A 57671-nucleotide genomic window follows, 5' to 3' on the forward strand; every position below is an offset into this window, starting at 1 on the left:
CGATCCGATACTCGGGGGTGTAAGAGCGACGCTGTCGCTTCTGATCTGACATATTGAACATCCTTCCAGCAGGACTGCGAATCCCGCTAACTTGGGTGTCCACTATTCGAGGGTAGCCTCACCGGTGCATTCGCGTGTGGGTGCGATGTGTGTGCTTGTTACTACCTGACGGGGGTATTGCTACCTGGCGCGGGGTTGCTGGGCCGCCGTCAGGTAGTAATTGTGAGGAAGGTTCGGAAGGCGTCGGCGCCGGTGACTTGGAGGTCGCGGCCCGTGTGGACATAGTCCTCGGTGTGGTGCGCCATGTGGTGTTCGGTCAGGACTGTGCCGTTCTGTCCGACGACGCTGCGATCGCCATTAACTGTCCTCGTCAGTGGAAACCGATGCCCGTTCACACCCTGAACTCCGAGGGCCCTGCATTGGCTGCTGCGCATCGGATTGGCGATCGCGCTCTTGCCCTACGCCTGGACGAAGATCTTCCACGTTCAGATGGGCTATGCCGACTACGCCGACGCAATAGTCCAGTACGGCGAGATGAGCCCCATGGGTCTGCTGTGGCGGTTCATGGCATTCTCCCCGACCGTTCAAGTCCTGGCGGGTCTGGCCGAGCTTCTCGCCGTCATCCTGCTGCTCTTCCGTCGTTCTGCCTGGCTCGGCGCACTCATCACGGCTCTGGACATGAGCGTGGTCTTCCTGCTCAATCTGACGTTCGACGTGCCGGTGAAGCAGCTCTCAGGAGCGATGGCCCTGGTCGGTCTGATCCTTGTCATCCCCAACGTGCCCCGAATCGCGAGATTCGCACTCGGGCGCAGCGTCGGGCCAGCGGTCAGCGGGCTCATCTGGCAGAACCGGATCTTCGTTCGCATCACCCGCTGGGTCTCCCCGATACTCGCTGTAGTCATCATCGTCGGCAGTGGGCTGGCAACCGGAATCAGTCTCAATTGGGGCCGCCCTGGGACTCCTGAGGAGATCTCAGGTGTCTATACCGTCACCACGTCAGGCAAACCGACCCCGATCGAGGGCACCGACCATACAACCGCAGACATCACTCAGATCGCTTTCGGGCAGATAGGCTCGGGCAAGGGAAAGAGAATGAGCGTGCGGTACTCCGACGGAGACTTCCAGGACGGTATCTACACAGTCGATGGCCAGTCGATCACAGCGAAGCTCTACCCTGTCCGCAAAGGCGCTCAGACTCTTATCCGCGTTCCCTCCGGCACGGTTGAGTTCCGGTACTCGAAGGTCGGAGAGGGGGAGTTCTCTCTTCAAGCAGCGGACTCGGCACTGACGCTGCGCAATGATGATGAGCGAAGGTTCCTCTTCGACCGAGGTTTTCGCTGGGGACCCGAGACGCCCGTCAACCGATGAGAGCCGATGAATGGTCTGGGGCCCCGCCGATCGGCGGGGCCCCAAGCATCCTTCAGGGATCCAACAGCTCAGCGGCGCATCAGCGTCCGAACAGCTTGGAGAACAGGCCCTTCTTCTTCGGCTTGGCGTCCTTGCTCGGTTCTTCCTCGATCGGAGTCTCCGTCTCGGCGGGTTCGACAGACCCGTCTCCGACCAGCCGCTCGTCTTCCGGCTGCTGCTGCTGTCCGCGTGCGGCGTCCGAAGCCTCCGCCGCAGGCTCTGCAGCTTCCTTGGCCTGAGCCTCGGGCGCCGGGGCCGCTTCCGCTGCCGGCTTCTCGTCTGGCACGGACTCCGTGGGTGCAGCTTCCTCTGTCTGCACAGGCGTCGGTGTCGTGGGGGTCGACGCAGGTGGTGCGGCAACATCCTTCGCGGCGGGAGCGGAAGTCGAATCGGTCGCGCGAGAGGCGGCGGCCGCCTCGGTGGGGGTGCTTGTGGGTTCCGCGGCGGCGTACTGCTCGGCGGCCTCGCCCTCCAGCGGCGCATTCAGGTCGCAGTTGGAGATGCGACGCTGATCGTCGAAGGACAGGTCAGCCGAGCCGTCGGCGAACAGCATCCGCAGCCCGCCCTCGGGGAGCTCAGCCGTCGGAATGCCGCGTCTGGCGACGTACGCTTCGATGGCCGCGCGGTGGTCGGTCACCGTCGTCTGCGTCAGTCCCTGCATGAGCGCCCGCACAGAGACCTTGACCTGCGGTGCGGGCAGGGCGATCTCGGCGGCATCGACGAGGAGCCAGACCGTGGTCCCGGCTCCGGCGGCGGCAGGATAGTGGGCCCATTTGTCGGTGGCCTCCTTCGACGCCAGGGTCAGCCGCAGTGCGAGCTCCTCATCGAGGGAGAACTCGGGTGTCGTGAGCTCGCTGACGTCCTCAGCGGCCCCGAACTTGCGCACCTCGTGGGAGAGCCCGACGACGGCATCGGGGAAGTCATTGACATTCTCCCAACCCCACAGCCACGTCTTCTCCCTGCCTGACTCCGAACCGAGCAGATGCGGCCGGGTACGCAGGACGGCGCCCTCGGCAGACGTGAACGTCAGGTGCGGGTCGGAGCTGAAGTCGACTTCCCACTCGGCGTCGGCGATGAGCGCACCGAAATGCGTCTGCACCTCCGTCGAATAGAAGACGGCACGATTGACCAGGTCCTGCAGAGTTGAGCTCATGCTTTCAAGCGTATGCGGGAGCGCCCGAGAATCGAGGAGGCACGCGGTGCGAAGGCCGTGTCAGTGCCTCATGGTGAAGTAGCGATCGAGGCAGAACGCCCCGATCTGCCGCCGGATCGTCTATCTCAGAGCGGAGAATCCATGTAAGGTAGTGTGTCGCGCTTCGCAACTCTCACGACTCAATTGTCAGCCGCTCTTCACTCAGGACGTTCAACGTGGCACTACTCAGCCTGTCCCTGAAATTCGCCAAAAACTACTGGCCGTTCATCATTCTCGTCGTCATCCTGCAGCTGGCTTCGACAATAGCAGCGCTGTACCTTCCCAGCCTCAATGCTCGGATCATCGATGAAGGTGTCGCCAAGGGCGATACCGACTTCATCTGGTCGACGGGTATGACGATGCTGCTCGTCTGCCTCGTGCAGGTCGTCACCGCGATCACCGCGATCTACTTCGGTGCCCGCACGGGAATGGGCGTCGGCCGTGACCTCCGCAGAGCCATTTACCAGCAGGTCGACGACCTCTCGATGCTCGAGGTCGGAAAATTCGGATCCGCCACCCTCATCACCCGCAACACCAACGACGTCCAACAGGTTCAGATGCTCGTGCTCATGACCCTGAACTTCATGGTCTCGACCCCGATCATGTGCATCGGCGGCATCATCATGGCCCTGCGGGAAGACGCCGGGCTGTCCTGGCTGGTGTGGGTGTCCGTGCCCGTCCTGTTCATCGTCGTCGCCATTCTCGTCTACCTCCTCATGCCGCTGTTCCGCCGCATGCAGGACCAGGTCGACGACATCAACGGAGTTCTGCGCGAACAGATCACCGGCATCCGCGTCATCCGCGCTTTCGTCCGCGAACCCTTCGAAACCGACCGCTACGCCGATGCCAACCGTGCCCTGACCGCAACCTCGGTCAAGGTCGGCAACCTGTTCGTGCTCATGTTCCCCGCCATCATGATGATCCTCCATCTCGCGACCGCCGCCGTCCTGTGGTTCGGCGGCCACCGCGTCGACGCCGGGCAGATGGAAGTGGGATCGCTGACCGCGTTCCTGCAGTACCTGCTGCAGATCCTCGTGGCCGTGATGATGGGCGTATTCATGATGATGATGATTCCACGCGCCGTCGTCTGCGCCGAACGCATCGCAGAGATCCTCGACACCCGCAGCACGATGACCATCCCGGCCGGTGTCACGGAGCTGCCCGGTCGCGGCGAGCTCGAATTCCGCAATGTCACCTTCGGATATCCCGGCGCCGAGGTGCCTGTGCTCGAGGGACTGAACTTCACAGCCCAGCCCGGAACGACGACCGCGATCATCGGATCGACCGGTTCCGGCAAGTCGACGATCGTCAACCTCATCCCCAGACTCATCGACCCGCAGGTCGGCGAGATCCTCATCGACGGCACCCCCGTCACCGAGTTCAACCGCCACCAGCTGGCCCAGCTCATCGGTCTGGTGCCGCAGAAGCCGTACCTGTTCTCGGGCACGATCGCCTCGAACCTGCGCTTCGGCAATGAGGACGCCACCGATGAAGAGCTGTGGGAGGCCCTGCGCATCGCTCAGGCCGACGACTTCGTGGCCGAGAAAGAAGACAAACTCTCAGAACGCGTCGCCCAGGGAGGCACGAACTACTCCGGTGGGCAGCGGCAGCGTCTGTGCATCGCCAGAGCCCTGACGGTGAAGCCGCAGATCTACGTCTTCGACGATTCGTTCTCCGCCCTCGACGTCGCCACCGATGCCCGCTTGCGAGCCGCCCTCGACGAATCCACGGGGAACGCCACCGTCATCGTCGTCGCCCAGCGCGTATCGACTATCCGGGACGCCGATCAGATCATCGTCCTCGAGGCCGGGAAGATCGTCGGCCGCGGCACCCATGAGGAACTCGCGGAGGCGAACCCGACCTACCGCGAGATCATCGAATCCCAGCTGACCACGGAAGAGGTGAACTGACATGGCCGACAACACCTCTACCGAAACTGTGGTGGCTGGGGAAGACGAATACATCCCCAGCGGCGAGGAACTGGAGATGAGCGGAGGCACACCTCCGCGCAAGGCCAAGCACTTCTGGCCATCGGTCAAACGTCTGTTCGGACTCATGGCCACGGAGAAGAAGGGCATGTTCTACGTGGTCGCCCTCGTCGTCGGCTCCGTCGTGCTCACCGTCATCGCGCCCAAGGTCCTCGGCAAGGCGATGGACGTCGTCTACTCCGGAGTCATCGGCGCTCAGCTGCCCGCGGGCGCGAACATCGACGACATCATCGCCGGGGCCCGCGCCGAGGGCCGGGACGACTTCGCCGATATGCTCGCCACCGCCGAGGTGGTGCCCGGGCAGGGAATCGACTTCACGGCGCTCGGTCAGATCATCATCGCCGTCCTGCTCATGTACCTCGTGGCCTCGATGCTCATGTGGGCGCAGGGATATATCCTCAATGCCCTGGTCATGCGCGTGGTCTACCGACTGCGTGAGGACATCGAACGCAAGATCAACCGGCTGCCGCTGCGCTACTTCGACACCCGTCAGCGCGGCGACGTGATGTCGCGAGTGACCAACGACGTCGACAACATCCAGCAGGCCCTGCAACAGGCATTCTCTCAGCTCGTGCAGTCAGCGCTGACGATCATCGGCATCGGCGTGATGATGTTCATCGTGTCCTGGCAGCTCGCACTGCTGGCTCTCATCGCTCTGCCGCTGTCGGCGATCATCGCCGGCGTCATCGGTACCCGGTCGCAGAAGCTGTTCAAGGCACAGTGGAAGCACACCGGTGAGGTCAATGGACACGTCGAAGAGTCATTCTCCGGCCTCGACATCGTCAGGGCCTTCGGCCGTGACGAGGTTATGCTCGAGGAGTTCGACCGTCGCAACGAATCGCTGTACAAGGCTTCGGCAGGAGCACAGTTCGTCTCCGGCATGATCATGCCCTCGATGCAGTTCGTGTCCTACCTCAGCTATGTCCTCATCGCCGTCGCCGGCGGCCTCAAGGTGGCGACGGGACAGATGACGCTCGGTGATGCGACAGCGTTCATCCAATACTCGCGCGAGTTCTCGCAGCCGATCTCCGAAATGGCCGGTGTGGCGAATATGCTCCAGTCCGGTGTCGCCTCGGCGGAGCGGACCTTCGAACTGCTCGACGCCGAGGAGGAGGACCCCGACGAGGTGCAGAGGGAGCTGCCCGCGCGCACTCCGGGCAAGGTCGAATTCTCCGAAGTGAGCTTCCGGTATGCTCCGGAGACGCCTCTCATCGAGAAGGTGTCCTTCACCGCCGAACCGGGACATACGGTGGCAATCGTCGGCCCGACTGGCGCCGGCAAGACCACCTTGGTCAACCTCGTGATGCGCTTCTACGAGATCACGGGCGGAACGATCTACCTCGACGGCATCGACACCCGCGACCTCAGCCGGGCCGACCTCCGCTCACATGTGGGCATGGTGCTCCAGGATGCGTGGCTGTTCGAAGGCACGATCGCCGACAACATCCGCTACGGTCGGCTGGGCGCCACCGATGAGGAAGTCGTCGCAGCCGCCAAGGCGACGATGGTCGACAGGTTCGTACGCCAGCTGCCCGACGGCTATGACACCGCCATCGATTCCGACGGCGGCAGCGTCTCGGCCGGCGAACGGCAGCTCATCACCATCGCCCGAGCGTTCCTCGCCGATCCCTCACTGCTCATCCTCGACGAGGCGACCTCGTCGGTCGACACCCGCACCGAGGTGCTCGTCCAGCAGGCGATGGCGGCGCTGCGGACCGATCGGACGTCGTTCGTCATCGCCCACCGGCTGTCGACGATCCGTGACGCGCACACCATTCTCGTGATGGAGGACGGAGCGATCGTCGAACACGGCAACCACGATCAGCTGCTCGCGGCAGAAGGCGCTTATTTCCGCCTGTACATGTCGCAGTTCCGCGGAGAGGATGCCGAGGAGCAGTTCACCGCCGAGGTGCTCGCCGAGGCCGAGGCCGGCGCGCCGGTCGACGAGGCTGCGGCTTCCGACAGCGACAGCGCGGACGGACCGGATGCCGAAAGTGAAAGCCCCGAGGCGCCGGCAGAGGACGGTCCCACTCAGCAGGCCTGATGGTTCCGAACAGCGGCAGGGTCCTCGAGCTCGGGGACCCTGCATCGCATTTACCGCAGAAATCAGATGGTGAACGAAGATCCGGCATAACGTTTTTCAGGGCGTGAATGCCGAAGTCGATCCAAATGTGACACAACTCTGGCCGCTCTGCCGTGCGGCTCACTTGCCACAATTAGAGATTGCTGTGCAGGTGAGAGCGCAGCCTGTGGGACGAACACGTGGTGCGCCATAATCAGGCTGAGCAAACAATATTGCGAAGTGATAAACATTCGGCAAAACACCTCTATCACTTCTGTCATGACCTAAATGAACAAAAGTCGTGCGCTCTCCTCTGCCTGCGTATGGTCCAAGCCATAACTGAAGACGGCAACCGACCAGAACTCTGGAAGGACCATCATGAAACGGTTGGCAATGGCGGCAACGTTCGCTCTGGCACTCTCCCTCGGAGGATGGGGTCAGGCGGCCGCACAAGCAGATGAGCGCACAACTGCGCAGGCGGTCGACGTCCAAGCCGCAGGAGAAGCAGGAAACGGCGACGCAGAATCTCCGGGAACGGAGGACCCGCCCACAGACCCTGGTGGCGACGACGCTGATCCCGGCGCACCCACCGAACCCGGTGACGGGGAGGAATCGACCGATCCAGGAGGCGACGAGAACGCAGCCGATCCCAGCGACGGTGAAGAGGCGGCCGACCCTGGCGAAGGCTCGGACGAACCGACCGAGGACTCGACCCCGATCGAAGCCTCGTTCTCACTCGACCAGTCGTCGATGCCCGTCGACGAGGCAGCCGAGGCCATCCCGTATACCATCACCGGGCTGAAGGCCGGAGACACCGTCACCGCAGGACCCGGCGAGAACGGCTCCATCACCGTCGACAGTGACGGAACGTTCAACGGAGAGCTCCGTGGCAACACCGAGCTCAAAGTCGGCGACGTCGTCGATGTCACCGTGACCGTGGCCCGCGACGGCGAGGAGTCGAAGACATTCAGCGGCAGTGTGGAGATCACCGACAGCCAAGATGACTCGGATGCGGCCGTCAGCGTCGACCCGCAGAGCCAGGGGATCGACTCGTATCTCGACAACGGTGTCGACATCACCGTGAGCAATTGCGAGGCGGGCGAGGAAGTGACCGTCACCATCGTCCGCAAGGGCGAAGATACGAACATCTGGGAAGAGGCGAAGACCGCCGGCGATGATGGTTCGGTCTCCGCATCATTCATGCCCGGCACCGGCGGTGACGAATGGATCGGTGACTTCGTGGTCAGCGCAGAATGCGGTGACACGAGCGCAGAGACGACGTATTCCGTCACTGAAGACGACGATGGCTCCGATGCGGATCTCAGAGTCACCCCGGAGAGCCAGAAGCTCGCCGACTTCCTCGAGAACGGTGTCAACATCACCTTCGTCGACTGCCATGTCGACTCCGAGGTGAAGTTCCAGGTGAGCTCAGCGAAGGACCCCGACACCGTGATCTGGGACGAGTCCCAGGAAGCCGGTGAGGACGCAGCCGGGTCCGTCCAGTTCCTCCCTGACGGTGACGGCGGCAAGGGCTGGGTCGGTGAATTCATCGTCATGGCCTCCTGCGGCGACAAGAGTGCAGAGACTACGTTCACGGTCACCGATGACGGCAGCGTCGTCGACCCCCAGCTCTCGATCAACCCGGAAAAGATCTCGGGAAAGGACTTCATCGACCGAGACCAAGGTGTGCAGCTGATGGTCAACGAATGCGTACCGGATGCTGAAGTCCACTTCGAGGTCTACTCCGGGGACAAGAGCGAGAAACTCTACGAACAAACCGCGACGACCAATGAAGAAGGAACGGCCGGAATCCACGTCTACGGTCTCGGGGATGATCCCGCGTACTACGTCGGGACTTACCAGGTCTTCGCCGAATGCATGGACGTCAGCAGGTCAGGAGAGTTCGAAGTCACCGGCGGCGAGTCCGGTGGCGGCAACGGAGGAGACTCCGGCGAAGCCGGCGGATCCGGGGGCGGTTCGTCGATGCCTCGCACCGGTGCCGAACTCACCGGTCTGACCGCAGGTGCTCTGCTCATCCTCGGCGGTGGAGCAGCCATCGGCCTGGCACGCCGGAAGAACAAGAGCTGACAGTGACCGGTGACCCGTCGGGTTGGTGACTCCACCCGGCCCGACGGCGAGAAGCGGTCCTGGCGGAAGCGATCGGCCCCGGTTCCTCGACTCCTGGTCGAGGAACCGGGGCCGATCTGTGCTGTCCTCACAGGCAGTGCCGACCAGTTCGCGTGCACGCCCGTTGAGTCTCGTCGGAGCCTTGCCGGTGCAGGAACAACGGGCATTAGCTTGGTCGTCGTGGAGGCAAGGAAGCTTCCGCGAAACCGATGAACGAGGAGCACAATCATGTCCAATCCCGGTCAGCCCGAAATCAAACGCGGCGATAAGGGCACCGCGGTCCTTCGCGCCCAGCGAGCTCTGCGGAGAACTCCCGATCTCAGCGTCGCAGTCGACGGTGATTTCGGACCGGACACCGAAGCGGGGGTCAAACGGTTTCAGGAGAGCGCCGAACTGACGGTCGATGGCATCGTCGGAAAGGACACCTGGGAAGCACTTCCGAACGGTGGTCCGATGCCTCTGCTGAAGACGGGGTCGAAAGGCGACGTCGTTCGCGACCTGCAGAAGGTGCTCATCTCTGGTGCAGGCAGCGGCGATTGGCCGTCGCCGGGCGAAGCCGACGGAGACTTCGGGGCCGGCACGAAGGAGTCTGTGGAGGGCTTTCAGAAGTGGGGTGCCGTCGACTCAGACGGCATCGTCGGGGACAGAACCTGGGCTGTCCCACTGCACGCCACGAACAGCACTCTCGAGACCGCCGTCGGACTCGACTGGGCCGAAGACTGAGTCCGGCCAGGTTGCTGCTGACAGTTCTGGTCCCCTGCTTCCGAAGTCGCGAGCAGGCGACCGCGGCCTGAAATCTCCGAAATCGGCAATAACAATTCAGCCTGCCGAACTCTGCGGAGTGATGACGATGTGATCGACAGTCTGATCGCGGCCTGTGCAGCCGTATCAGCTTGCCTCAACCGGAGCAGCCAGCTCCGAACCAACCTCGCTGGAACAACGGAGATGACCAGGAACGACAGCGCCGCCTCGGCGAGAGTGCCGCTGTGGGCGGTGCGTGATTCTGAACGGCGGCTCGGCGTTCGAATCGGCAGGTCACGTTGACGTCACGGAACAGGTCGGATTGCTGTTTCGAAGTTGTCATGACCACAATGTTCAGAACTCCACAGATCCCTTTCGTCGTGACTACGGTCGCACCATAACCGAATACGGCCGTTCAACCCGGCGCCGCTTTCAAAGCGTCACCGGCAAGGATGAAAGAAGGATGATCACAATGAAGAAGCTCGCACTCGCCGTGACCGCAGCCCTCGGCATCTCTGCCCTCGCAGCCGGACCGGCGGCGGCTCTGAGTCTCGACGCCGCACCTTCGGGCTCTGTGCCAACCGACGAAAGTCACTCGAGCGAATCTGGGGCAGCAGAGGAGGAAGGCTCGGAGGATGACCCCAAGTCTCACGATGAAGATCTGGCGCTGAGGTACGCGACGATGACACTGTACGAGGTCGCGCACGGCAAGGGAATCGAATACACCGTCGACGGGCTCAAAGCAGGGGACGTCGTCACCACCAGTCTCAACGACAAAAAGTCCGTTGTGAAGAAGGACGGGCCGTTCGACGGCTCGGTTGTCGTGGATGAGGAACCGGACGTCCCGACAGCCCTTCCGTTCATGGTCTATGTTGAACGCGACGGCGAGAGAGTGAGGGAGATGTCCACCAGTGTCGACCTCATGGCGGAGGGCGATCGAGGTGAATACGACGATGGCACTCTGTTGATGAACCCAGAGGAGGACACGAACGACACGGCTCTCGGCACCGACGGAGTCAATCTCACAATGGTCAACTGCTCGGCCGAAGACGAGGTCGTGTTCCGCGTGTTCAAGAAGAACACGGATGGTCAGACGAAGGTCTGGGAAAAGCGCCAACTCGCCGGTGAAGATGAGTCCGCATCGGTCCGATACATAGCGGATTCAAGCAAGGACCTGTGGGGCAATTACGTCATCACTGCAGAATGCGGCGGCCTCGAAGACTCGGCGCCGTTGCAGGTGTACATCGACGAATAGAGGTCCGTGATCACTCAACCCGCAAATAGAATGCAAACGACGCCAGGTCCTCAACTCAGAACAGTGCCTCTGAGTTAAAGCCCTGGCGTCGTTCGTCTGTCGGTGTCGCAGGGACCGCCGGCCGGCTCAGCCCTTGGCGACGAGCGTGCGCACGGCCGAGGAGAAGAACCCCTGACCGTCGATTCCGCCGCCGGACTCGGGCCCGAAGCCGGCCTCGACGGCGTGTTCGGGGTGCGGCATGAGACCGACGACGTTACCTGCTTCGTTCGTGATTCCGGCGATGTCGCGCAGAGACCCGTTCGGGTTGAAGCCCTGGTAGCGGAAGACCACGCGTCCGGTGGACTCGAGTTCGTCGAGCACCTCGTCGGTGGCGACGTACCCGCCCTCACCGTTCTTCAGCGGAATGCGGATCGTCTGACCCTGCTCATAGTCGCTCGTCCACGCGGTGTTCGCGTTCTCCACAACCAGGTCCTGATCACGGCAGATGAAATGCTGGTGATCGTTGCGGATGAGCGCACCCGGCAACAGATGGGATTCGCAGAGGATCTGGAAGCCGTTGCAGATGCCGAGCACCGGCATACCGGCATTCGCCGCAGCCACGACGGACTCCATGATCGGAGCGAATCCGGCGATTGCGCCGCAGCGCAGGTAGTCACCGTAGGAGAAACCGCCGGGCAGGATGACGGCGTCGACTCCGGACAGAGTCGAATCCGCATGCCACAGGTTCACCGGGTTCGCACCGGCCAGACGAACGGCGCGAGCGGCATCGCGGTCATCGAGAGTTCCGGGGAACGTGACGACTCCGACGGAGACACCGGACTCAGGCGTCGCCTCGGCGGTGGGATCAGCCGCGACAGCGGTCACGATGCGTCCTCGGCCACGCGGACTGCCACCACGTTTTCGATCACGGGGTTCGACAGAAGCTTCTCTGCGGCTTCGCGTGCCTGGGCGAGGACCTCCTCGGTGGCTTCGCCGTCAACCTCGAGTTCGAACCTCTTGCCCTGACGAACCTCACCGAACCCGGTGAAGCCCAGACGGGTCAGTCCGCCGGAGATCGCCTTGCCCTGGGGGTCAAGGATCTCGGGTTTGGGCATCACCTCAACGACGACACGTGCCATGCGTGTACTGCTCCTTTGTGAAAGTGTTCGGGAGTTCCTCCCGCGCTCACCCAGAGTCTACCAACCACGGCCGAATTCCCCGCCCGCGGTCCGGGCGTCGGACAGGCCGGAGCCCTCAGGAATCGAAGCCCATGCCCACTGCATCGAGGACCTTGAGCAGAGGACCGCGACGGCCCTCGTTCTCATCGGCCTTGATCAGCGCATTCGTCGTCATCTTGATGCCCAGCCACGCCACCGGCTCGGGCGGGAACGGCAGGGGCAGCTTGCGCACCATCTCGAGCTCGGTCAGTTCGGTGGCCTCACCGGAGAGCAGATCGAGCATGACCGTTCCAGCGAACCGAGACGCACCCACTCCGAGCCCGGTGAACCCCGCAGCCATGGCGACCTTCTTCCCATAGGCGCTGGTGAAGAACGAGAAGAACCGTGAACAGGTGTCGATCGGTCCGCCCCATTTATGGGTGAACTTCAGCCCGACCAGCTGCGGGAAGGTCTCGAAGAAGTGCTCGGCGAGGGTCTCGAACGTCTCGGGCCGCTGATCGTATCTCCACGACACCTGCCGCCCGAAGTGGTAGACGGCGTCCCAACCGCCGAAGAGGATCCGGTTGTCAGCGCTCAGCCGGTAGTAGTGGAATCTGTTTGCACAGTCGCCGATGCCCTGACGGCCCTCCCACCCGATCGCAGCCATCTGCTCGTCGTTCAGCGGCTCGGTCATCAGCGCATAGTCGTAGACGGGAACCGTATGCAGACTCATTCGCTTGAGCAGCGAGGGGAACACATTCGTCGCCAAGGCCACGCGCTGCGCGGTGATCGTCGACGATGCCCGCGACGAGGCAGCCGCCCCCGTTCCGCCGCCCGTCGTACGTGCGGCCTCGCCGGTGGGCTCGGTGGTGACTTCGACGGTGGTCTTCCGATCACTGACATCGGTGACCTTCGTGCCCTCATAGACCTCGACACCGAGTTCGCGGATGACCCGCAGCAGCTCCCAGCACAGCTTCGCCGGATGGACCAGCGCAACCTCGCGGGAATCCCACAGCGCACCCTTGTACGTCGGCGACTTGACGATCCCCGCGAGCTCCTGCTGGTCGAGGAAGATGAAACCGGAATCGGGATCGTGGGCCTCACGCAGCTCGGCGACCTGGTAGTCCTCGGTGGCGACATCGAGTTCGCCCGTGCGTTCGAACTCGACGTCCATCCCGTACTTCGCCACCGCTGCTTCGATGGCGTCGAGGTTCTCCCGGCCCAGCTGCGCGAGCCGATCGTTCTCCTCCGGCAGGTGGGCTTCCCCGTTGTCGTAGCCGTGAGTGAGGCTGGCCGCGCAGAATCCGCCATTGCGCCCCGAGGCGGCCCACCCGATCGAGTTCGCCTCGACGAGCACGACCCGACGGTTCGGGTCCCGCTCCTTGGCCTGCAGAGCAGTCCACAGACCCGTGAACCCGCCGCCGACGACGAGGAGGTCGGTCTCGCGGTTCTCCTGCAGCGGCGGCAGCGGCTCCGGACGGAGATCGGTGTCGAGCCAGAACGGAACGGTCGAGGCGTCGGCCAATGCGGCATTGACGTCCATGTCACTTCACTTTCTTCGCAGTGCGGTCGGTGGGCACTCTGCCGGATAGGCAGGTGCGGGGTGGTGCGGAACGGCGGGCCGGCGCGAGCCGGCGAACTTCGGGGCCGCCTCGGTGATGGAGTGCCTCATGCGGCCATCGTCTTGATGATCTCCGTGGCGTTGCCGCCGGCCTTGCGCAGGACGAAGCCGACGAAGCCGAGTGCGGCGAGGGTGAGCACGAACATCACCGTCGACATCGCCGCGACCTCGGGGCGCAGGGCCACGCGGACGGCGGAGAAGATGTAGACCGGCCACGGAGTATAGCCCGGCTGTTGGACGAAGCTCGAGAGGATCGTGTTGTCGAGGCTGACGGTGAACGACATCAGAGCACCGGCGAGGATGCCGGGTGCCGCGATCGGCAGGGTGATGTCCTTGAACCGGTTCCACGGGGTGGCACCGAGATCGGCGGCGGCATCCTCGAGCTGGGTGTCCATTCCGGCGAGCCGGGCCCTGACGATGAACGTCACGATCGCCATGGAGAACATCGCGTGCGAGATGATGAGCCTGACCAAGCCGTTGTTGAGCGGGGTGATGCCCCAATCGACGCCGACGGTGACGAACCACGGCAGGAACGAGATGCCGTCGACGATCTCGGGGGTGACAAGCGTCAGTCCGAGGATCGCGGTCAGTCCGAGTGCCCACCAAGCGCCCCTTCGGGCCCGAGCCAGAGCGACTCCGCCGAGGGTGCCGAATACCGTCGAGACGATGGCGGTGCCGACAGCGGCCTGCAGGCTCGTGACGATTGAGGAGACGATGATGTCGTTGTTGATGCCGCTGATGTAGGCGTGCAGGCCGAAGCCGCGGAAGTTCGCGAGCACCTTGCCGTTGTTGAACGAATAGGCGATGATCACCGCGATCGGCACGAACAGGTACACGAAGACGAGGATGCCCCAGACGTGCAGGGCGATATCGGTCGGTGTCCGACGTGCGAACGTGTTCTTCTTCGGCATCTCAGGCCCTCCCGTCATGCAGCGGAACACTGTTGAGTCTGGCCGTGATCGCCTGCCCGAGCTTGAGCAGTGCGAAGCCGACCCCGACGACGGCCAAGGTGGAGATGATGAGGATCATCGCCATGGCCGCTCCGACCGCCCAGTTCTGTGCGGTGTTGAACTGATTGGCGATGAGCTGACCGACCATGGAGCCGCTCGCTCCGCCGAGGACGGTCGCGGTGACGTAGTCGCCGTTGAGCGGGATGAACACGAGCAGGCAGCCGGAGACGACTCCGGGCATCGCCATCGGCAGCGTGACCCGCATGAAGGTCTTCACCTTCCCCGCGCCGAGATCGTAGCTGGCTTCGCGCAGCTTCTTGCCCGAGGCGTCGATTGCGACGAACAGCGGCAGGATCATCAGCGGCAGATAGTTGTAGACGACGCCGATCTGCACTGCCGTCCGCGTGTAGAGGATGTCGAGGGGGCCGTCGAGCAGCCCGAGTCCCTGCAGCCAATTCGACAGGAACCCGTCGGGGGAGAGCATGATCTGCCAGCCGAGGGTGCGGACGAGGAAGTTCGTCCAGAACGGCACCATCACCAGGGCCAGAGCCAGGGACCTGCGGGCGGGTGCAACCTTGATCGCCAGCCAGTACGCGAACGGCAGGGCGATGATCAGGCACAGCAGGGTGCCGAGCAGCGAGATGCGCAAGGTCGCTGCGAAGGTCGAGACGAAGCTTGCGCTCATCGCCTCCGGGTACCGCCCGAACGACAGGCGATCGGTGGCGATGGCCGTGAACTGGTCGGGCTTGTATCCGAAGCTGTAGAAGACGATGAGGGCGAAAGGAATGATGAAGAAGAACAGCGCATAGGCCCATGTCGGAAACGACATGGCCGCCGGGCCGAAGAACTTCGTCGCCGGTTTCTTCGGTCGTGACTGCTGCGGTCGGGTCTGAGTGCTCATGCTCCGCTCCTGGCCTGGGCGTCGGTGAGGATCTTCGTCCGGATCTGATCGGCCGGAGTCTGCTTGCTCGGTTCGAGACGGTCGAGGACCTTCTGCGCCGGGAAGATGAGGTCCTGTTGGTCGAGGTCGGCCTTCTTCGCCTGTTCGGCCAGGCCCTTCGTTCCGATCGGGTAGCCGATGTAGTCGAGCTGGTCGACCGCGGTGTCCGGCGAGAGCATATGGTTGATGAAGGCGTGCGCGGAATCCGGATGCGGGGCGCCGGTGGCGATCGCCCAGCAGTCCATCCACAGATTCGCCGAGGGGGTCGGAAAGACGAACTTCCAATTCTCCGGGTCCTTGACCTCGGTCAGGCCCTGCCGGGCGTCGCCGTTGAAGGCGTGCAGAAGGGTGAAGCTGCCCTGAATCATGCTCGTTGCGGCATTGCCGACATAGGCCTTCACGTTCGGAGCCAGATCGTCGACGATGATCTTCCGAGCCTTGTCGAGCTCTCCTTCGTCCTGGGTGTTGAGGCTGTAGCCGCGTGCGGCCAGGGCGATCGCCGAGACCTCCCACGGGTCCTCGAGCAGGGCGGTCGTGCCAGCCGCTTCCTTCTGTGCGGCATCGAGGAAGTCCTGCCAGCTGGTCAGCTCCCGGTCGATCTTCTTCGTGTTGTAGACGAACCCGGTGGTGCCCCACGCCTTGCAGATCGAGTACGTGTTGTCCGGGTCGAAGTACTGATGAGTGAAGTTCGGGTCCATGTGCTCGAAGTTCGGGATCAGGCTGAGGTCGAGCTCCTGGAGCAGGTCATGTTCGAGCATCTGCGGAATGTTCGATCCCGTCGGCACGACTACGTCGTAACCGGACGTCCCGCGCGAGGTCGAGAGCTTCGCCACGAGCTCCTCGTTCGATCCGTAGGCGTCGACCTGGACGAGGATATCGTTCTGGGACTTGAAGGCGTCGAGAAGTTCGGGATTGTCGTAGTCGCCCCACGAGTAGAGGTTGAGCTTCGATTCGAGCTTTCCGTCGGTCGGCGGCGATGCCGCCATCTTCGTGTTCTTGCCGCACGCGCTCAGTGCCCCGAGCCCGACGACACCGAATCCGGCCAGCAGCGCTCGCCGGCTCAACCTCGCCGAGGCGGCCCGCGGGGCCAGGAATGTCACATCGGGTCTCTGCCGGACCATTTCAGGCACCGCTTTCGAGGAGGGACGTGACCGCGCTCGGCTCACGGTCGTACACGGCGACGGCGTCGGCGTCCCAGCTCAGCTCCACCTCGGTGCCGGCGCTGATCGGCTCCCGCCCGGCGGCAGGCACGCGGGCGAGGATCTCGTCGTTGTCACCGACGACGATCATGTACTGGATGACGTCGCCGAGGAACGAATACGAGATCACGGAACCGCGCGCCGTGTTCGCCTCCCCGGAACTCTCGCCTGCGGGGGCGACGTGCATCCGTTCGGGACGGATGGCTGCACGCACTCGGTCACCGACCTCGAGATTCCGGGGCTCACCCGCGGCGGTGGCCGGTTTGAGTGTCAGCGTCGGGGCTGTGAGCACAGCGTTGGCCGTGCGCAGGGTCGCGGTCGTCGAATCGGTGGACGCCACCTCGGCGGAGATGAAGTTCTGCTTGCCGATGAAGCCGGCGACGAAGCCGTTGTGAGGGTTCGCGTAGATGTCCTCACCGGAGCCGATCTGCTGGATGACGCCGTCGTACATGACGACGATGCGATCACTCATCGCCAGCGCCTCATCCTGATCGTGGGTGACGAAGACGAAGGTCGTGTCGAGCTTCGTGTGGAGTCGTTTGAGCTCGAGCTGCATCTCCTCTCGCAGCTTCCTGTCGAGCGCCGACATCGGCTCGTCGAGAAGGAGGACCTGCGGCCGGTTGACCAGCGCCCGGGCCAGGGCGATGCGCTGCTGCTGACCGCCGGAGAGCTGCTCGGGTTTGCGTCCGGCGAAGTCCTCCATCTGCACAAGTGCGAGGGCCTCGCGGACGCGCTGCGCGATCTCCGGTTTCGGGACCTTCGCCTGCTTGAGTCCGTAGGCGATGTTGTCGGCGATGTTCATATGCGGGAACAGCAGGTAGGACTGGAACACCGTGTTGACCGGCCGGCGGTGCGGCGGCAGGGACACGATGTCGTTGCCGGCGAGCAGGATCGCACCGTCGGTGGGGGTCTCGAATCCGGCGATCATCCGCAGCAGAGTGGTCTTTCCGCAGCCGGAAGGGCCGAGCAGGGAGAGGAATTCGCCCTTGCGGACGTGCAGATCGAGGCGTTCGATGGCGGTATTGTCGCCGAAGACCTTCTTCACACCTTGGATCTCGAGGTGGTCGAGTCCGGTCTGCGCAGAGGGCGCCGAGGTGGCTGTTCTGGTCATGATGGCCTTTCGTCTTCAGCTGGCTGAGCCGGTGGTGGTCGGGGCGGACGGCGGGGTCGGTGCCGGTGTGTGAGGCGGCAGGGCGTCGTGGACGATGCGCCCGTCGCAGATCGTCAGTTCGTTGCTGATCTCCGCGATATCGGTCGGCGGCAGTTTGAAGGGGTTGGCGCTGGCCAAGGCGAGGTTGGCCGGCTGACCGGGGCGGATGTGGCCGTTGTCGGTCGAGCGCAGCAGGCGTGCCGAACCTGCGGTGTAGGCACGCAGCGCGGTCGTCAGGTCGATCGCCTCGTCGGGCAGCAGCGGCGACTCATCCGCGGCGGTCGGGTGCGAGCGGTTGAGCGCGACATGGATCGCGTCCCACGGGTTCGCCGTCGATACCGGCCAGTCCGAACCCATCGCCAGATGGGTGCCGGAGCGGTTGAGCGAGCCGAAGGGATAGAGCCAGCCGCTGCGCTCGGCGCCGAGGAACGGCAGGTTGAGGTCGATCATCTGCTCGTCATAGCAGGCCCACAGCGCCTGCAGGTTCGCGGTGACGCCGAGTTCGGCGAAGCGGGGGACATCGGCGGGATCGACGACCTGGACATGGGCGATATGGTGACGGCGTTCGCCGGTGTCAGCTGCGCCGGTCGTCCCGGTGCCGGCCGTGCCCCGGCTGCGAACGGCCTCGAAGGCGTCGAGGGCGGATTTGACCGCGGCGTCGCCGATCGCATGGCAGTGGATGTCGAAACCGGCCGCGTCGAGGGCCGCGAACGAGGCCTCGAGGTGGGCTTTCGTGAAATAGCTCGTTCCGAAGCCGCCGCAGGTGCACGTGTATTCGGTCGTCATCGCAGCGGTCCGGGACTCGACGATCCCGTCGAGCATGAACTTCACCGAGGTGGCGCGGAAGCGTCCGTCGGAACGTGCGAGATCGGTCAGTCGGGCCACCTCGGCGTCGATGTCCTCGACTCCGCGCGGCCACCACAGGCTGCCGACGACCTCGGACCGGAGTACGCCCGATTCCGCCGCCCCGACGTAGGTGTCGTACGGGTCGCGGTGGCCGCCGTAGTCGCCGACGATGGCGTCGATCCATGCGGTCACGCCGAGGGAGTTGAGGTAGCGCTGACCTTCGCACAGACCGGCGAGGACCTCCTCATCGGAGGCGGCGGGAACGTGGGTTGAGACGAGGTCGATGGCCGATTCGTGCAGGCACCCGGTGGGGCGGCCTGCGGAATCGGCGACGATGACGCCGCCGGCAGGTGCCGTGGACGTCTCGTCGAGTCCGGCCGTTGTCATCGCCTGCGTGTTCACCCATGCCGAATGGTGGTCGGCGCTGAGCAGGATCGCCGGCCGATCGGGGCAGGCCTCGTCGAGGATGTCGGCGGTCGGGTCTCCTCCGGGGAAGTGGGCCATCGACCAGCCGCCGCCGATGACCCAGCCGTTCGCGGGGTCGGTCGCGCCATGATTACGGGTCGTCTCGGCGACATAGTTGCGGATCATCTGCAATGCCGCTTCGAGGCTGTCCGCTCCGCTGATATCGCAGGCCAGGGCCTCCTGACCGCCGAAGGTCGTGTGCACATGGGCATCGACGAAGCCGGGAGTGAGCAGCTTGCCGTCGGCGTTGATCGTGCGCGACGCGGGCACAGCCGCGGATCCGATCCCGACCTCGGTGATGATCCCGTCGCGGATGCTCACGCGATCCTCGGGGCGCAGAGCCTCACCGTCGAAGATCGCGACGTCGAGGATATCGAGGTCCAATGCTGCCTCCCGAGTGCAGTGTGGTGGCAGAGGCGGATTGCCGAGGCCGCTCTCTGAGTGTGTTGTGGATCACTGTGAAGTCACCTTAGCTGAACTTCCCCCGTGATTCCACTGATTCCGTTGCAGAAATATGCGTCGAGTGAGGGAAACTGCAACACGGATTGCCAGTAGCGCTGATTCAGCGTCTCACACTGCGATATTCGCAGGGAAAGCGTTTCTGGCAAAGGTGAAGCCGCGGGGCACCGACTTGTCGTCAATGCCCCGCGGCTTCTGTGGGGTTGAGAACTGAGCGCTTCAGCCGGGGAAGGTCTCCCCGGTGAGCTTCTCGAAAGCCTCGATATAGCGGGCACGGGTCTTCTCGACCACCTCGGCGGGCAGCGCCGGGGGAGGAGTGTCCGATGCCTTGTCCCAGCCGGATTCTTCGGTCAGCCAATCGCGGACGAACTGCTTGTCGAAGCTCGACTGAGCCTTGCCTGCCTCATAGCCCTCGGCGTCCCAGAAGCGGGAGGAGTCCGGGGTGAGCACTTCATCGCCGAGGACGATCGTGCCGTCAGGCAGGGTGCCGAACTCGAACTTCGTGTCGGCGAGGATGATCCCGCGTTCCCGGGCGATCTGCTCGGCACGCTGGTAGATCTCCACGGTCAGGCCACGCAGCTTCTGCGCGGTCTCGGTCCCGACGGTCTCGGCGACGGCCTCGAAGCTGACGTTCTCGTCGTGCTCGCCGAGCTCGGCCTTCGTCGCCGGAGTGAAGATCGGAGGCTCGAGGCGATCGGCCTCGACGAGTCCGGCCGGCAGCTGGATGCCGCACACGGACCCGGTGGCCCGGTAGTCCGACATTCCCGACCCGGTGAGGTAGCCGCGGGCCACGCACTCTACGGGAAACATGGAGAGGTTCTTAACGATCAGCCCGCGACCGGCCACAGCCTCTGGCACGTCCGAGCTGATGACGTGGTTGCCGATGACCTCGGCGAGCTGATCGAACCACCACAGGCTCAGTCCCGTGAGCACCTTGCCCTTGTCCGGGATCTCCGAGTCGAGCACCCAGTCATAGGCGGAGATGCGGTCCGAGGCGACCATGAGCAGCTGCTGCGCGCTCGCGGCATCGGCGGCGTCGGCGGGAATGTAGAGGTCGCGGACCTTCCCCGAGTACACGTGCTTCCAGCCCGGCAGCACCGGGGCGACCGGTGCGGGGGCGGCGTATCCGGGGGCGAGCTCGATGTGACCGGCGGCCGCTGCCTCGGCGATATCGGTGCGGTGCTGCTCACCGTCCCACTTGATCTGGTCGACCGCGGCATAGGCCTTTGCCCGCGCATTGTAGAGGTCGTCACCGAGCGAGACGACGGAGAGCACGCGGCCGCCGGAGGTGACGATGTCACCGGTCTCGGCGATGTCCTTCGTGATCACGGCATCTTCGGGGGCGAATCCGCCGCTGGGACCGGTCGCGAGCTTCGTGCCGGCGTGCAGGACGCTGACGTCGGACAAGGACGCGGCGGTGTCGAGCCCGCGGATGATGTCTCCGGTGCTCGGAGTGCCCGGATAGTTCTCGGCGGCCATGACCACGGTCACCGAGGAGCGTGGATCCCATTCGAGGGGTGCGGTCTCGTTCAGGCGGCCTTCGGCGGCGGCGAGCAGCGTCTGGCCCAGGGGGCTGGACAGGCGGGCGAGCACCGACTGGGTCTCCGGATCGCCGTAGCGGACGTTGAACTCGATGACGCGCAGACCCTTGCGTGTCAGCGCGAGTCCGCAGTAGAGGAGTCCGGTGAACGGAGTGCCGCGGCGGGCCATCTCATCGACGACGGGCTGGGCGACGGTGTCGATGATCTCGTCAACGGTGCCGGCAGGCAGCCATGGCAGCGGCGAATACGCGCCCATTCCGCCCGTGTTCGGGCCGGTGTCACCGTCTCCGATGCGTTTGAAGTCCTGCGCCGGGGCCAGGGGGACGGTGGTCTTGCCGTCGCAGAGGACGAACAGGGAGACCTCGGGGCCGTCGAGATAGTCCTCGATGACGACCCGGTCGGAGACTTCGAGGCAGGAGCTCGCATGCGTCATCGCGGCGTCGAAGTCATCGGTGACGACGACTCCCTTGCCGGCGGCCAGACCGTCGGCCTTGACCACGTGCGGGGCGCCGAATTCGCGCAGCGCGGCCGCCGCCTCGTCGGTCGAATAGGCGACGACGGTGCGTGCAGTCGGCACGTTCGCGGACTCCATGACCTCCTTCGCGAACGCCTTCGAGCCTTCGAGGTGCGCGGCTTCCGCGCTGGGGCCGAAGACGGGGAAGGAGGCTTCGCGCAGAGCATCCGCAACTCCGGCGACCAGCGGGGCTTCGGGCCCGATGACGACGAGATCGACGTCGAGGGCCTCAGCCAGCGCGGTCACGGCGGCGGCATCCGAGGCATCGACTTCCTCGGTGTGGGCGATCTGCGCGATACCGGGATTGCCGGGAGCGGCGATGACGGCGTCGACCTGCGGGTCGCGCGAGAGAGCGAGGACAAGGGCGTGTTCACGGGCGCCCGAACCGATGACAAGAACCTTCACGCAACCAGCCTAAAGGGTCGTAGGCTTGAGTGCGTGACCTTCTCGACTTTCACCCCCGCGCAGGCCGCCGAGCTCGCCGTCGTCGAGCGCTCCGGCTTCATCGAATCCCGGCACATCGGGTCCGCCGTCGTCCTCGACCCGGACGGATCACCGCTGATCAGTCTGGGCGCCCCCGAGGCTGCAGTGTTCACACGTTCGAGTCTCAAACCGCTGCAGGCGATCGCCGCGATGAGCCTCGGAGCGCAGCTGACCGGACCCGCGGCGGCCCTGGCCGCCGCCTCGCACAAGTCCGAAGCCGGGCATGTGGCGGTCGTATCCGCGATGCTCGAGAATGCCGGGCTGAGCGTGTCCGACCTGCAGTGCCCGTCCGCCCATCCCGCCGACGGAGCCTTCCGCCGCGAACTGCAGGAACGCGCACGGGCACAGGGGGACGAGAACGCCGACCCGCGCTCGCCCCTGTATTTCAACTGCTCCGGCAAGCACGCTGCGTTCCTCGCCGCCGCTCGCGCCATCGGCGCCGACACCTCCACCTATCTGTCCCCGGACCACCCCGTGCAGCAGAAGGTCGCCGAGGTGGTCGCCGACTTCGCCTCAGAGGAACCGTCCGCGGTCGGCATCGACGGCTGCGGAGCCCCCGTGTTCGCGCTCAGCCTCACCGGTCTGGCCCGCGCCGTCGGCCGTGTCATCCGGATGGGCAGCGCCGACGGCGCGGTCGAGGAGACGGCCGGACCATGGACTGCCTATGAGCGTGAGGCCCGCACCCTCACCGAGGCGGTCTTCGCCGACCCGTGGACGATCGAGGGGCACGGCCGACCGAATTCGACCGTCATCGACCGACTCGGCGTCTTCGCCAAGGGCGGGGCCGAGGGCGTCATCGTCATGGCCACGAAGTCCGGGTACTCGGTGGCGCTGAAATGCCTCGACGGATCGTCGCGGCCGACCAGTTGGGTGGCGCTCAATCTGCTTGAGAAGGCGGGTGCCTTCGAGGAGGCCTACCGACGTTCGGCGATGTACGAGGACCAGCTCGAGGACCTGTTCGACGTCATCGTCGATCCGATCACCGGGGGCACGGATTCCGAGGGGCGGACAAGGGTTGTCGGCATGCTCTGCTTGGGTGAAGATGTAGCGAGGATTCGGGAGAGGGAACAGGACTGATGGCGATTCGCAGAAGGATCGACCCCGATCAGGGACGCAGTGCACTCGAGATGTGGCTGACGCAGGCGAGGCTCGACGCGGCCCCGGCCGACCGATCGACCACCGCCACCGCAGTGCGCTTCACCCTCGAAGAGCTCGCCTCCCGCGCCGAAGGCAACAGCGTCGAAGTCCGGGTCCCTCCGTTCGGCGTCACCCAGTGCATCGCCGGTCCCCGGCACACCCGCGGCACCCCGCCGAACGTCGTCGAAACCTCCGCCGAGGTGTGGCTGGGTCTGGTCACCGGACGCACCGACTTCCAGGCCGCGCTCGCCGCCGGGGACATCGACGCCTCGGGAACCCGAGCCGACCTCGGCGATTTCCTGCCCCTCTTCACTCCTGCAGAACTCGAGGCCTGAGCATGAGCGCACAGATCACGCAGACGACGTCGTTCATCGGCGGGCGGCATGTGCCGTCCCTGCTCACCTACGCCAATATCGATCCGGCCACCGGCGGTCAGCTCGGCGATATCGCCCGCGCCGGGGCCGATGAGGTCGATCGGGCGGTGCAGGCTGCGGCGAGGGCACAGCAGGAATGGAAGCGCTCGAGCCCCGAACAGCGCTCCCGCCTGCTCATCGCCACTGCGGCCGTCATCACCGCCAACCGCGACGATCTGGCCCGCATCGAATCTGAGGACACGGGCAAACCGCTTACCCAGGCCTATGCCGACGTCGACGTATGCGCCCGTTACTTCGAGTTCTACGGGCACACCATCGAGTCCTACTACGGTCACGCGATCCCGCTGGCCGAGGACATGCACGTCTACACGCGCCGAGAGCCCTTCGGCGTCACCGGGCACATCGTGGCGTGGAACTATCCGCTCCAGCTCATCGGCCGCGCCGCCGCCACCTCCCTGGCTACCGGCAACTGCGCCGTCGCCAAACCCGCGGACGAGACCCCTCGGTCGACCGTAAGGCTGGCCGAACTCATCCACTCCGTCGGCTTCCCGGCCGGAGCCTTCAACGTCGTCACCGGTCTCGGCGCCGAGGCGGGAGCGGCACTGAGCGCCCACCCCGGTGTGGCGCATCTGGGATTCGTCGGGTCGACGCAGACCGGCTCGGCCATCGCCCACGCCGCTGCCGATCGGGTCGTGCCCACGGTCCTCGAACTCGGTGGGAAGTCCGCGAACATCGTCTTCCCCGACGCCGATATCGATGCGGCGATCCCGTCGCTGGTGCGCTCCATCATCCAGAACGCCGGGCAGACCTGCTCGGCCGGGTCCCGGCTCATCGTCCACCGTGACATCCACGCCGAGGTCGTCGAGAAGATGGCCGCCGCCATGGCGCAGGTGACCATCGGCTACGGCCTCGACGACCCGATGCTCGGGCCCCTGATCTCGGCCAAGCAGCACGAGCGGGTGGACGGGTTCCTCTCCGAGGTCGATTCCGGGCAGATCGTCACCGGAGGCACTCGGCCGGGCGAGCTCGCCGACGACCTTGCAGTCGGGGCGTTCATCACCCCGACCATCGTCGACTCCGTCGACCCGCAGGCGCGGATCGCCCAGGAGGAGGTCTTCGGTCCCGTCGTCGTGACCCTGCCGTTCGCCGACGACGATGAGGCCGTGGCGCTGGCCAACGGCACCGACTACGGTCTGGTCTCGGCCCTGTGGACGCAGAACATCTCCCGTGCCCACCGTCTGGCCGCCGAGGTCGACGCCGGTCAGATCTTCGTCAACACCTACGGTGCCGGCGGGGGAGTCGAACTGCCCTTCGGCGGGTTCAAGAAGTCCGGCTACGGACGCGAGAAATCCATCGAAGCCCTCGACGAATACACCCAGACGAAGACCATCGCCATCAAACTGTGACTGTGCCGAAGAGGGCGGTGCTGAGGTGACCTTCCCGGTCCTCGCGCTCGTCCTCATCGCCTCTGTGGCCCACGCCGTATGGAACCTCGCCGCGAAGTCCGTCACCGGCAAGGGGTACGCCTTTGTGCTCGCCTACCACGGGCTCTCGGCGATCATGCTCGCCCCGATCGCGATCGTCATCATCGCCACCGGAACGCAGTCGCTGAATTGGGGTCTGGTCGGTGCGGCGGCGCTGAGCGCGGTCTTCCACATCGCCTACTCCGTGGCCCTGCAGTCCGGCTACGACCACGCCCCGCTCGGCGTCGTCTACCCGACGGCGCGCGGCACCGGGCCCGTGGTCACGATCATCATCGCAGTGGCGTTCCTCGGTGAACGTCCCACCCTCGCCGAGGCGGCCGGAGCCTTCACCGTCATCGCCGGAATCGCTGTCGTCACGATCCGTCCCCGCGGCGGGAACGGCCGCACCAGCAACCACGGATTGCGCCGCGGGCTCGCTTGGGGCGGGCTGATCGGATCGTTCATCGCCTCATACACGCTGTGGGACGACTTCGCCGTCAACCATGTCAGCGACTCCCCGCTGCTCTACTTCGCCGTCTCCGAAGCCTGCGTCGGGCTGATCATGACCGCGGGAGCCTTCGCGCTTCCCGGCGGGCGGGAGAAGCGCGCCGATCTCAGAGAGATCCTGACGAGCCACAAACGCGCGCTGGTGACCGTGGCGATCCTCTCACCCCTGGCGTATGTGCTCGTCCTCTATGCGATGCAGCAGGCACCGGTGGCGCTCGTGGCCCCCGTCCGAGAGACCTCGATCATCGTCGGCACTCTGCTGGCCTGGTGGTTCTTCGGAGAGAGGAACGTGGTGCTCAAGCTCGCCGGTGCCCTCATCGTGGTCGCAGGCATCGGGCTCATCGCCCTCGGGTGAGAGGGGCGCGACTCAGCGGCGGCGCCCGGGCTGACGGCGGTTGACCCGCACCACCCGCACCGGGCACACGGCATGCGAGAGCACACCCTGCGATGTCGACCCGAGGACGGTGGCGACGAACCCGCCGCGGCCGCGGGAGCCGATGACCATGAGCTCGGCGGTGTATGTGGCGGACACGAGCACCTCGGTGGCGGGAGCATCGAAGACCGAGTACCGCACCTCGAGATCGGGGAAGTCGCCCTTGAGGGAGTCGGCGGCGGCAGTGAAGGACTTCGCAGCTTCGTCGTACATCCGGATGAGGTGCTCCTCGCTGGGCATCCACTCGGGCGAGAGGATATGCGTGGCGGTGACCCCGACGAGGCGCAGCGGAACACCGTAGATCGCGGCCTGTGAAGCCGCGGCACGCAGCACCGGGGTGTCGGTCTCGAAGGGATCGACGGCGGCGACGACCTCCCCGGAGAAGTCGGGTCGGGTTCGTCGGTCTTCCTCGGCGGTGGGGTCATCCGTCGTGCGGACGGGATCGTCGACGGGCAGGGGAGTCGTCGGCATGACCCGGGTCGGCCACGTGCTCGGGACGACGACGGTGGGGCACTGCGAGTGCGCGGGCATCGCCAGGGCCACGGATCCGAGGAGACGACCGGCGAACCCGCCGCGACCGCGGGCGCCGACGACGGCGAGGGCGGCGTTCTTCGAATGCTCGACCATGACTCCGGAGGCGTCACCGGGCGCGATTGTCGTCGATACGGGAACGCCGGCCTTGGTGACGGTGGCGGCGGCCGCCTCGGCGATGTCTTCGACGGTCTTCTTCACGGCGCTGTCGAAGTCGGCGGGGTAGACGATGTCGGCCTGGCTCATATTGACGCCGGGGACGGTGTAGGCGGAGACGATGCGGATCTGGGAGGAGGTCTTCTGTGCATGCGTGATCGCCCACTGCAGGGCGCATTCGGCGTTGTCGGAGCCGTCGATGCCGACGATGATCGTGTGGGACATATCGCAAACCTCTGTCTTCAGTGACCGTCAATCTGGTTGAGTCCAGCTTAGTTGTATCCAGTTTATGGGAACTGGCCTGAGACTGCCTGGGAGGAACCTCAGGCTGACTCGACTAGACTGTTCGCGACCTGTTGTTCCGGGGCCATCCCGGCGATCCATCGGCCTCAAGGCCACGTGTCCAAGGAGATCATGAAGGACCAGATCGACGTCTCCGTCCGTCGCAGCCCCAAGTACTCGGTGTTCATGGGCATCGGCGCGGTGCTCGGCGTCGTCGCCGCGGGAATCCTCGCGGTCTTCGTCGACCCGGCCGATATGCCGATGGGCTACACGGTGGCCAAGGGACTGGGCCTGCTGCTGCTCGTTCTCGGGATCGGCGGACTGTTCCTCGGCGGACTCGTCGCGCTCGTCCTCGACTGGAGGGGGCGGAAGAAGTCGAAGGAGTTCCGGGTCGGTGCGCAGATCGACATGGTCGACGACCCGAAGGAGATCGCGCGCCGTCGCATCGCCGAAGCCCGCGGGGAGGACCCGGATGCCGGCGCTGCCGAGGGCGGGACCGTCTCGGTGAGCCAGGATGCCGCACCAGCGGCAGACGATGTTGAGCCCACTGCCGACGATGCAGACGAGGCGGGAACGGGCCGGGATACGGCCCCCGGTTCCACAGTCTGATCACCGGGTCAGAGCGCCGTTGCGGGTATGAGACAATTTCACTCGTGGCAAGAGGAGACGGGCAGCTGACGCACGAAATCGACCCCCAGGACCGCGGACCGCAGGACGAATGCGGTGTGTTCGGAGTCTGGGCCCCCGGCGAGGAAACCGCCAAACTCACCTACTTCGGGCTCTACGCCCTGCAGCACCGCGGACAGGAGTCCGCGGGAATCGCTGCCAGCAACGGCAAGCAGATCCTCATCTACCGCGACATGGGCCTGGTCTCCCAGGTGTTCCACGAACGCGATCTCGAGCTTCTGCAGGGCCATATCGCCGTCGGGCACACGCGGTATTCGACGACCGGATCACCGTCGTTCGAGAACGCTCAACCCACCCTGGGGCCGACTCCGTTCGGCACCGTGGCACTGGCGCACAACGGCAATCTGACGAACTTCGACGCGCTCGAGGCCATGGCCGATTCCCGTCGCGACCACGCGACGAAGGTCGTCGAAGAGGCGACGAAGAAGACGTCCCGCACCCGGCCCTTCCGTGATTCGTCGAACGACACCTCCCTGGTCACCGAGCTGTTTGCGACTGAAGAGGGTGAGAACCTCACCGAGGCGGCGCTCAACCTGCTGCCCCACGTCGAGGGTGCGTTCTCGCTGGTCTACATGGACGAGCACACCCTCTACGCCGCCCGGGACCGGCACGGTGTTCGGCCCCTGTCGCTGGGCCGGTTGGAGAACGGCTGGGTCGTGGCCTCGGAGACGGCGGCACTCGACATCGTCGGTGCGAAGTTCGTCCGTGACGTCGAGCCCGGAGAGCTCATCGCCATCGACGAGGACGGTCTGCGTTCGCACCGCTTCGCCGAACCGGACCAGGCCCGCTGCGTCTTCGAATACGTCTACCTCGCCCGTCCCGACAGCATGCTCGCCGGCAAGAACGTCCACGTCGCGCGCACCCAGATGGGCCGACAGCTGGCCGAGGAGTACCCGGTCGACGCCGACCTCGTCATCGCCACTCCCGAATCCGGAACCCCGGCGGCCGTCGGCTATGCCGAAGCTTCGGGCATCCCGTTCGGCCAGGGGCTGATGAAGAACGCCTATGTCGGACGCACGTTCATCCAGCCGTCACAGACTCTGCGGCAGCTGGGCATCCGCCTCAAGCTCAATCCGATCCGGGAGAACATCGAAGGCCGACGCCTCGTCGTCGTCGACGATTCGATCGTGCGCGGAAATACCCAGCGGGCGCTGGTGCGCATGCTGCGGGAGGCCGGAGCGGCAGAGGTCCATGTGCGCATCTCCTCCCCGCCGGTGAAGTGGCCGTGCTTCTACGGAATCGACTTCGCCACCCGGGCCGAGCTCATCGCCAACGGACTGACGACGAATGAGATCTGCGAGAACCTCGGCGCGGATTCTCTGGGCTATATCTCTCTGGACGGCATGATCGCCGCCACCCAGCAGGAGCGCAGCCAGCTGTGCACCGCCTGCTTCTCGGGCGAATACCCGATTCCCGTCAACGACACCCCCGCCGACAAAGGATGCTGAGTTGAGTTCCGACGCGAGCCCGAAGTCCACCACCTACGCCGCCGCAGGCGTCGACGTCGAGGCCGGAGACCGCGCCGTCGAACTCATGAAGGCCGCGGTCTCGGCCACTCACAACTCCTCGGTCGTCGGTGGAATGGGCGGATTCGCCGGACTCTTCGACGTCTCCGTGCTCAAGGACTTCGAACGTCCGCTGCTCGCTTCGTCGACCGACGGAGTGGGCACGAAGGTCGCCATCGCTCAAGCCATGGATAAGCACGACACCATCGGCTACGACCTCGTCGGCATGGTCGTCGACGACATCATCGTCTGCGGTGCCCGCCCCCTTTTCATGACCGACTACATCGCCTGCGGCAAGGTCGTGGCCGAACGCATCGCCGATATCGTGCGCGGAATCGCAGACGCCTGCGCCTCGGCCGGTGTCGCACTGGTCGGTGGGGAGACCGCCGAACACCCGGGTCTGCTCGGGGTTGATGAGTACGATGTCGCCGGTGCCGCCACCGGAGTCGTTGAGGCCTCGAAGCTGCTCGGACCGGAGAAGGTCCGTGCCGGGGACGTGCTCATCGGTCTGCCGTCCTCGGGCATCCACTCCAACGGATACTCGCTGGTCCGCCACATCATCGCCGAGGCGGGATGGGGCCTGGATACGCATGTCTCGGAATTCGGGCGCACCCTCGGTGAGGAGCTGCTCGTTCCCACTCATGTCTACACCGGCGAGCTCGCCGCTCTCTTCGACGCACTGCCCGACGCGGTGCACTCGGTCTCGCACGTCACCGGCGGGGGACTCTCAGCCAATGTGGCCAGGGTGCTTCCGCAGGGCCTGGTCGCGAAGATGTCGCGCGCCTCATGGGAGATCCCGGCGGTGTTCTCCGTGCTCGGCGACCTCGGCGGAGTGCCGCAGAACGACCGCGAACGCACGTGGAACCTCGGCGTCGGCATGGTTCTCGTCGTCGACGCAGCGTCGGTCGATGGTGTGCTCAAGTCGAGCCCCGGAGCCTGGGTGCTCGGCGAAGTCGCTGCCGATGACGGCTCCCTGGCGACCGATCCCTACTACGTGCAGGGCGCCAAGGGCGTCGACGGCGGCGCCGCGATCCTGCAGTAGCTCTCGAGCGGCTGGAGCGGCTGGCCTGGTCGTGGTGCATCCCTCACCGTTAGTCTCACACACTCGTGTTCCTGCACGGGGGTGTGCTGCTTGCGGTGCGTGATGGCCAGGTAGGCGGAGGAATTGCACGTAACGGAGCGTGATGCGCGTGAGGGCACGGCCGCCTCGGCGAGGGATGCCCGGGCGCACGACTGAGGGCGGGGACCGAAGTCCCCGCCCTCAGTGCGTGTCAGATCAACCGTGTGCGGCTGGACTCATCCCAGTTCAGCGCTCGAACTCGTCGTCATCGTCGACGTTGTACTTGTCGGCGTAATCCGAGTAGTCGGGTTCATCGTCGTACGGATCGGACGGACCGGACTTGCTCGCGTCGGCGCCCAGCTCCTGCTGGAGTCTATTAAGGTCGGTATCCGGGCTGTAATACTTCAGCTTCCGAGCTACCTTGATCTGTTTTGCCTTTGCGCGGCCGCGACCCACTGGCGTGACCCCCTCCGTCGTCTATGGGGCGAATAGCCCCGGACTAGATCTCTGCTATGCGCTTAAATCCTACCTGTTCATACTGGGAAGTTCCATTTTGTGAGTGGACCTTGGATAGGCTGAACCCATGGCCTACCGTCGCGATTATGTCGTCACCCTGCGGATCTTCGAACCTCTTGTGGTGCATTCCGAATTGCAAGACAGGCAGGTGGAGGACAACCGGTCACGCATCGAGGAGCAGATTTCCCACGACGCTGACAAGCGCTTGATCTCCCTGCCGCCTTCGCCCGTAGCTGATTCCTTTCGGCGCACTCCGATCTACCTTCCGGCGTCTCAGACCGCGGACGGGGTGGACCGTTTCTGCCCTGCTCAGGAGGACATCCGCGGGTGGGAGGCGCTCGATTCGCTGGCCGAGCACACCTCGAAGGCGACCTTGGACATCGTCGCTCCGAAGTCTGCTCGCCGGCGTGCCGCCAGCCGTCGTGCTGAGTGGCTGCAGGACGCCAAGGACACGCGGATCTTCACCCGCGTCTCTGCCTGGGACGTGCCGCCCTCGTGGTGGCTGTTCTTCTCCCTGACCGAGGACCAGATCATCACCGAGGAGACCGACGAGGGGCTCCGCGTACTCATCCGCACGGACATCCTGGCCGCCTCGGCGCGCATGGAATGGGCCTCGGAGACGATCGCGGACACCTCGAAGGTCGTCGATATGGTCGAGCAGACCTCGGTACTGGCCGAGTGGATCGACACCTTCGACATGAACTCGGTCCTCGAACTCGACCTCGGCGGGATGTCCGATGTGCTGTGGCCGAGCGAAGCCGCGGAACTCGTCGACTCGTGGGTCACGGCACTGAGCAACAACGATTCCGAGTCCGCGGTCGCCGCCTTCCAGAAGTATGCGGCCGGCTGGGAACAGCTCAACCTCTACGCCCGCAGCTCCTGACCCTAATTGCTACCTGACGGGGGCTGAGCAACCTGGCGCCAGGTTGCTCAGCCCCCGTCAGGTAGCAAGAAGGGCGGATAGGATTGTCTGCGAACGAGCCGCACCCGAGAGGACGAGTCCCGCAAGCGTATGGAAGAGAAGAAGCGCCGTCTCCTGACGAGCCAGGATCCCGCCGCTCAGGGGCCTGATCCCGCCCCATCGTCCGCCTCACGCACGGGCGAGCCCGGCTCGGATAAGTCCGGCTCCGATCGCCCCGGCACCGGGCCGTCCGCCCGGTCGAAACTCTCGACCCCGGTGAAACCGCTGTCGAAGGTCTCCATCGGCTGGCGCATCGTCGTTCCCGCCGTCGCGTTCGTCATCCTCACCTGCGGACAGTTCCTCAACACGAACGACTTCTTCCCGCTCGGATCGCTCACCCAGTACGCCACCGCCAAAGACCTCAACGGGACCGTCAACTCCACGTGCATCGAAGCCCAGTTCCCCGGCGAAGACGAACCGCGCCGCCTCGGGTTCAACGCCGCGACCGTCGGCATCGAACGCGGTGACGTCGAATCCCAGCTCGACCGGGTCATCGCCCACCCCGAACTCCTGCAGTCGATGGCCGACTCGTACATCCGGCTGCACCCGGACGAACCGAAACCCGAAACGATGGTCCTCTGCCGCACCACCACACAGCTGAAGAACGGCCTGGCCGTCGGCGAACCCGAACAGACGACGCTGGCGAAGTGGGAGGTCCGATGAGCGGCATCCCGACCCTGAGGTCGACCCCCACCGAGGCGGCCCCCACGAATCCGTTCCTCCGCTGGTTCATGCCCGAGGTCCCCCTCGCTCGGGTGGCCGTGTTCCGAGTCTTCATCTACCTCTTCATCATCATCGATGTGCTCACGATCTCCGGCGACGTCATCGCCCACGGCTGGACGCCCGAGTTCTATCAGCCGCTGTGGCTGGCCCGGTTCCTCCACATCCCGGCCGTCAGCGTCCTCGGCGCGCAGATCCTGCTCACCTTCATCATCGTCTTCTCTCTCCTCGCCGCCGCCGGAATCCTCCAGCGCCTCAGCGGCTGGGCCGTGGCGCTCAGTTTCGGCGCGTGGATGTTCTACACGCAGGGCTACGGTTACGTCGCCCACGATCATATGGCGCTCGTCATCGCCGCCTTCGTCCTGCCGACGGTCGGAACGGCGCGCTTTCGGGACGTCGGCACCGCCTCGGCGCGGGCCGGCTGGGCACTGCGCGTCGTGCAGATCGCGGTAGTGCTCACCTACTTCTACTCGGTGGTGATGAAGTGGATCGCCTCGGGCAACATCACCCACTGGGCCAATGGTGCGGTCATCATCTGGGCGCTCATGCGCCGCGGTGCCGAATGGTCGAAACCGTTCCTCGAGATGCCCGGCCTCCTCATCGCCGCGCAATGGGCGACACTCGTCTTCGAGTTCCTCTCGCCGGTTGCGCTGTTCCTCAAGGGCAAGTGGCTGTACGGGGCCGTGGCATTCTTCTTCGTCTTCCACCTCATGACGTATCTCGCGCTGGGCATCCACTTCCTGCCGACCGTCATCTGCTGGGCGGCGTTCCTGCCCCTGGAGAAGCTCGTGCCCAAGCGCTTCACCAGCATGGGCACCGCCTAAACCGCGGCGTCGTCGACCCGGCTGAGCGCGCTGATCACAGCACGTACTGCGACACGTTCGGCCGTGTCCGGACGCATCACGGCTACGATCCAGCGTGTCGTCGTCACCCCCGTCAGCGGCACCAGCGACAGTCCCGCATCGCGCGGCGTCGTGAACCGGGGGAGGAGCGCGACCTGGTCCGAGGAGGCGACGATCGCTTCGATGAGCCGGTTGTCCCGGATGCGTTGGACGACGTCGAGGTCGCGACCGGTGAGATGCTCGATCGAGGTGAGGATCGTGTCGAAGGGGTATCCGCGGGGCACTCCCACCCAGCGACAATCGACGACATCGTCCGGGGTCAGCTCGGCGCGATCGGCGAGCCGATGGTCGATGGCGAGGGCCACGTCGATGGGTTCGCGGGCGAGCGGGACGACGGTGAGTCCGTCGGTGCCCAGGGGTCGTTCGGCGACGAGGCTGTGTGCGACGACGATATTGACATCTCGGGTCAGTCCCGCGAATTCGTGCTCGGCGAGGTCGACATCGTCCATGCGCAGATCGATGTGCGGGTGATCTTCCCGCAGCCTGCGCAGCGCATCGGGGAGGAGGTGGGTGAGCGCGCTCGGCAGCCCGGCCAGGGTGATCTCTCCGACAGCTTCGCCGAGGTGGCCCTCCCATTGGGCCTGCACCCGGGCGAGCGTGCGGGCCACGTCCCGACCACCGTGGGCGAGCAGCCGTCCCGCGGCTGTGAGCGTGAGTCCGCGGCCGGCGGGCTCGACGAGAGCGTGGCCGATCTCGCTCCCGGCCTGCCTCAGCTGCTGAGAGACGGCCGACGGGGAGCGGTGGGTGACATCGGCGACGGCGGTGACGCTGCCGTATTCGTCGAACAGGCGCAGCAGCTCGAGATGTTTCGGATCAATGACCATGAAGGCATGCTACAGAGTCGATGAAGCACTCTGCGATTGCGCTTCATAGTTGTTGCGGTTGAGAATGGGGCCATGTCGTTCAAGCACTGTCTGCTCGCCGCCTCGGTAGCGGTGATGTGGGGACTGAATTTCCTCGCCATCGATCTCTCCCTGGCCCAGTTCCCGCCCTTCTTCCTCGTGGCTCTGCGCTTCGCCCTGCTCGCGGTCCCCGCGTTGCTCTTCGTACCGAAGCCCGACGTCAAAGCGCGGTGGATCATCGGCTACGGACTCGGCTTCGGACTGCTGCAGTTCCTCTTCCTCTACTGGGCGATGGCCGCCGGCATGCCCGCAGGCCTCGCCTCCCTCGTCCTCCAAGCTTCGGGCCCCTTCACGGTGCTGCTGGGCATGACGTTCCTGCGCGAGAGGGTCCGCGGTTCGCAGATGGCCTTTCTGCTCGTCGCGATGGCAGGGCTCGCCGTCGTAGGCTGGCAGCGATTCGACTCGAACGCGAGCTTCGTGCCCTTCCTCCTCACCCTCGCCGGGGCTTTCGGCTGGGCGATCGGCAATATCTGCAACCGGCAGGCTCACACCACTGAGCCGATCAAGCTGACGATGTGGATGTCCGTCGTCCCACCCCTGCCGATGCTGGCGCTCTCCCTCGCAGTGGAAGGACCTGAGAGGGTCGGGGCGTCGTTCGCGGGGCTGACTACCCCGACCGGACTTCTTGCCATCGCTGGCCTGATCTACACCACGGTCGTCGCGACGATCATCGGGTCGGGGGTGTGGTCGTGGCTGATGTCGCGCAACCCGGCCGGCGTCGTCGCACCGTTCTCGATGCTCGTTCCTGTGGTCGGGATGAGCGCGGCGTTCGTCTTCCTCGGCGAGCGAGTCAGCCTCGGGGAGCTGTGCGGAGCCGTCCTCGTCATCATCGGGGTCCTCGGAGCGGGCCTCAAGGCTGCGAAGGGGGCCCGAATTCTCGCCGCCGCCGAGGTTGCCGTGCCGGTGAGCGCGCAAGCGGAGGATTCCGACGCCAGCGATTCCATCAGGACCAGTTGACGGGCATTCGCGTAGCCTGAGGTCATGACCGCCGATGATGCGCCTCCGACTCTTCATGACGACCGCCTGTCCGTCGAAGATCTGCTCGCGTCCCCGCGGGGACGCTCGCTCGTGTTCGGGCTGGCTGTCGAGCAGGTCGAGAGTCTTCCGTGGACTCGCGATGAAGAAGCCCCAGGTGTGGAGGCGGTGGTGCGCAATCTGAGGTGCCTGTGCCCGGTTGCGCCGACTTGGAGTGTTGTTAAGGAAGCCATATCTGACGTAGTCGACGCTGCAGTGTATTGGCAGCCTCCTGATGATGACGATTGGGGGACCGCGGAAATCGGCGAGGTTCGTGAGATTCTGCGCCCCTTCGCCGAGACGCTCGTTTCCACGGGCGTGCTAGATGCCTGGTCGAAGCCACTCGATCCCGATGATCAATGGGCGCTGGCCTGGGACGACAAAGATCTCAATGAAGTCAATGGACGCCACACAGAACTGCCCGCGGTCTTCGACCTCGAGACGGGCCCGACGGATGCGAGCATAGAAATCACGCTGACCGATCTCTATCCTCCTCTCGACGGGCACGGAACGAGGCTTGCCTGGGGTTTGAGCGAGTGGCTCGCAGATGTCCTCACTACTGAAACTGAGTACCGTCACGATTTCGCCAAGAACCCGCATATGGAGCTCTCCGGCGAATGGTGGTCGACTCCGCCAGACGGGCTCTGGTCGTCGACGGGGACCTGGCCGGACGGAACCCTGATCGGCGTCGAACTCGTCGAGGACGATTTCGGTCTCGAAGGTGCCCGAGCCTGCCGTCTGAAACTGCGCCCGGATGCCCGCATCGCCGAGATTCGCGGACCTGAGGATTGGGCGGATCTGTGCCGGCGCTATCCGCTCGACGTCACCGCGCAGCGCCGCCACGTGTGGTTCGAGACCACAGGGCGCAAGGGTCGGTGGGTCATTCCCGATTGGTCACGGGCGGCCGAGGAATTCGACGGTGTACACGTGGGTCTGGCCGGCTATCTGCGCGCGGCCGGTGCGGTCATCGATGTGGCGGAGGGCCGCCTCGGCGAGGAACCGGAGACCGTCCCCACGGCAGGTAACACGGACGATCGGACAGCGAGTGTCCTGGCGGGCTGGCACCCGGATACGACGTTCTGGCTGAACAACGTCATCGAGGCCGTCATCGAGGTGGCCGAATGGCGCTATGACGGCGACGCTGATTGGTGGGTGCGGGGCTGAGTCAGCTGAATGAAAGTCAGTCGCCCGGGGACAGGCTGGGTGTCTCGTCGATGCCGAACCGGGTTTTGAGTGCCCGGCGGGCGGCGAACCAGCCGTTCATTCCGTGCACGCCCGGTGCCGGTGGGGTCGCCGCCGAGCACAGGAAGGCACCGGCCACGCCGAGGCTGTAGTTGTCCCAGCTCGTGCGCGGCCTGGCCATCATCCGGTAGAACGACACAACACCGGTGGCGATGTCCCCGCCGATGTAGTTCTGGTTGTGCCCGGCCATCTCGGAGGCGGGGATCGCGTTGTGCGCGACGATGCGGTCGCGGAAGCCCGGGGCGAAGCGTTCGATCTGCCGGGTGATGTACTCGGTCGGGTCGATCGGGCAGTCGAATGGGACGTGACAATACGTCCACAGCGGCCGCAGGCCGTTCACCTCGCGTGATGGGTCGAACACGGTGGGGTCGGAGACGAGGCACACGGGATCGGCCGGCATGCGTCCGTTCGTCACCTGCGCCTCGGCGGCGGCCATCTGCGCCCGTGAGCCGCCGACATGGATGGTTCCGGCGCGGCCCACCTCAGGGTCGGACCAGGGGACCGGCCCATTGAGGACGAAATCGACCTTCGCCGCGGCATTGCCCTGTTTGAACCCCCGCAGGCTCTTGTCGACCTGGTCCGGCAGCAGGCCGGAGAAGATCTGCGCCGCACCCAACGCAGAGGTGTCGAGCAGATAGGCGCGGGCCTTGGGCAGGTCTGTGACGTGGGTGATCGGGGAGTTTGCGTGCAAAGTTCCGCCGTGGGCTTCGAGATCGGCGACGAGGTGGTTGATGATCGCCTGGGATCCGCCGACGGGACCCGGCCAGCCTCCGGCGTGGGCGACCGTGGAGAGCATCGTGGCCGTGGCCGCGGTGCCCATGGCAGGCAGCCCGCCGATCGCGTGCGCGGCGACACCGGTGAACAGGGCCTGGGAGGATTCGTGGGAGAGCGGAATGTTCCATGCGGGGCTCGCCTGGCTCAGCAGTCGGAGACCGAATTTCACGATGTTCGCGATGCCCGGAACGTCGCGCAGGGTCTCGGGCACGGAGCGTTTGTCACCGAGGGAGAGCCAGATCGCGTCATCGACACGTTCGAGGAGCGGTGCGAAGAATCGCCGCCATTCGGGTCCTGCCTCGCCGAGGCGGTCGACCGTCTCATCGAGATCGTGGAAGGCCAGCGCGGCGGGCTTGTTATCCAGCGGTTGGGCATAGGAGATATCGGGAGTCGTCAGCTCCATGCCGCGAGCGCGCAGGTCGAAGTCGACGAAGAAGGGACTGGCGATGGCCAGCGGGTGGACGGCCGAGCAGATGTCGTGAGTGATGCCTGGGGCCAGCCCGAGGTCGAGGGTGCGGGCACCGCCGCCGATCGTCGGCTGAGCTTCGAACACTTCGACGCTCAGCCCAGCGCGGGCCAGGGTGACGGCGGCGGCCATGCCGTTGGGACCACTTCCGACGACGACTGCATCAACACCAGTGCTCATGTGGCCAGTCTAGGTCAGTGAGGTGGACGGCTGCGGAGTGCAGACCCTGGAAGCTCAGTTGTCGTACACGTTGTCGAAGAAGGCGCATTCGAGATCGACGGCGCGGCGCCAGATGCGGTTGAGGTTCTCGGCTTCTGAGCTCTGGTCTTCTTCCTCCGGGAACACGCGCTCGAGTTCGTCGACGAGGAACTGCACCCACCCGCGGAAAGCCTCGCCTCGGTGGAGGTCGATCCATCCTCGGTGAACCTGTCGCTGCGGCATTTCCTCACCGGACTCGGCCCAGTCGAGATAGAGCCATTCGGCGACGACGAGGACGACGAGCAGCTGCGGATACGGCGCCGAAGCGACGGAGTCGTCCATGAGATCGCGGAACCCAACCGTCGGGGCGGTTAGTTCCGGGTGGAGGTAATCGGCTGGATCGATTCCCAATTCGGCGAATGAGTCGACGAAATAGGTGTCCTCATCGGCGACGAGCATTCCCAGTTGTCGAGCGAACCGCAGCTTCGCCTCGAGTTCATCGGCGTGGGCGACGCACGCGCCGAGCATGGACAGAAATGACTCGAAGAACTGATAGTCCTGCACCAGATAGTCGCGCATCACGGCGTCGTCGATGCTGCCTGCGAAGAGCTCCCGGACGAATCTGTGGTCGACCGCCGCCGCCCATTGTCTGCTCGTCGAACTCATCAGGTCGGACACCGCTCCGTCAGCGGCCACCTCGATCGATGCACCGATGCCTGTGGTTGTCATCGTTGTTCCACTCCCTCCGCCGGTACTCACCGGATCAGGTTCAAAGGGTCTGCTCTCGCACTCTCAGCGCCTGTTGATCGGCGCTCCCCTGCAGCGGTTCGAGACTATCACCAAGGTAAGGAGAGTTGTCAGTAGGACCGGATCAGGTTCGGCCGGTACAGGTCTCGATTGTCGAATACCCATGTCGCCTTCTCCCGCGGAGACGCCTCAGAGAAGTACAGTCGTTGACCGCGGACATAGCGATGATTCGATGTGGCCTCGGGATCGGCATCGAAGACTCCGGCAAACCGCTCGTTCCCTCGTGGGACCGAGACTTCAAACGGAACATCGACCCACACGCTCGCATCCCAGAGATCCACAAGCTCGGGACGGTGGAGGAAGATTCCCTCGATGAGGAGGACACAGTCGTTCGGCAGAATCAGAGGCTCCGGAGCAATCGGCTGATCCTTGTCGACGTCCCACACAGCTGGAACGATCGAGCCGCCTCGTCGAAATGGTTCGACGACGGACTCGACGAATGCTCCGTAGTCATAGGAACGGCGATAGAAGGTGTCTGGCCCCGTGCCTTGGGCGTAGCGGATCGCCCGAGCGTGGTGGAAGCCATCGATGCTGATGGCGGTGACCCGGCGGCCGGAAACATATCCAGGTACGTCCGCAGCGGTTTTGGCCAAACTCACGAGCTCGTGAGCGAGCATCGTCTTCCCAGCCCCATCGACCCCATCGAGGGCAATGAGCGCACGTTGCCCCGGCCGGACTGCGCGGAGCTCAGCCAACAGGTTTCGTAGGGCCGTGCCCCGGGAACTCACCACGCTGCGGACCCGGCGGGGGATGCCGACTGTGGGGCCGCCTCGGCGAGGGTGTCCGCCACGTACTCCGCGATACGGTCAGCGGCAGACTGACGACCCGACGTCTGTTCGGCGGACTCGACCGACGGGTTGTAGTTCGTGTTCGTGTTGATGTCGTAGACGACCTGACGGCCGTCGGCGGTCTCGATGAACTCGACGCCGGCGATCTCGATGCCGAGGTCGGCCAACAGCGTCTCGAGCCGAGCGATGAGCGGTGTTCCGGCCGTGATCTCCTCACGGCGGTCGAACTGGGGGACCGCCTCGACGTCGGGATCAGCCCCGGCGCCCGGAATCGTGCAGGCATCGGCCGGGCACAGCTCGAACGACCCACCTGAGACGTCGACGCGCACCGCATAGTGGAAGCGTCCGCCGATGAACTCGGCACGGGTGATGAACGGCTGGGCAGGCTGCACATACTCCTGGACGAGGGTGATGCCGTCGATCGGCGCGTTCGCACCACCGGGCGCGAACTCGTCGGCGACCGCCTCGAGCTCGGCGTGGGAGTCGAAGCGACGCACACCGAGGCCCTTGCCGCCCTGATTGTGCTTCGTGATGAACGGGGGAGTGAAGCCGGCCGCGGCGTCGACGAGCGCCCGCGGTCCGAACGCGGCCGCTGTGCGCGGAACGTCGAAGCCCCGGCCGGCCAGCTCGCGATGCTGACGGACCTTGCTCACCTCGAGCTCGTAGACGTCGCGACCGTTGATGACTCGGCGGTCGGCGGCGGCGAGCCAGTCGAGGACGGCACGCCCGTACTCCTTCACATGCGGATCGGTCCGGGTGTGCGACGACGCAGACAGCCGCGACCAGAACACCCCCTGTGGGGGCTCGGCGGCGAGATCGATCGATGCGTCGGGCAGGAGCCATTCGACATGGGCAACAGCGAGGCGGTCGAGCGCCTCCGTGAACGGGGTGATCCATTCCGGATTGTCGTGGATGATGTGCACCGCCGCTGCATTGCCGACGGGCAACTTGTGAGAACTCATGGCGCACCTTTGCTCGGGGTGCCGGCGCGATCGCTCGCCCGGCGGATCTGCTCAACGATCCTACGCCACCCCGACTGTCGTTGGCCCCTTCGTCATGTCCGTGCTGCGGCGTAGACTCAGGTCATGGCTATCGCAAAGCAACCTGTGGTCGTACTCGATGCTCCCGACGCCGCCGAACTCGCAGAGTTCTACGGGCAGCTCCTCGATTGGAAGGTCGCGGTCGAGGAGGACGGCACCTGGGCGGAAGTCACCTCCGATTCCTGGCCCCCGCTGTGCATTCAGCAGGTCGAGGACTACCACGCGCCCAGCTGGCCCGGTCAGGCCCACCCGCAGCAGATGCACCTCGACGTCATCGTCGACGACCTCGATGTTGCTGAGGAGTCCGTGCTCGAGATCGGTGCGGGCAAAGCCCCCGAACAGCCGGGAGAGACGTTTCGCGTGTTCCTCGACCCGGCCGGTCACCCGTTCTGCCTGTGCAAAGGATGACCACACCATCACCGAGGCGGCCCCACCCGTCCGTGGTGTGCTGAGTTATGCGCGCGCTCGCCTCGTTTGCTGACCGTAATCCTGTCCTGTGGGCCAATGGTGCCGGTCAGACCACTGAGCTCGTCTCCCTGGCTGACTCCGCGCAGCTGACTCCGGGGCTGCGTCCTTGGCGGTTGAGCATCGCTCGACTCGAACATGTGGGCCCGTTCTCAGCGCTGCCCGGAATGGCGCGCACCTTCCTCCCCACCGCCGAGGTGGTCCTGGAGATCGACGGAACCGTGCACCCGGTGCCGGCGTTGCGCCCGGAACATTTCCACGGAAGTCAGGACGTGAACCTGGTCGAGCTGACAGCACCCTGTTTCGCCGTCAACCTCATGGTCGCCGACGACGGTATGGACGACTCCGCTCACGACACCGGCACGGGCACGGGCAGCGAAACCGAATGTGCCTGCGGCGAGCTGCAGATGGGCATCGGTGAGCAGTTCCCGGCCAGCAGATTCCGGTTTGTGCTCACTCTCGAAGCGGGGTTGGATCTCCCGCGTTTTCAGCTGCTCGAACTCGAGCCGGACGAGGATGCACCAGAGGAGGTCTCGGTGGCCGTCCTCCAGTCCGAAAGTGGCGACGCGCGCATCTGAGAGATCGGTGAGAACCGACTGTCCCGGGCGTCACATTCCTGCGTATCGCCCCAGGTGAAGGTGCCGTTTCCGAGCATTTCCATCAGGGCTTTCTCAGCTTCGGACGGGTAGTGTCAGGATCCCCGAACGTGCATGTTCGAGAATGGTTTCCCACCGGAAATTGGAGGAACTTTGACGGTCGGCGACAGCGGCAAGAACAGACAGCACGAACACAACGACGAAACTCGTCCGCCGGGGCATTCCCAGACCCTGCCGCTGATCACCGAAGAGATCGTCAGTTCCCACCCGGCCCCCGCGGCCGAACCCAGCGAGCACGTCGTCACCAAGGTGATGCCGCCCAACCCGATCCGCCACGACAACCAGGACGCACAGCGGCCGACGAAGACGCTGCCGGACACAGCCGCTGGCTCACAGACGACTGCTGCGGCCACAGCTGCCTCCCCGATCGCCGTCGCCGAAGCGGCAGAGACAGCCGAGGACAAGAAAGAGGAGAAATCCTCAGAGGGCCGGATCTCGGCCACTCAGCTGCTGGCGGGCGCCGGCGCCGCGGCGACCTCCTCGGTCATCGGTGGTCAGCTCGGGGTCGCGGGCACGGTCGTCGGTGCCGGAGTCGCCAGCATCGTCACCGCCCTGGCCGTCACTCTCTACGGTCGCAGCCTCGACAAAGGCAAGGAGAAGATCCAGGAAGTCGGGTCCAAACTCGCCCCGGCAGTCAAGGCGAAGATCGCGAAGAATCCCAACGAGAAGACCACTGCAGTCGATCCCTCACTCGCCGAGGATTCGGCTTTCGCTCCACCGGAACCCGCCGGCGGCACTGCGACCCAAGCCGCCGCCTCGGCGCCGGATGACAGAACAGCCGAGGACGGCGACGGCAGTGAAACCGAGAGCGAGCGCCGCTCCTGGTGGCAGAAGCTGCGTCGCAAACGGGTCCTCTACCCGTTGACGATCGGCGTCGCTGCCTTCGGAATCGGACTCGGTGCGGTCGTGATGGCCGAGAACTTCACCGAAGCCGATATCTCACCAGGCACCTCGCAGATCTCACGATCGGTGACCGGGCAGTCGACGCACGACGAACCCGTCACCGACGACGGGACCTCGGACTCCGGAACCAGCGGGGACGAATCGTCGAGCGGATCCGGGTCGGGCACCGACGGCAGTCAGAGCTCATCGAACAGCGGATCGAGCACGCAGAACGGTCAGTCCTCCTCGGCGGGGGAGACCGGCGCCGAAGGTGCCGCCGAGGGGCAGAGCTCACAGGGCACGGACACGACGACCGGCACGAGCGATTCCACAGGCAGTTCGACGAGCACCGACGGCACCGATGCGAGCAGCGGTTCCACCTCGACCGATGGCGCCGGCAGCTCCGGGGACACCAGCGGTGGGACAAGCAGCAGCACAGGCTCCGGATCCGGCTCGGATGGTTCGGGCAGCGGTTCCGGCAGCGGCTCGTCGGGTTCGGGCGGATCCGGAACCGGCGGTTCGACCGGCGGTTCGGGTGGTGGGTCGGCCGCCTCGGCGGAGGGGTGAGCCGGACGATGTCGAGGACGGGAATTTAGACAGCCCGCCCTAGGTTGTATGAAGCGGAGAACATCGCTAGGTTGAAACTAAGTCCGACAGTGTTCTGCCGAAGTCGGGATATCGAGACTGGGCGAACGGCGCTCAGCCGATCGATCAGCTGCACCGGCGGGAACCGCATCTCACCGGTGGCCGTGATCGCGGGCTGAGTGGCGCCGCCTCAAATCAAACGGTTGAAGGAGATGTTATGACGCAACATACAGATCATGAATATGCTGGCCACGACAGTACGAAGGCAACGACCACCGAGTCCGGTGCGCCGCGGGAATCCGATGCTCACTCGCTGAGCGTGGGCGCGAACGGGCCGTTGATGCTCCACGACGTGGCTCTGGTCGAGAAGCTTGCTCGCTTCGACCGTGAGCGAGTTCCCGAGCGCAGCCCCCACGCAAAGGGATCCGGCGCATTCGGCGAGCTCGAAGTCACCGAAGACGTCTCCAAGTACACGAAGGCCGACTTCCTGCAGCCGGGCAAGAAGACCCCGATGCTCGCCCGCTTCTCCACCGTCGCCGGTGAACTAGGCTCGCCCGACTCCTGGCGCGACGTGCGCGGATTCGCGCTGAAGTTCTACACCGAAGAGGGCAACTTCGACATGGTGGGCAACAACACCCCCGTGTTCTTCGTCCGCGATCCCATGAAGTTCCCCGACTTCATTCACTCGCAGAAGCGCCTGCCCGACTCCGGTCTGCGCAGCAACAACATGCAGTGGGACTTCTGGTCGCTCTCGCCCGAGTCGGCTCACCAGGTCTCCTACCTCATGGGACCCCGCGGCCTGCCCAAGAGCTGGCGCCATATGAACGGCTACTCCTCGCACACCTACATGTGGGTCAACGCCGAGGGTGAGAAGTTCTGGGTCCAGTACCACTTCCACACCGACCAGGGCGTGGAGAACATGAGCAACGAGGAAGCCGGTCGGATGGCGGGCGAGGATGCGGACATGCATCGCCGCGACCTGTTCGATGCCATCGAGCGTGGCGACTACCCGTCCTGGACGTTCAGCGTGCAGATCATGCCCTTCGAAGAAGCCAAGGACTACCGCTTCAACCCCTTCGACCTGACCAAGATCTGGTCGAAGAAGGACTACCCGCTCATCAAGGTCGGCAAGTTCACCCTCAACGAGAACCCCTCGAACCACTTCGCACAGATCGAGCAGGCTGCCTTCAGCCCTTCGAACACCGTGCCGGGAACCGGGCTCTCGCCGGACAAGATGCTGTTGGGCCGCGTGTTCTCCTACCCGGATGCACAGCGCAACCGCATCGGCACGAACTTCAACCAGCTGCCGGTCAACGCCCCTGTCACGAAGACGAATTCGTACGACAAGGAAGGCCAGATGCAGTACCACCACTCGGGTAATGCACCGGTCTACGCCCCGAACTCGTACGGACGTTCCTTCCGAGACGAGCAGGGTCCGGTCGACAACGGCTGGGAGGCCGATGGTGAGCTGGTTCGCAGCGCCTACAGCCTGCACGCCGAGGACGACGACTTCGGCCAGGCACACACCCTGGTCCGCGAGGTCTACAGCGAGGAAGAGCGCCAGGGTCTCATCGAGACCGTGGCCGGCGCTCTCTCCGACGGAGTCGAGGAACCGGTGCTGTCGAACGCGATCCAGTACTGGAAGAACATCGACGCCGAGGTCGGCGCGGCCATCGAAGCCAAGGTCAAGGGCTGACAGGCTCTGAGATCCTGAGCGCCTGACCGCTTGAGAGTTCGGCACGAGACGGCGGCCCGGAACTTCCACACCGCGGGAGTGTCCGGGCCGCCTTCTCTTTTCCACCAACTACCTGACGGGGCGACAGGCCATGGCGGAATTCGAACTTTCGGTTGGCCGCCTCGGCGGTGATCGTCGTCCCTTCGCCGAGCTCATCGCGCAGACCACGGAACTCAAGCACATCACCCTGGGACAGGGATTCGTAGTCGGAATCGTCCGTGAACTCGAGGGCGAGGACGCCGAAGTTCGCAAGGTTCTGCCAATGGATCCGCGCCAACGACTTCGCCACCACTACCCGCAGTCCGAGATAGCGCGGAGCGATGACCGCATGCTCGCGAGAGGACCCCTGACCGTAGTTCTCCCCACCAACGATCGCGTGTCCACCGTCGTGGTCGGCGGCACGGGTGGCATAGGTGCCATCGACCTGGATATAGACGAACTCAGAGATCTTCGGGATGTTCGACCGGTACGGCAGAACGCGAGATCCGGCGGGCATGATCTCGTCGGTGGAGACGTTGTCGCCGACCTTGAGCAGGATCTCCAGGTCGATGTCGTCGGGCAGCGGGTCGAAGTCCGGCAAGGTCGAAATATTCGTTCCCTTGACGAGCTCGACCGATCGGGCTTCCTGCGGTTCCGGAGGTGGAACGAGCATTTTGCGGTTCGCAGAGTACTTCTCCGGCAGCCGCACCTCGGGATAGTCCCTGTCGAGGTCGCGGGGATCGGTGATCTTCCCGGTCAGCGCGGCGGCCGCGGCAGTCTCCGGAGAACACAGCCACACGGCGTCCTCGTCGGTGCCGGAGCGACCGGGGAAGTTGCGCGGCATGGTGCGCAGACTGTTACGCCCGACCGCAGGAGCCTGGCCCATGCCGATGCAGCCCATGCAGCCGGATTGGTGAATCCGGGCCCCGGAAGCCACCAGTGAGGTCAGCCATCCCCCGGCTATGAGGTCGGCAAGGACCTCACGTGAGGTGGGGTTGATGTCGAGCGAGATCTGCTGATGAATCTGGCGGTCGGCAAGTGTTTCGGCGACGACGGCGAAGTCCCGCAGCCCTGGGTTCGCCGAGGAGCCGACGACGACCTGGAAGACGTCCTCACCGGCGACCTCGCGCACCGGAGTGACGTTGCCCGGAGACGACGGTGCGGCGATGAGCGGTTCGAGCTGCGAGAGATCGATGCTGTCGGTGAGATCGTATTCGGCACCTTTGTCGGCCTCGATGCGGGTGAAGTCCTCGCCTCGGTCAACGGCTTCCAAGTAGTCGCGGACGGCATCATCGGCGGGGAAGACCGTGGCGGTGGCGCCGAGTTCGGCCCCCATATTCGCAATCACGTGACGGTCCATGGCCGTGAGGTTCCGCAACCCGTCCCCGTGATATTCGATGATCTTCCCGACTCCGCCTTTGACCCCGTGACGACGCAGCATTTCGAGGATGACGTCCTTGGCTGAGACCCAGTCGGGCAAGGTGCCTGTGAGTTCGACGCCCATGATCTGCGGGGCGCTGATGAAGAGGGGTTCACCGGCCATGGCCATGGCGATCTCAAGTCCGCCGACGCCGATGGCGAGCATTCCCAAAGCGCCGGCGGCGCAGGTGTGCGAGTCCGAGCCGATGAGAGTCGTCCCGGGCTTGCCGAAACGGGACTGGTGGACAGGGTGGGAGACGCCGTTGCCGGCAGGGGAGAACCACAGACCGAACCGTGCCGCGGCAGAGCGGAGGAACTCGTGGTCCTCCGGGTTCTTCTCATCGGTCTGCAGCAAGTTGTGATCGATGTACTGCACGGACAGATCCGTGCGGATCCGGTCGAGGCCGAGCGCCTCGAGTTCGAGCATGACCAGGGTGCCCGTCGCATCCTGGGTAAGCGTCTGGTCGATCCGGATCCCCAGTTCGTTTCCGGGAGCGAGCTCCCCGGACTCCAGATGCGATCGGATGAGCTTCTGAGCAACGTTCTCAGCCATTGTCCGCCTCCTTCGGCAGTTCACGGATCCACCGAAACCACTCGGCTTCCGGTGGTCAATCCACGCTAGTCCTCGATCGATGGGTTCTCAAGGTTGGTCAACTCCTGTGACCGGGTTTGCACGTCTCAGAACTACCTGACGGCGGCTCAGCAACCCCGCGCGAGGTTGCTGAGCCGCCGTCGGGTAGCAATTGGGGGTGTTGGGATTGGGAGGTGAGGAGGATAATGGGGTTATGCCGGAGCTGCCCGAGGTCGATGCGCTGGTCGACTTCCTGCGTCCGCGGCTGGTCGGCGATTTCGTCACCCGCGCGGACATTGCCGAGCTCAGCCTGCTCAAGACCGTCGACCCGAGCATCGATGCGCTCGCCGGACTTGCTATCACCGAGGTGGCCCGCCGTGGGCGAGCCCTCGTCATCCGTTTCGACGGACTCAGTCTCGTCTGCCGGTTCGCCCGAATGGGCTGGCTGAACTGGCATGACACCGCACCGAGTGGTCCGACCCGAATGGGCAAGGGGCCGTTGGGAATGCGCGTAACCCTGGCATCGGGGGCCGCCTTCGACCTCATCGAACCCGGGTCGAAGAAGAACGCCGCCGTGTCCCTCGTCCGCGACCCCTCCGAGGTGCCCGCCCTCGCATCGCTCGGCACCGACGCCCTGAGCCTCACCGTCGACGAACTCGCCGCGGCGCTGTCCGAGTCGACCTCCCGGATCAAAACGGTCCTCGAAGATCAGAGAATCATCGCAGGCCTCGGCAATGCCTATACCGATGAGATCCTCCACTCAGCGAAGCTCTCCCCGTTCGCAACCGCGAAGACCGTCGACCCGCAGGCGCTGCACACCGCCATCCACGAGGTGCTCGACACCGCACGCAGCAGGCTCATCGGCTTGCCGCCGGGCAAGATCAAAACCGCGAAGAAGCGCGGATTCTCCGTTCACGGCCGCACAGGTGAGACCTGTCATGTCTGCGGGGAGACCATCGCCGAGGTGTCCTTTGCCGACAAATCCTTCCAGTACTGCCCCGGCTGTCAGACCGGCGGAAGGAAGCTCTCCGACCGTCGAATGGACCGCCTCCTTAAGTGACGCCTGACCGCCGGCATGGATGGCACCATCGACAGGATCTGTACCGCGCTCGCCGTACCCTCACGCTGGGCGGAGGCGGAGATGGCGGTCGGCGATGCTATGGGCACGCAGGGCCACCTCGGTGATAACGGTGAGGAACTCACCCCGGGATGACCGCTCATCGGCGGGAGCGTGGATGCGCTGCACGAGCGCCTCGGTGATTCCGCCGACGAGGACGATGCTCGTGAGGTCATTCGACGCAGCCGGCGCGATCGCGGCCCCGTCGATGTGCTCGTCCACAATGCCGGCATCATGTGGGTCGGTTCCTTCGACGAGGAACCGGGTGCGGCGGCTCGCGCTCAGCTCGGGGTCGACCTCCTCGGCGTCATCAACGGAATCAAGACCGCAGCACCTGCCATGCGCGAGGCCGGGCACGGTCACCTGATCACGGTCGCTTCGGCGGCATCGATCCTGCCCACCCCGGGCGAGGCGACCTACGCGGCAACCAAACACGGAGTGCTCGGCTACTTCAAGGCTGTGCGCACGGAGATGCGCGGTACCGGGGTGCACTTCACCGCCGTCATGCCCGCCGTCGTCGACACCGTCCTGGCCGCGGGGACCGGCACCGGTGCGGGCCCACTGCTGCGTCCCGACGATGTCGCGGCCGCCGTCGTCCGTGCGGTCGCCCGGCCCCGTTTTGAGATCACCGTGCCCGGCTTCATCGGTCCCGTGACGCGCCTGGCCGATCTCCTGCCGCAACCGGTCCGGGACCGCATCTTCGGGGCCGTGGTGCCCGACCAGGTCGCCCAGGTGCGGGCCGATGCTCGCGCCGGCTACGAGGAGGCGGCGTTCACGACCTCCCGCGCGGGGCGCGGTCAGGGGTGGGCCGCGTCGGCGGAATAGTTCTCCAGATCTATCCGTTGTGCGGAAGTGTGGGCCATCTGAGGCCCGGACATTCGACGAATGGAGGAAAGCTTGACCACGCGGAAGCAGATTCCCGGCACCGACCTGTCCATCTTCCCGATCAATCTCGGCACGAACACCTTCGGGTGGACGGCCGATGAGGCGCAGTCCCATGCCGTCCTCGACGCTTTCGTGGCCGGCGGCGGCAATTTCCTCGACACCGCCGAGTCCTACCCTGCGTGGGTGCCCGGCAACACCGGTCGCGAATCTGAGACCATCATCGGCACCTGGTTGGCCTCGCGGGGCAACCGCGATGACGTCGTCATCGCCACGAAGGTCGGCGACCATCCCGAGCACAAGACGCAGGATCCCGAATACATCCGAACCGCCATCGACGCCTCCCTGGAGCGTCTGCAGACCGATCACGTCGACCTCTACTACGCCCACCGCGACGATGAGGTGACCCCCATCGCCGAGGTGGCCCGCGTCTTCGATGAGATCGTCCGTTCCGGTAAGGCCAAGCACATCGCGGTGTCGAACTATTCGCCGGCGCGTCTGGCCGGGTGGTTCGCAGCGGCTGAAGACGAAAGCCTGGTCAAGCCGGTCGCGATCCAACCGCAGTACAGCCTCGTCTATCGGCGGGAGTTCGAGACCGACCTGCGCCCAATCGCCGAGCGGCGGGATCTCGCGGTGTTCTCGTACTTCAGCCTTGCCGCCGGCTTCCTTACCGGCAAATACCGCACCGAAGCCGACCTCGAAGGGGCCGACCGAGGTGGCATGGTGCAGGGATATTTCAATGCCGAGGGGCTCAAGGTCGTCGACGATCTCGTCGCGATCGCTGATTCGCACAATGTTGCACCTGCGACGGTGGCACTGTCCTGGCTGCTGGCCAAGGGAGTGACGGCGCCGATCGCCTCGGCTCGCACACCTGAGCAGCTCGAGGCGGTCATGGCCGCACCCGGGCTCGAGCTCAGCGCCGACGAGGTCGACCGACTCGACCGGGCTTCGACACCGTTCGCTGTAGAAGAACCGTCCTGACTTCCCTCCCAATTACTACCTGACGGCGGCCCAGCAACCTCGCGCGAGGTAGCTGAGCCGCCGTCAGGTAGCTCTAGGGGTGTCTCAGGCGACGATTTCGTCCTTGGGCTCGACGGAGTGGGCGATGGCGGCGCCGATGACCGTGCCGATGGCGATGGTGAAGAACGTGGTCGCAGCCGCCAGCATGCTGCCGGCAACCCCAGCGCCGCCACCGAATTCGATCTGCGAGGCATTGAGGAGCCCGAACGACCCGGGAGCGACGACGAGGAACGCGGGCACGAAGCTGATCCGCCAGATCGGGCCTTTCGGCAGGCGCGAGAGCACGACGGCCACCACCGAAGCGGTCAAAGCGCCGGCCAGACCGCCGATGGCCGCACCGAATTCGGCACCGATGCCCAGTTGTGCCAGTGCGGCCGCAGCGATAGTGAGGACGATCGGCACGGTGTGCTCGAGAGGGGTGTGCAGATAGATGATGAGGCCCAGCGTCGCGGCGGCGACGCCGAGGGCGGAGAGCCACCATGTCGAGGCGGTGAGCTGGGAGTTCGCAAGCGCCTCGACGCCGGTGCCAGTGATCACCGCGGCACCGGCGACTCCGGCGATGAACATCGCCAACTGGACGGTGGCCGAGACGAGCCGGGAACTGCCTGCCGAGAGCGCGCCGGCTGAGATCTCGGTCAGACCGGTGACCACGGCGCTGCCGGGCAGCAGAAGCGCCAGGGTGGCGACGATTGTGCGCAGGGGACTGTCCAGCCAGTCGAGGCGGAAGCCGATGAGGATGAGCACCGCGACGATGAACGCCGAGGCGACTGGCAGCAGCGGTCCGAGGCTGGGGTGGCGGGCGTTGACGGCGAGCACACCCGCGACGATGAGCGAACCGAGAGCGGCGAAGGCGAGGTTGACCAGTCCCGGTTCGAGCAGCAGGCACAGCCCGACGCCGACGGGCACCGCACCGAGGCAGGTCACCCATCCGGGCCAGCGCGGGGGAGTGCCGTAGACTTCGGCCTCGATCATGCGGCGAGCGGCGTCGATGCCGAGCCGACGCGACCGCACGGCGTCGACGATGTCGAGCAGCTTCGCTGTCTGGTCGAACCGCAGGTCAGGACCGATGCGTTCGAACCGGGTGGGACTGCCGGGGCCGATGGTGAGAAACAGGCCCTTGGGAAGAGCTGCGACGTTGATGGACTTCAGGCCGACCGCAGGTGCCAGCCCGGTCAGTGCGTCTTCGACATCGACCGAAGAGATCCCACTGGCGAGCAGCCCGGTCCCGATCGTCACCAGCAGCTCCTGTGCGGGGACGGTCTTGTCGCTTGCCTCGTGCACTCCCAATCCCTCTCGTCTGCAGATCGGCCGACGAAGTAGAAGATACCAGCCTCGTGCTACCCGACGGCGGCCCAGCAACCTGGCGCCAGGTTGCTGGGCCTCCGTCAGGTAGTAATTGGGGAGGGGAAGAGTCCGCGGACGATGTCGAGTACCCTCGCCAGCGCCTCGGACGGGTTGTTCCGGCGCCAGCCGAGGGCGAGAGTGAACGAATCCCCGCCCTCGGCAAGGCGAACATAGCGCACTCCGTCGATGCGGATGTGATCCGAGGACTCGACGACGACGGCCATGCCGACTTGCGCGCCGACGAGCGCCAGAAGGCTGTAGGGATCCGGTGCCTCCTGGACGACCTGCGGCAGGAAACCGGCGTCATCGGCCAGCCGCATCATCACCTCTCTGACCTGAGATCCGTGCGACGGGGCATAGGAGATGAACGGCTGACCGGCGAGCTCACCCATCCTCACCGACTCACGCTCGGCCAGCTCATGCCTCGAGGGCATGGCGATCATCACGCTCTCCTGCCGGATGACGTGGACATCGACACCCGCCGGCACCGGCGGGCTGATGATCGCGAGATCCGTCTCCCCGTCGCGCAGCGCGATCGCGGCCTCCCCGCAGTACATCTGCGGCTGCAGGTCGAGGCTGATGCCCGGGTGCCGTTCGCCGACCTCGCGGGCCAGTCTGGAGAGGATGGAGTAGCCGCTCGTGCCGCCGAATCCGATGCGCACCCGGCCCGCCAGACCCTGCTGTGCGGCCCGGGCGATGCGCCGGGCACCGTCCACCTGAGTCCCGATCGCGGCAGCGGGCTCGAGCAGCGCCTCGCCTGCCGGAGTCAGTCGGACCCGCCGGGTCGTCCGCTCGAACAGATCGACGTCGAGGTCGCGTTCGAGCACGCGGATCATCTGGCTGAGCGCGGGCTGCGCGATGTGCAGACGTTCCGCGGCCCGCCCGAAATGCAGCTCCTCGGCGACGGCGAGGAACGCTGTGACCTGCCTGAACTCCATGTCATGTCCCCGTTGCCCAGATTGATAAGAATTTGCGCTTAATCACCATGATATTACCTCTTGGACTCTGAGTAATTCCGATGGCACTGTTGAAGACGAACTCAATGCCCAAGGAGACGCCATGACTGCCGAAACCACAGACACCACCGACACCACCGCCGACCCCTCCGACCTGCTCGATCTCGCCGGACTCCTCACCGACGACGAGCTGGCCCTGCGCGAAAAGGTCCGGACCTTCGTCGACGAACGGATCCGCCCGAACATCGCCGAGTGGTACGAGGGAGCGATCTTCCCGCGCGAGATCGTGCGTGAGATGGGTGCTCTCGGCCTCCTCGGCATGCATCTGCAGGGGTACGGCTGCCCGGGGCGTTCCGCCGTCGAATATGGTCTCGCCGCGCTCGAACTCGAAGCCGGCGATTCGGGACTGCGCACCTTCGTCTCCGTCCAGGGATCGCTGGCGATGTCGGCCATCCACAAGTTCGGCTCCGAGGAGCAGAAGAACCGCTACCTGCCCGGAATGGCCGCCGGAGAGATCATCGGCTGCTTCGGACTGACCGAACCCACCGCCGGATCCGACCCCGCCTCGATGGCCACCACCGCCACCCGCAACGCCGACGGCTCCTGGACGCTCAACGGCGCCAAGCGTTGGATCGGTCTGGCCTCGATCGCCGATATCGCCGTCATCTGGGCCGCCACCGACGACGGCATCCGCGGCTTCCTCGTGCCCACCGATACCCCCGGATTCAACGCCACCCCGATCACGCAGAAGCTGTCGATGCGGGCCTCTATCCAGTGCGATATCGACCTTGAGGACGTGAAATTGCCCGCCGAGGCGGTCCTGCCCGAGGTCACTGGACTGAAGGGGCCGTTCTCCTGCCTCAATGAGGCCCGGTACGGAATCATGTGGGGCGCCATGGGGGCCGCCCGCGACTCCTTCGAAGTCGCCCTCGACTACGCACAGAATCGCCTCCAGTTCGACAAGCCGCTCACCGCCTACCAGCTCACTCAGGAGAAGCTGGTGAACATGGCCCTCGAGATCCAGAAGGGCACTCTCCTGGCCATCCAGACAGGACGACTCAAAGACGCCGGGACTCTCGACCCCGTGCAGATCTCCGTCGGCAAGCTGAACAACTGCCGCGAAGCCATCGCCATCTGCAGGGAGGCGCGGACCATGCTCGGCGGCAACGGCATCACCCTCGAATACTCGCCGTTGCGGCACGCGAACAACCTCGAATCCGTGCGCACCTACGAGGGCACCGACGAGGTCCACACCCTCATCCTCGGCCGCCACATCACCGGCCAGCAGGCCTTCCGGTGAGCTGATCCGAGCCGCGGTCGGCCGGTACCCCAGGTCAGCTGCTGACCTGCACCCCGCCGACCCACACCTCGGCGGGGGTGCGCAGACCGTCCAGGTCAGCCAGCGGATCGGTCCCGAGGACCAGCAGATCCGCACGGCCGCCTTCGACGATCCGCCCCCGGTCACTCAGCTCGAGCGCATCGGCTGCGCCCGAGGTGGCCGACCGGACCGCCTCGGCGGCAGTCATCCCGGCGTCGATCAGATAGCCGAGTTCATCGTGCAGCGACGCCCCGTGGGGCACGGGCGCGAACGGCGTCTCGTTCGCATCGGTGCCCGCAATGATCCGCACCCCCGCGGCATGTAGGACGCGCACATTCGACAGGGCGAGAGCGAACGCGGAATCGGCATGATCGCCGAGGCGGGTATCGGCAATCGCACGCATCATCACCAAAGTGGGGGAGACGATGGTGCCCGTTTCGATGATCCGAGAGATCGTCGCCTCGCTCAGCCGTGCCCCGAAAGGGACATGCGTGAGCACATCGACACCGGCCTCGAGGCCGCGATCGAACGCCCTGGGAGTGACCGCATGGGCGACGGTGAGCAGCCCCCGGTCGTGGGCTCCGTCGACGAGCGCCCGCAGCGTCGGAATATCGAGGGCGGGCACCTCGGTGGCGTCTGGATCCTCGATGATGATCTTGATGAGATCGGCCCCGCCGGCCTCCCGCCAGTCGAGGAACCGGTCAGCATCGTCGGGCCCGGTGACACCGGATCCGACGGGGAATCCCATCACCTCGATCTGTGAGCTCCCCGGCGCCGAGGCGGCCGATCCGGCGCTGACGATCCCCGGGATTCCGCGGTCGGACCGGAGATCGTCGACAAACGAGTCCGGATGTGCCCCGAGATCGACGAGCGTCGTCAGCCCCGAGCGAAGAGCACCGACGAGCGGCTCCCGTGATTTCAGGTGCACATGGGTGGCGATGAGTCCCGGCAGAACGAATCCGTTCGACTCCGCGGACGGGTCCTCGGCAGGGTGGATCGTCGTGATCGTGTCGGTGAAGCCGATGTCGACGGCATCGCCGATGGCAGCGGTGTCGACATCGATGATGTGCACATTGCGCAGAGTCGTCATGGACCCACCCTAGTCACCGCAGTAAACTGCAATCCTCACAGTTCCGGGAACGTGGCCCCGGTCAGCTCTTCGGAGACCGCCCACAGTCGGCGAGCCACCTCGGTGTCGGTGGACTTCGACGAACGGGATGCGAATCCCGGCTTTCCGCGGATCTCGAACGGACCGGTCGGCCCGATGTAGCTGCCACCGGGCAGATCGGCGACGGCGGCGCAGAGGATCGGCCGTGCCCCGTTCTGCTCGCTCTGAGCGACCACTCGGGTGAATGCACGGCTGACTCGCGCCTCCGATGAGTTGTCGTCGCTGGAGCAGAAGAGATTCGTCGCCGCCATCCCCGGATGGGCGGCCGTCGCAATCACCGAGGATGACCGTTCGGACAGCCGGCGCTGGAGTTCCGAGGTGAAGAGCAGGTTCGCCAGCTTCGACTGACCATAGGCGGCCATCGGCCGATACGATCGTACGGTCCACTGGAGGTCGTCGAATTCGATCGTGCCGAACCGGTGGGCGATAGAGGCGACGGTGACGATGCGTTCGCGCACCTGCGGGAGCAGCAGATTCGTCAGGGCGAAATGGCCGAGGTGGTTCGTCCCGAACTGCGATTCGAACCCGTCGACGGTCCGGTACAGGGGCGGGATCATGATCCCTGCATTGTTGATAAGAAGATCGACCGGATCAGTGAAGTCCGCAGCGAAGTCTCGCACCGAGGACAGATCGGCGAGGTCGAGGTCGCGCACCTCCGTACTGCCGGGCATCGTCCTCGCGGCGGCTTCACCCTTCGCGCGGTTGCGGACGGCCAGGATGACGTGGGCACCGCGGCCCGCGAGAACCCGAGCAGTCACCCGGCCGAGTCCGCTGTTCGCGCCGGTGATGAGGACCGTGCGCCCTGTGAGATCGGGAATGCCGAAGTCGATCGGAGAAGTCATGAGGCCATCCTAGATTTCCGCCCTGGCAGTCAGCTGTCCAACCGAGCCGCCACCGCACCACCGAATTTGTTAACCTTCGTGCCGAAGACCCCTGAACCCGGTGCGCAGATTCTGCGCCGAGCCGCCCGTCGGCGCATCCATCCCCTGCTCGGTGGAGCAGGGGCCCTGTCGATCTGGCAGGTCTGCGAAGCGCTCGTGCCGGTGGCGATCGGCATCATCGTCGACCGGGCGATCATCCCGCTGTCGATCCCGGCTCTCGTCATCTCCATCATCGGCCTCGGCCTCCTCTTCACCGTGCTCAGCCTCGGCTACCGTTTCGGTGCACGTCTGTGCAACTCCGCCCGCGAGCACGAAGCCCACGCCCTGCGAGTTGAGATCACACATGCGGCACTGACCGCCCCGAGCCTTCCGGCCGACCGCACCTCGGGCGAGGTTCTGTCGATCGCGTCTGCGGATGCCGACACCGCGGCCACCGCCTTCCAACAGGCCGGCCGCGGCATCGCCTCGGTGCTGAGCATGATCACCGCTGCGGTCTTCCTCCTCATCGCCGACCCCGTGCCCACGGGCAGGTCATCGAGGAAGGCACCCACGCCGAACTCGTCGCTGCAGGCGGCAGCTACGCCGAACTGTGGGAGGCATGGTCGGGCTGAGGCCGCTGTCCTACAGCGTCATCAGGTCAGGCCGAGCACCGTCGTGGCGATCGTGAAGTAGATGATGAGGCCCGTCGCATCGCAGAATGTGGAGATGAACGGGTTGGAGAACACCGCAGGGTCTGCTCCTACCTTCTTCGCGATGATCGGCATCAGCCCTCCCACCGTCGCGGCCATGATGCACACCGACAGCAGCGTCAGCCCGATGACCAGGCCGATCGCCCAAGAGTAGACGAGCCCGGCGACGACGAAGCCCAATGTGCCGAGCACAGAACCGAGTACCGCGCCCACGCGCAGCTCTCTCCAGATGACTCGGCCGAGGTCGCGGACGCGCACCTCACCGACGGCCAGGGCGCGGGTGACGGTGGTGGCCGCCTGGTTGCCGGTGTTTCCGCCCGTGCCGGTGAGCAGCGGAATGAAGAGGGCGAGGACGACGACCTGATCAAGCCGGTCCTCATAGACTTCGAGGACCTGGACTGTGAGGATCGCGGAGACCGCGAGGACGAGCAGCCATACGATGCGGCTCTTGACCAGCCGGATGATGGTCGAAGACAGATAGGAGCGATCCAACGGTTCGGTACCTGAACCGCGAGCAAAGTCCTCCGCATCTTCCTCGTCGATGATGTCGAGGACGTCATCTATGGTGAGGATGCCGACGAGTCGTTCCTCCTGGTCGGTCACCGGCATCGCGATGAGCCGGTGGGAGAGGAACTCACGGGCCGCCTCCTCCCGGTCGCTGAGCGCATGGGTGCTGATCGAGTCGCGGACCATGTCTTCGACGATCGTGTCCTCATCGGCGGCGAGGAGGTTGCGCAGTGAAATCACGCCCCGCAGCACCCGGCCGGCTCCGACCACGGGCAACAGGTAGACGGTCTCGGGCCCATCGATGCGGGCACGGACGACCTCCAGCGCCTGGGCCGCCGTCCAATCCTCGTGGATGCCGAGGACCTCCGGAGACATGTACCGGCCGATCGCGGACTTCGGGTAGCCCAGCACTGCCGAGGTCATCTCACGCTCGTCGGCGGTCAGCCCCTTCATCAGCCGACTGGCCACACTCGCGGGCAGTTCGCCGAGCAGCTCGGCTCGGTCATCGGGGTCGAGGCCCTCGACGATGTCGGCGACCTCGGGTTCGCGGAGATTGCCGATGAGTTCGGCCTGATACGCCGGCGGCAGGTCCTCGAAGACGTCGAGGGCCTCGGCCTTGGTCAGCACCCGGAAGAGCATGGCCGACTGCAGAGGCGTCGAGGTGTGAACGAGGCGCCCGATCTCAGCGCGCGGCACCTGCCGGGCCAAAGCGGAGATCTCGTCGAGAGTGTGGGGATCGATTCTGCCGGTGAGTGCGGATTCGAGTCGGTCGGCCGCCTCGGTGCCCTCTGTTGTATCGGCCACGCATGCCCCCTCACCTCGGACGGAAGTTCCGTCCTCAAGCCTAAGCCATGGATGAGCGGCGACGGGCCCCGCGGCGACACCTGCGCCGTGGCACGAGTCTGCCGAGTCAGCGCCCGTCCTGCCGGACGGTGAGCACAGGAACGGGGGAGCGC

General features: G+C 65.3%; 52 protein-coding genes and 1 riboswitch (1 of these 53 running past the window's edge). Of the genes, 27 read left to right on the forward strand and 25 right to left on the reverse strand.

Features of this window, described 5'->3' with window-relative positions; genetic code table 11:
- Window positions 1-438 precede the first annotated feature (438 nt).
- The gene (locus tag HK353_RS14525) at window positions 439-1368 is read left to right on the forward strand and encodes a DoxX family protein (protein ID WP_245396049.1); all 930 of its coding nucleotides are present in this window, start codon (window positions 439-441) and stop codon (window positions 1366-1368) included.
- A gap of 79 nt (window positions 1369-1447) precedes the next feature.
- On the opposite strand, the gene HK353_RS14530 is transcribed toward HK353_RS14525, so the two are convergent.
- Window positions 1448-2560 carry a DUF6882 domain-containing protein gene (locus HK353_RS14530; RefSeq protein WP_173157270.1) on the reverse strand — a complete coding sequence of 371 codons (1113 nt, stop codon included), beginning with the start codon at window positions 2558-2560 and terminating at the stop codon, window positions 1448-1450.
- Between the two features lie 215 nt (window positions 2561-2775).
- Here HK353_RS14530 and HK353_RS14535 point away from each other — a divergent pair, with 215 nt between their 5' ends.
- From HK353_RS14535 to HK353_RS14555, 5 genes are all read left to right on the forward strand, one after another.
- Complete coding sequence (locus HK353_RS14535) at window positions 2776-4509, forward strand: ABC transporter transmembrane domain-containing protein (protein WP_173157272.1); 1734 nt, start codon at window positions 2776-2778, stop codon at window positions 4507-4509.
- Between the two features lies 1 nt (window position 4510).
- Entirely contained in the window at window positions 4511-6631 is a 2121-nt protein-coding gene (locus HK353_RS14540) for an ABC transporter ATP-binding protein (protein ID WP_245396050.1), read from the forward strand.
- Between the two features lie 396 nt (window positions 6632-7027).
- On the forward strand, window positions 7028-8737 hold the full coding sequence (locus tag HK353_RS14545; RefSeq protein WP_173157274.1) for a hypothetical protein: 1710 nt from the start codon (window positions 7028-7030) through the stop codon (window positions 8735-8737).
- Between the two features lie 267 nt (window positions 8738-9004).
- Window positions 9005-9499, forward strand: a complete 495-nt coding sequence (locus tag HK353_RS14550; protein WP_173157276.1) for a peptidoglycan-binding domain-containing protein — start codon at window positions 9005-9007, stop codon at window positions 9497-9499.
- A 274-nt stretch (window positions 9500-9773) separates the two neighbouring features.
- Window positions 9774-10772, forward strand: coding sequence for a hypothetical protein (locus tag HK353_RS14555; protein WP_173157278.1), 999 nt, complete (start codon window positions 9774-9776; stop codon window positions 10770-10772).
- A 126-nt stretch (window positions 10773-10898) separates the two neighbouring features.
- Here HK353_RS14555 and purQ read toward each other — a convergent pair whose 3' ends face one another.
- The 9 genes from purQ to purD form a co-directional block, all read right to left on the reverse strand.
- Entirely contained in the window at window positions 10899-11636 is a 738-nt protein-coding gene (purQ, locus tag HK353_RS14560) for a phosphoribosylformylglycinamidine synthase subunit PurQ (RefSeq protein ID WP_101546313.1), read from the reverse strand.
- Window positions 11633-11890, reverse strand: coding sequence for a phosphoribosylformylglycinamidine synthase subunit PurS (gene purS, locus HK353_RS14565; protein ID WP_025780534.1), 258 nt, complete (start codon window positions 11888-11890; stop codon window positions 11633-11635). Before purS ends, purQ begins: the two co-directional genes overlap by 4 nt.
- A gap of 115 nt (window positions 11891-12005) precedes the next feature.
- A complete protein-coding gene (locus tag HK353_RS14570; RefSeq protein WP_173157280.1) occupies window positions 12006-13451 on the reverse strand; it encodes an NAD(P)/FAD-dependent oxidoreductase in 1446 nt (481 codons plus the stop codon).
- Window positions 13452-13576: 125 nt separating this feature from the next.
- Window positions 13577-14440: an ABC transporter permease gene (locus HK353_RS14575; RefSeq protein WP_173157282.1), complete on the reverse strand. Its 864-nt coding sequence runs from the start codon at window positions 14438-14440 to the stop codon at window positions 13577-13579.
- 1 nt (window position 14441) lies between these two features.
- Window positions 14442-15380 (reverse strand): ABC transporter permease, encoded by a 939-nt coding sequence (locus HK353_RS14580; RefSeq protein ID WP_173157284.1) that lies wholly within the window; start codon window positions 15378-15380, stop codon window positions 14442-14444.
- Entirely contained in the window at window positions 15377-16519 is a 1143-nt protein-coding gene (locus HK353_RS14585; RefSeq protein WP_342589950.1) for a polyamine ABC transporter substrate-binding protein, read from the reverse strand. The genes HK353_RS14580 and HK353_RS14585 overlap by 4 nt, the downstream gene beginning before the upstream one ends.
- A 22-nt stretch (window positions 16520-16541) precedes the next feature.
- Window positions 16542-17729: an ABC transporter ATP-binding protein gene (locus tag HK353_RS14590; protein WP_173157288.1), complete on the reverse strand. Its 1188-nt coding sequence runs from the start codon at window positions 17727-17729 to the stop codon at window positions 16542-16544.
- Window positions 17730-17744: 15 nt separating this feature from the next.
- Window positions 17745-19463 carry an amidohydrolase gene (locus HK353_RS14595; protein ID WP_173157290.1) on the reverse strand — a complete coding sequence of 573 codons (1719 nt, stop codon included), beginning with the start codon at window positions 19461-19463 and terminating at the stop codon, window positions 17745-17747.
- Between the two features lie 294 nt (window positions 19464-19757).
- Complete coding sequence (gene purD / locus HK353_RS14600) at window positions 19758-21998, reverse strand: phosphoribosylamine--glycine ligase (protein WP_173157292.1); 2241 nt, start codon at window positions 21996-21998, stop codon at window positions 19758-19760.
- Window positions 21999-22031: 33 nt separating this feature from the next.
- Between purD and HK353_RS14605 the strand changes: the two genes are divergently transcribed.
- The 4 genes from HK353_RS14605 to HK353_RS14620 are packed head-to-tail and all read left to right on the forward strand — an operon-like array spanning window position 22032 to window position 25912.
- Window positions 22032-23153 carry an asparaginase gene (locus HK353_RS14605; protein WP_173157294.1) on the forward strand — a complete coding sequence of 374 codons (1122 nt, stop codon included), beginning with the start codon at window positions 22032-22034 and terminating at the stop codon, window positions 23151-23153.
- Window positions 23153-23548, forward strand: coding sequence for a sterol carrier family protein (locus tag HK353_RS14610; protein WP_173157296.1), 396 nt, complete (start codon window positions 23153-23155; stop codon window positions 23546-23548). The genes HK353_RS14605 and HK353_RS14610 overlap by 1 nt, the downstream gene beginning before the upstream one ends.
- 2 nt (window positions 23549-23550) lie before the next feature.
- The gene (locus HK353_RS14615) at window positions 23551-24993 is read left to right on the forward strand and encodes an aldehyde dehydrogenase family protein (protein ID WP_173157298.1); all 1443 of its coding nucleotides are present in this window, start codon (window positions 23551-23553) and stop codon (window positions 24991-24993) included.
- 25 nt (window positions 24994-25018) lie between these two features.
- Window positions 25019-25912 carry an EamA family transporter gene (locus HK353_RS14620; protein WP_173157300.1) on the forward strand — a complete coding sequence of 298 codons (894 nt, stop codon included), beginning with the start codon at window positions 25019-25021 and terminating at the stop codon, window positions 25910-25912.
- Between the two features lie 12 nt (window positions 25913-25924).
- On the opposite strand, the gene HK353_RS14625 is transcribed toward HK353_RS14620, so the two are convergent.
- Window positions 25925-26902, reverse strand: coding sequence for a universal stress protein (locus tag HK353_RS14625; RefSeq protein WP_173157302.1), 978 nt, complete (start codon window positions 26900-26902; stop codon window positions 25925-25927).
- A 189-nt stretch (window positions 26903-27091) separates the two neighbouring features.
- Here HK353_RS14625 and HK353_RS14630 point away from each other — a divergent pair, with 189 nt between their 5' ends.
- The 3 genes from HK353_RS14630 to purM are packed head-to-tail and all read left to right on the forward strand — an operon-like array spanning window position 27092 to window position 30193.
- Entirely contained in the window at window positions 27092-27568 is a 477-nt protein-coding gene (locus tag HK353_RS14630; RefSeq protein WP_245396051.1) for a hypothetical protein, read from the forward strand.
- Between the two features lie 44 nt (window positions 27569-27612).
- Window positions 27613-29094 (forward strand): amidophosphoribosyltransferase, encoded by a 1482-nt coding sequence (gene purF, locus HK353_RS14635; RefSeq protein ID WP_173157304.1) that lies wholly within the window; start codon window positions 27613-27615, stop codon window positions 29092-29094.
- A 1-nt stretch (window position 29095) separates the two neighbouring features.
- A complete protein-coding gene (purM, locus tag HK353_RS14640; protein ID WP_173157306.1) occupies window positions 29096-30193 on the forward strand; it encodes a phosphoribosylformylglycinamidine cyclo-ligase in 1098 nt (365 codons plus the stop codon).
- 264 nt (window positions 30194-30457) lie between these two features.
- Here purM and HK353_RS14645 read toward each other — a convergent pair whose 3' ends face one another.
- Window positions 30458-30667 carry a DUF3073 family protein gene (locus tag HK353_RS14645; RefSeq protein WP_173157308.1) on the reverse strand — a complete coding sequence of 70 codons (210 nt, stop codon included), beginning with the start codon at window positions 30665-30667 and terminating at the stop codon, window positions 30458-30460.
- 127 nt (window positions 30668-30794) lie between these two features.
- Between HK353_RS14645 and HK353_RS14650 the strand changes: the two genes are divergently transcribed.
- The 3 genes from HK353_RS14650 (at window position 30795) to HK353_RS14660 (ending at window position 33232) form a co-directional block, all read left to right on the forward strand.
- Window positions 30795-31610, forward strand: coding sequence for a DUF8083 family protein (locus tag HK353_RS14650; RefSeq protein WP_172175322.1), 816 nt, complete (start codon window positions 30795-30797; stop codon window positions 31608-31610).
- A 129-nt stretch (window positions 31611-31739) separates the two neighbouring features.
- Window positions 31740-32351 (forward strand): hypothetical protein, encoded by a 612-nt coding sequence (locus HK353_RS14655; protein ID WP_173157310.1) that lies wholly within the window; start codon window positions 31740-31742, stop codon window positions 32349-32351.
- A complete protein-coding gene (locus HK353_RS14660) occupies window positions 32348-33232 on the forward strand; it encodes a hypothetical protein (RefSeq protein WP_217278497.1) in 885 nt (294 codons plus the stop codon). The genes HK353_RS14655 and HK353_RS14660 overlap by 4 nt, the downstream gene beginning before the upstream one ends.
- Here the strand turns inward: HK353_RS14660 and HK353_RS14665 are convergent.
- Complete coding sequence (locus tag HK353_RS14665) at window positions 33229-34134, reverse strand: LysR family transcriptional regulator (RefSeq protein WP_217278498.1); 906 nt, start codon at window positions 34132-34134, stop codon at window positions 33229-33231. The two genes, HK353_RS14660 and HK353_RS14665, sit on opposite strands and share 4 nt — an antisense overlap.
- A gap of 72 nt (window positions 34135-34206) precedes the next feature.
- Here HK353_RS14665 and HK353_RS14670 point away from each other — a divergent pair, with 72 nt between their 5' ends.
- Both HK353_RS14670 and HK353_RS14675 read left to right on the forward strand, forming a co-directional pair.
- Window positions 34207-35169 carry an EamA family transporter gene (locus HK353_RS14670; protein ID WP_173157314.1) on the forward strand — a complete coding sequence of 321 codons (963 nt, stop codon included), beginning with the start codon at window positions 34207-34209 and terminating at the stop codon, window positions 35167-35169.
- 24 nt (window positions 35170-35193) lie between these two features.
- On the forward strand, window positions 35194-36390 hold the full coding sequence (locus HK353_RS14675) for a hypothetical protein (protein ID WP_173157316.1): 1197 nt from the start codon (window positions 35194-35196) through the stop codon (window positions 36388-36390).
- Window positions 36391-36406: 16 nt separating this feature from the next.
- Here the strand turns inward: HK353_RS14675 and HK353_RS14680 are convergent, their stop codons facing one another.
- From HK353_RS14680 to HK353_RS14695, 4 genes are all read right to left on the reverse strand, one after another.
- Complete coding sequence (locus HK353_RS14680; RefSeq protein ID WP_173157318.1) at window positions 36407-37888, reverse strand: phytoene desaturase family protein; 1482 nt, start codon at window positions 37886-37888, stop codon at window positions 36407-36409.
- Between the two features lie 54 nt (window positions 37889-37942).
- A complete protein-coding gene (locus tag HK353_RS14685; RefSeq protein WP_173157320.1) occupies window positions 37943-38635 on the reverse strand; it encodes a TenA family protein in 693 nt (230 codons plus the stop codon).
- Window positions 38630-38735: riboswitch (TPP riboswitch) on the reverse strand. It overlaps the preceding gene by 6 nt.
- A gap of 28 nt (window positions 38736-38763) precedes the next feature.
- Window positions 38764-39408, reverse strand: a complete 645-nt coding sequence (locus HK353_RS14690) for a nucleoside/nucleotide kinase family protein (protein ID WP_245396053.1) — start codon at window positions 39406-39408, stop codon at window positions 38764-38766.
- Window positions 39409-39437: 29 nt separating this feature from the next.
- On the reverse strand, window positions 39438-40463 hold the full coding sequence (locus tag HK353_RS14695; RefSeq protein WP_173157322.1) for an ATP-grasp domain-containing protein: 1026 nt from the start codon (window positions 40461-40463) through the stop codon (window positions 39438-39440).
- A gap of 123 nt (window positions 40464-40586) precedes the next feature.
- Between HK353_RS14695 and HK353_RS14700 the strand changes: the two genes are divergently transcribed.
- The 4 genes from HK353_RS14700 to HK353_RS14715 all read left to right on the forward strand — a co-directional run bounded on the left by HK353_RS14700 (window position 40587) and on the right by HK353_RS14715 (window position 44825).
- Entirely contained in the window at window positions 40587-40949 is a 363-nt protein-coding gene (locus HK353_RS14700; RefSeq protein WP_101546338.1) for a VOC family protein, read from the forward strand.
- A 47-nt stretch (window positions 40950-40996) separates the two neighbouring features.
- Window positions 40997-41584, forward strand: coding sequence for a HutD family protein (locus HK353_RS14705; protein ID WP_173157324.1), 588 nt, complete (start codon window positions 40997-40999; stop codon window positions 41582-41584).
- Between the two features lie 171 nt (window positions 41585-41755).
- Window positions 41756-43111, forward strand: coding sequence for a hypothetical protein (locus HK353_RS14710; RefSeq protein WP_173157326.1), 1356 nt, complete (start codon window positions 41756-41758; stop codon window positions 43109-43111).
- 235 nt (window positions 43112-43346) lie between these two features.
- On the forward strand, window positions 43347-44825 hold the full coding sequence (locus HK353_RS14715) for a catalase (RefSeq protein ID WP_173157328.1): 1479 nt from the start codon (window positions 43347-43349) through the stop codon (window positions 44823-44825).
- Here the strand turns inward: HK353_RS14715 and HK353_RS14720 are convergent.
- Window positions 44815-46815, reverse strand: a complete 2001-nt coding sequence (locus tag HK353_RS14720) for an aconitate hydratase (protein ID WP_173157330.1) — start codon at window positions 46813-46815, stop codon at window positions 44815-44817. The genes HK353_RS14715 and HK353_RS14720 overlap by 11 nt on opposite strands.
- Window positions 46816-47047: 232 nt before the next feature.
- Between HK353_RS14720 and HK353_RS14725 the strand changes: the two genes are divergently transcribed.
- Window positions 47048-47893 (forward strand): DNA-formamidopyrimidine glycosylase family protein, encoded by an 846-nt coding sequence (locus HK353_RS14725; RefSeq protein ID WP_173157332.1) that lies wholly within the window; start codon window positions 47048-47050, stop codon window positions 47891-47893.
- A 60-nt stretch (window positions 47894-47953) separates the two neighbouring features.
- Here HK353_RS14725 and HK353_RS16850 read toward each other — a convergent pair whose 3' ends face one another.
- On the reverse strand, window positions 47954-48172 hold the full coding sequence (locus tag HK353_RS16850; protein WP_217278506.1) for a hypothetical protein: 219 nt from the start codon (window positions 48170-48172) through the stop codon (window positions 47954-47956).
- On the opposite strand from HK353_RS16850, the gene HK353_RS14730 reads away from it, so the two are divergent.
- On the forward strand, window positions 48125-48775 hold the full coding sequence (locus HK353_RS14730) for an SDR family NAD(P)-dependent oxidoreductase (RefSeq protein WP_342589952.1): 651 nt from the start codon (window positions 48125-48127) through the stop codon (window positions 48773-48775). The two genes, HK353_RS16850 and HK353_RS14730, sit on opposite strands and share 48 nt — an antisense overlap.
- A 72-nt stretch (window positions 48776-48847) precedes the next feature.
- Window positions 48848-49813 (forward strand): aldo/keto reductase, encoded by a 966-nt coding sequence (locus HK353_RS14735; protein WP_245396055.1) that lies wholly within the window; start codon window positions 48848-48850, stop codon window positions 49811-49813.
- A gap of 84 nt (window positions 49814-49897) precedes the next feature.
- On the opposite strand, the gene HK353_RS14740 is transcribed toward HK353_RS14735, so the two are convergent.
- Window positions 49898-51133, reverse strand: a complete 1236-nt coding sequence (locus HK353_RS14740; RefSeq protein WP_173157336.1) for a threonine/serine exporter family protein — start codon at window positions 51131-51133, stop codon at window positions 49898-49900.
- Window positions 51134-51237: 104 nt separating this feature from the next.
- The gene (locus HK353_RS14745) at window positions 51238-52134 is read right to left on the reverse strand and encodes a LysR family transcriptional regulator (RefSeq protein WP_173157338.1); all 897 of its coding nucleotides are present in this window, start codon (window positions 52132-52134) and stop codon (window positions 51238-51240) included.
- A 121-nt stretch (window positions 52135-52255) separates the two neighbouring features.
- On the opposite strand from HK353_RS14745, the gene HK353_RS14750 reads away from it, so the two are divergent.
- On the forward strand, window positions 52256-53452 hold the full coding sequence (locus tag HK353_RS14750) for an acyl-CoA dehydrogenase family protein (RefSeq protein WP_173157340.1): 1197 nt from the start codon (window positions 52256-52258) through the stop codon (window positions 53450-53452).
- Between the two features lie 34 nt (window positions 53453-53486).
- Here the strand turns inward: HK353_RS14750 and HK353_RS14755 are convergent, their stop codons facing one another.
- Together HK353_RS14755 and HK353_RS14760 are read right to left on the reverse strand one after the other, a co-directional pair.
- Window positions 53487-54560 carry an amidohydrolase family protein gene (locus HK353_RS14755; RefSeq protein WP_173157342.1) on the reverse strand — a complete coding sequence of 358 codons (1074 nt, stop codon included), beginning with the start codon at window positions 54558-54560 and terminating at the stop codon, window positions 53487-53489.
- A 35-nt stretch (window positions 54561-54595) separates the two neighbouring features.
- A complete protein-coding gene (locus HK353_RS14760; RefSeq protein WP_173157344.1) occupies window positions 54596-55480 on the reverse strand; it encodes an oxidoreductase in 885 nt (294 codons plus the stop codon).
- A 78-nt stretch (window positions 55481-55558) separates the two neighbouring features.
- Here HK353_RS14760 and HK353_RS14765 point away from each other — a divergent pair, with 78 nt between their 5' ends.
- Window positions 55559-56191: an ABC transporter ATP-binding protein gene (locus HK353_RS14765; protein ID WP_245396057.1), complete on the forward strand. Its 633-nt coding sequence runs from the start codon at window positions 55559-55561 to the stop codon at window positions 56189-56191.
- Here HK353_RS14765 and mgtE read toward each other — a convergent pair.
- Window positions 56152-57519, reverse strand: coding sequence for a magnesium transporter (mgtE, locus tag HK353_RS14770; RefSeq protein WP_173157346.1), 1368 nt, complete (start codon window positions 57517-57519; stop codon window positions 56152-56154). The genes HK353_RS14765 and mgtE overlap by 40 nt on opposite strands.
- 106 nt (window positions 57520-57625) lie before the next feature.
- Window positions 57626-57671, reverse strand: the 3' portion of a protein-coding gene (locus HK353_RS14775; RefSeq protein ID WP_173157348.1) for a universal stress protein. It continues 317 nt past the right edge of the window; 46 of the gene's 363 nt are visible here — the last part of the coding sequence; the start codon falls outside the window, past its right edge; the stop codon is at window positions 57626-57628.

The organism is Brevibacterium permense (assembly GCF_013280495.1).
Taxonomy (GTDB): Bacteria; Actinomycetota; Actinomycetes; order Actinomycetales; family Brevibacteriaceae; genus Brevibacterium; species Brevibacterium permense.

What these genes read in the sequence shown, in the direction of transcription:
- HK353_RS14530 (WP_173157270.1), bottom strand. Translation starts at nt 2,560, where the DNA reads ATGAGCTCAACTCTGCAGGACCTGGTCAATCGTGCCGTCTTCTATTCG.
- HK353_RS14540 (WP_245396050.1), top strand. Translation starts at nt 4,511, where the DNA reads ATGGCCGACAACACCTCTACCGAAACTGTGGTGGCTGGGGAAGACGAA.
- HK353_RS14545 (WP_173157274.1), top strand. Translation starts at nt 7,028, where the DNA reads ATGAAACGGTTGGCAATGGCGGCAACGTTCGCTCTGGCACTCTCCCTC.
- HK353_RS14550 (WP_173157276.1), top strand. Translation starts at nt 9,005, where the DNA reads ATGTCCAATCCCGGTCAGCCCGAAATCAAACGCGGCGATAAGGGCACC.
- purS (WP_025780534.1), bottom strand. Translation starts at nt 11,890, where the DNA reads ATGGCACGTGTCGTCGTTGAGGTGATGCCCAAACCCGAGATCCTTGAC.
- HK353_RS14570 (WP_173157280.1), bottom strand. Translation starts at nt 13,451, where the DNA reads ATGGACGTCAATGCCGCATTGGCCGACGCCTCGACCGTTCCGTTCTGG.
- HK353_RS14575 (WP_173157282.1), bottom strand. Translation starts at nt 14,440, where the DNA reads ATGCCGAAGAAGAACACGTTCGCACGTCGGACACCGACCGATATCGCC.
- HK353_RS14580 (WP_173157284.1), bottom strand. Translation starts at nt 15,380, where the DNA reads ATGAGCACTCAGACCCGACCGCAGCAGTCACGACCGAAGAAACCGGCG.
- HK353_RS14590 (WP_173157288.1), bottom strand. Translation starts at nt 17,729, where the DNA reads ATGACCAGAACAGCCACCTCGGCGCCCTCTGCGCAGACCGGACTCGAC.
- HK353_RS14610 (WP_173157296.1), top strand. Translation starts at nt 23,153, where the DNA reads ATGGCGATTCGCAGAAGGATCGACCCCGATCAGGGACGCAGTGCACTC.
- HK353_RS14615 (WP_173157298.1), top strand. Translation starts at nt 23,551, where the DNA reads ATGAGCGCACAGATCACGCAGACGACGTCGTTCATCGGCGGGCGGCAT.
- HK353_RS14625 (WP_173157302.1), bottom strand. Translation starts at nt 26,902, where the DNA reads ATGTCCCACACGATCATCGTCGGCATCGACGGCTCCGACAACGCCGAA.
- HK353_RS14630 (WP_245396051.1), top strand. Translation starts at nt 27,092, where the DNA reads ATGAAGGACCAGATCGACGTCTCCGTCCGTCGCAGCCCCAAGTACTCG.
- HK353_RS14650 (WP_172175322.1), top strand. Translation starts at nt 30,795, where the DNA reads ATGGCCTACCGTCGCGATTATGTCGTCACCCTGCGGATCTTCGAACCT.
- HK353_RS14655 (WP_173157310.1), top strand. Translation starts at nt 31,740, where the DNA reads ATGGAAGAGAAGAAGCGCCGTCTCCTGACGAGCCAGGATCCCGCCGCT.
- HK353_RS14660 (WP_217278497.1), top strand. Translation starts at nt 32,348, where the DNA reads ATGAGCGGCATCCCGACCCTGAGGTCGACCCCCACCGAGGCGGCCCCC.
- HK353_RS14665 (WP_217278498.1), bottom strand. Translation starts at nt 34,134, where the DNA reads ATGGTCATTGATCCGAAACATCTCGAGCTGCTGCGCCTGTTCGACGAA.
- HK353_RS14670 (WP_173157314.1), top strand. Translation starts at nt 34,207, where the DNA reads ATGTCGTTCAAGCACTGTCTGCTCGCCGCCTCGGTAGCGGTGATGTGG.
- HK353_RS14675 (WP_173157316.1), top strand. Translation starts at nt 35,194, where the DNA reads ATGACCGCCGATGATGCGCCTCCGACTCTTCATGACGACCGCCTGTCC.
- HK353_RS14680 (WP_173157318.1), bottom strand. Translation starts at nt 37,888, where the DNA reads ATGAGCACTGGTGTTGATGCAGTCGTCGTCGGAAGTGGTCCCAACGGC.
- HK353_RS14685 (WP_173157320.1), bottom strand. Translation starts at nt 38,635, where the DNA reads ATGACAACCACAGGCATCGGTGCATCGATCGAGGTGGCCGCTGACGGA.
- HK353_RS14695 (WP_173157322.1), bottom strand. Translation starts at nt 40,463, where the DNA reads ATGAGTTCTCACAAGTTGCCCGTCGGCAATGCAGCGGCGGTGCACATC.
- HK353_RS14700 (WP_101546338.1), top strand. Translation starts at nt 40,587, where the DNA reads ATGGCTATCGCAAAGCAACCTGTGGTCGTACTCGATGCTCCCGACGCC.
- HK353_RS14705 (WP_173157324.1), top strand. Translation starts at nt 40,997, where the DNA reads ATGCGCGCGCTCGCCTCGTTTGCTGACCGTAATCCTGTCCTGTGGGCC.
- HK353_RS14715 (WP_173157328.1), top strand. Translation starts at nt 43,347, where the DNA reads ATGACGCAACATACAGATCATGAATATGCTGGCCACGACAGTACGAAG.
- HK353_RS14720 (WP_173157330.1), bottom strand. Translation starts at nt 46,815, where the DNA reads ATGGCTGAGAACGTTGCTCAGAAGCTCATCCGATCGCATCTGGAGTCC.
- HK353_RS14725 (WP_173157332.1), top strand. Translation starts at nt 47,048, where the DNA reads ATGCCGGAGCTGCCCGAGGTCGATGCGCTGGTCGACTTCCTGCGTCCG.
- HK353_RS14745 (WP_173157338.1), bottom strand. Translation starts at nt 52,134, where the DNA reads ATGGAGTTCAGGCAGGTCACAGCGTTCCTCGCCGTCGCCGAGGAGCTG.
- HK353_RS14750 (WP_173157340.1), top strand. Translation starts at nt 52,256, where the DNA reads ATGACTGCCGAAACCACAGACACCACCGACACCACCGCCGACCCCTCC.
- HK353_RS14755 (WP_173157342.1), bottom strand. Translation starts at nt 54,560, where the DNA reads ATGACGACTCTGCGCAATGTGCACATCATCGATGTCGACACCGCTGCC.
- HK353_RS14760 (WP_173157344.1), bottom strand. Translation starts at nt 55,480, where the DNA reads ATGACTTCTCCGATCGACTTCGGCATTCCCGATCTCACAGGGCGCACG.